A 57,671-nucleotide genomic window follows, 5' to 3' on the forward strand; every position below is an offset into this window, starting at 1 on the left:
CATATCCAAAGGTGATGTTCCGTATTCTCCAATAATCAGAGGAATAAAGCCAATCTGTATTTTTAATTCTTCCAAAGCTTGAATTCGCTTTACCTTTTGATCCGGCTCCTGGATCTTCTGCTGAAATCCATCGCTCTCGATGTGAACCCAATACATTTTCATTAAAACCCATCCCTGTTCTGTCTATTGCCCTACCAAAAGTAGAATAGATTAAACCACCTGTTTGTCCTTGAAGTAATATAGATAAGTCAAAGCCTTTGTATTTAAGAGTATTAGTAACGCCCCAAAGATAATCTGGATTCGGGTGCCCAGAAAGTACCCTGTCATTTTGACTAATAACCCCATCACCATTAGCATCAACGTACTTTGGATCCCCAACAGTCTGATTACTTCCTAATAAAGCAACGTTATTAGCAATGTCTTCTTGAGTTAAAATTCCCTCTTGTTGAACTAAAAAAAGACTGTACATTGGTTGCCCAACCATAAGAATGTTATGAGGAATATCAAAAGCTCCTCCACCAAATATTGGAGAATTGTTTGGTCCTAATTTTTTAATTACATTAGAATTATGACTTAAATTAAAATTGGTTGTCCATTGAAATGAACCTGTAATATTTTTTGTGCTAAGTTCTAATTCCCAACCTCTATTTTCTACTTCACCTATATTAGTAGTTGCGGAACCAAAACCAGAGGCAGAAGGAACTGGAACATTCAACAACAAGTCACTATTGGTTTTTATATAATAATCTAAGGAAGCAAATATTCTATTATTGAAAAGACCTAAATCTACCCCAAAATTATACGTTTCAGCCGTTTCCCAACTTAAATCCGGATTGGTTGAATTTAAAGGAACTTGTCCAGTTGCACGATTTCCTCCTAATGAATAATTAGAGAATCCGACTCTCGAAATACTAGCATAATCTCCTAAACCGTTATTTCCGGTCAATCCCCAGCTTCCTCTTAATTTTAAATCACTAATTGAACTAACCTTGGTCATGAACTTTTCGTTAGCAATATTCCAACCCATAGAAGCCGATGGAAAAATTCCCCATTTTGTGTTAGTACCAAAATTAGAAGAACCATCACGTCTTATAGTGGCTGTTGCTAAGAAACGATCATCAAAATTATACTGAACTCTACCAAAATAGGAAAGTAAAACCCTCTTAGTTTCTGTAGTAAGAGTACTACTCGCATTGATGTTATTTGCTGCATTTAAAGTAGAGATGTAGTCCGTACCAAATCCTTGAGCACCGGTAATTCTTTGATAATCAAATTTGAAAGAGCTATAAGAAGCTCCTCCTAATATATTAAAAGTATGTTTTTCATTAATTGTTTTATCATACGATATTGTATTCTCATTGACAAAATTTTGTTTCCGATAAGAAGTATATTGAGCAGATGCCAATCTGGTTGCACTAACAAAAGAAGGACTAAAGAATTTATATGAATTATCTACATTATCTAAATTCAAGGTTGTCTTAATTGTAAGTCCTGGAATTATTTTATAGTTAGCGAATAAATTAGTTAAGTTTCTAAATATTTTAGTATCACCAATAGTATTTTCAACATATCTAACTGGGCTTGGCCTACTTGTCCCCCATGCATATGCAGTGTTTTGATTAGTGTTATAATCTAGTCCGTTTTCTGATATAGGAGCTGATGTAACCGAAGAATGTAATTGTTGATCCTTCCCTTCTACACCAGGATCACTACTAATTGAATAAGATGGCGAAATATTCACACCAAAAGAAAGTTTGTCACTTAAATTAACTGATATATTTGCTCTTGCAGAATATCTTTTGTAGCCAATTCCTATAGCAACACCTTCTTGATCCAAATGGTCTGCTGAAACATAATATTTCACAGCCTCTGTACCGCCACGCGCAGATAGTTGATAGTTCTTTACAACACCAGTTCTGAATAATTGATCTTGCCAGTCTATAAAGTCAAGTCCAGGATGTCCAGGCATAGCCCATCGATCATCTTTTATTAAATTAGCATTAAAACTTCCAAGAATTGCTCTTCTGACAGCGCTAGTCTGATCAGCAGTTCTTCCAGTGGCGGAATGTACCCAATTGTAATCAATCATCTCTGTAGCTCTGTCAATCCATTCTTGAGAACTTAAAATATCTAATTTTTTGACCGTTTTAGTTACCCCAAAGTAAGTATTAAAGTTGATAATCGGAGCTCCACTACTTCCCGATTTTGTAGTTATTACAACAACTCCATTAGAAGCACGTGAACCGTAAATTGCAGCAGCAGCAGCATCCTTAAGAACTTGGATGGATTGAATATCATTAGGACTTATATTGTCCAATGGATTTCCTGATCCAAAACTTCCACTATTATTTTGGCTTGATGTTTCCAATGGAAATCCATCTACCACGTATAAGGGTTGATTGTTTGCAGAAATTGATCCCGATCCTCTAATTTGAACCGAAAGTCCTTTTCCAGGAACCCCACTCGTTTGAACTACTCTAACTCCTGCCATTTGACCAACCATCGCCTGATCAATTTGGGCTACGGGACGCTGTCCAAGTAAATCTGTTTTCATACTTGCGATAGAGGTAGTAACATTCTTTTTTTTCTGTGTACCATATCCAACAACTACAACTTCATCTAGAAGACCACTTTCCTCTTTTAGCATGATATTATAAACGTTCGATTGACCAATCGTCTTCTCTTCAGTTTTAGATCCTGTATAAGTATAAATTAGTATGTCTCCTGAAGAAGCATTGATAGAATATGTTCCATCAAAACCAGTACTTGTACCCATCTGACTTCCTTTAATGACAACATTTGCTCCAGGAATAGGCAAGCCTGAAGGATCAGTAACCACACCTCTGACTGTTTTTTCCTGCGCATAACCTGCCGTATGCATCAAGGTAAATAGTGCTATAACATACAGAAGAATAATTTTATTTTTCATATTAGATTAAATTTAATTAATTATAAACGAAATTATTTATAAATAATAAAAGTACTATCCTGCTCTCTCCTGTAATAATTCATTTTAAATATCATTTTGAATAAAAAAAATCTCAATTAATCCTAAATTATTGTTTTTCAATAGACTGTTAAATCAATACAAAATAAAGACTCCATAATTTGATTACTTTTTTATTTTTTAATGTTCAATAAATATTTTTTAGGAGCTATAGGTAAAAATAATTTATTTGGGAATAATATATTGACTCAAAAAATGTACTTATATTAAGACTGATTTTCTGAAAAAAGTTTGCTTTTAATAAAGAAATTGACGGCTTGTTTTATTGGATCCAAAGTCATCCTCTAGCCAGAAAGTATAAAAAAAGCGCTATAGTGAAAACTATAGCGCTGGTATAAAATTAAAGACAAAACCTTGCGACTATGACGCTAATAACCAGGATTTTGCATTTCTTGTTTTTGAATGGTCGACAATGGCGCTCCACTTGCATATACTGCATCTAGGAAAGTTTGAGGAATAGGACGCAGATTATGAAAATCTTGAACATTTGGAGCGGCTTCAATATTATAAGCCTTCGCTCTAGCGACCAAGGTTTTAGTTCTACTTAAGTCCTCCCAACGATGAAACTCTCCACAAAGTTCCCTAGTGCGCTCATTCAATATCAGACACAGCATTCGGTCATAATCACTGGAGTATCCTAGTTTTGTAATTACAGCCTGATCCGCTGCAGGCAAGGTACTAATGTTGGAAATGGTTAAGTTAGTTGCTGCGGTGGTATTTGAAATATTATTAGATTCATAATACGAGTTCTCCTTGATAAAAGAGATAGGAATTCCAGCTTGTGCAGTAGCGGTCCATGCAGCTGAACCATCAGTATAAGCAGCACGATCTTCTCCAGATTTGTAATTAGCACGGGTGCGAACTGTATTGATATAAGATAGAGCATCAGCAAAAGTAGTGGTTCCTAATTTAGCCAATCGCACTTTTGCTTCAGCGACCATCAAATAGGTCTCTGCCGAACGCGCTAATATTATATCACGAGATCCTTTAATACTAGATAAATCTATCCTATTTCCATCCATATATTTACTCAAAGATGGAAATCTTACATCTGCCATTAAACCCACTTTGTCTGCTGCATAAGCTACATATACGCTTGGAATTGTTTTTCCAGTTTTTGAATAGATTATAGCATCTGTATTTTTAGTTTTTGCAAAACGAGTGTCTGTAGCCCTGTTGATAACGTACATAATCCCTAAATCACCATTTACATAATACGCTCCTGATTTATTGTTGACGATGCTCTTTGTTTGAAAACTTTTCCAAAAACGAGAATCGTTAACTTGATCAAATACATCATAAACAAAATAAGTAGGTGCCAAACGGCTAAAGGGTCTTCCTCCTGCCAGGTTGCGCTTCATTTGAGGTAACTGGTCATAAGTAGAAAGAAAATAAAGATGTTGTTGATTGCCTCCCGATGTCAGCTGGCTGGCATTAAACTGAGCCGATAATATCAATTCTGACAGTTTTTCATTTGCACCATCCGGAGCGGTATAATTCCATAAATCTCCATAGTTTGTGGCCAATGGATGACGAGAAATAACTTCGTCTGACAAGGTTACTATTTGTTGTAAATCAGCTGCTTTCGTAGCCGAGTTCCAAGTGTCATTAATTTCGCTAGCACGAGTTAAATAGGCCTTTGCTAAATAATGGGCAGCAGCATCTTTAGAAATTTTAGCAGAGGATCCAGTATTGTTTAATAAGCTATAAGCTTGTGTGAAATCAGCTATTACTTGCAGCAAGACTTCTTGTGAAGTCGCTCTGGTAAATTCTAGCTCTACCGTTGTACTAACATTTAATTTTAATGGTACGCCACCATATTGTCTTACGAGTTTTAAATAGTTATAGGCTCTCAAAAAGTATCCCTCGCCTAAGGCTATTTTTTTGATCGCATCGTTAGTGGAAATAATTGCTGTAGCAGACTCAATTAATTGATTCGCATTCCCTATTCCTACGTACAAATTGTCCCAATTGGTGTTAGCCGCAACAGTGTTAGCATTAGATACGGTTACAAAGGATTTAAAACCAGAGGAATATGAATTCCAGATATGATTTGATGGATCTCCTCCAGCATGAAACTCATCTGTTCCTGATTCTGTCGCTGTAAGGGGTATTTCTCTATTCATATCTAAGGCAAATACTTGGTAGTAGGTTCCAACTACCAACGCTTGAATTCCATCTTCAGTTTTATAATAGTCTTTGCTATAGGCTGTGGTCAACTCTTCGTCTAGGAAATCTTGGCTACAAGAGGTACTAAGACTAAAAGTAGCTACTAGCATCAAATTAATATATAGTTTTTGATAATTTTTCATAATTTATTTTTTATTAAAGTTTAATTTTAGAATTGTACATTTAATCCTAAAGTAAACCCTCTGTTAGAAGCCGTTGTTTGTGTATCAAGATCAGTCCATTTAACTTTAGAAAAAATCATACCTGGATTAGTTGCTTGAATATAAAATCTCATTTTAGAGACTCCAATTTGCTGCGCTAATTCTTCTGAGAAGTTGTACCCTAGAGAGACGTTTCGTATTTTTAAGAACGAACCACTACGGTATCCCAAAACAGGAAAATAGGGATCGCCAGTACCTGCTGAAAAGATTGGTTTTTGATATTCTGAATTGGTATTATTATCAGTATAATAGTTTATCGCTCTTTGGCTGCCTTTTGCACCTTCGTTTTCTCCGAAAGTGTTGTAGGTGTATCCCATACGACCATATACAAAAAAGGATAATTCGATATTCTTATAATTAAAAGTATTCGTTAATCCTGTTATAAATTTTGGATCAGCAGTACCTATAATCACACGGTCGTTGTTCGCATCAATCTTGTAGTCGCCATTTTGATCTACCGGTCTGGCATTTCCAAATGAAAAAATAGGAGTCGCTGAAAACGCATTGAATTTGGCCATTTCTGCAGCATCTTCTGGTTTCCAAATTCCGTTTGATGCAAAACCGTAAATCACATTTTGCGATTGTCCAATAAATAAGTTGTTGTTAATATCATCAAATTTACCATTTTGTAATTCTACAATGCGATTTTGTTGCCATGAGGCACTTAAACTAGAACTCCATTCAAAATCCTTTGTTTGTACATTTACAGTATTCAAAGTAAGTTCTACTCCCTCTCCTTCTGTTGCTCCTACATTTTCAAAAGTGTTAATAAAGCCGGTAACTGTAGGGATGCTCCTTTGTAACAATAAATCAGTGGTTTTACTAGTATAATATTCTAAAGCACCAGATATTCTGCTGTTAAACATGGCGAAATCGATACCATAGTTGTACTGTGTCGTTTTTTCCCAACTTAAAGCTGTATTACCTAACGTTGCATTGTTTACTAATCCTGACCCCGTTGGGTAAACTATTCCTGCTAATGGGGGTTGAGTTGCGTAAGCACCTACAGCGGCATTTCCAGTAATACCGAAACCTGCTCTTAGTTTTAATTGGTCAAGCCAAGATACATTTTGCAAAAATTCCTCTTTGTCCAAACGCCATGCTATGGAAGTACTCGGAAAAAAGGCCCATTTGTTTCCAGGTGCCAGCTGCGAAGCTGCATCATATCGACCCGATACCGTAAGTAAATATTTGTCGGCATATCCATAGTTTACTCTACCCATGTAGGATAATAAACCCGTTTCTGTTATATTTGAAGAATAGCTGTTAAGTACTACATTTGAAGGAGTTAAAGCATTCCATTTGTTTTTAACGTTTTTAATGTCATTGGCTGACATGGCACTTTCTTCATTCGAGTATTCCGTTTGACTCTGCAATAATGTCAAACCAAAATTATGTTTTCCCAACGTTTTATTGTAAAAAAGTAAATGATCTAAAGTATAAGATATAGTTTGGTTTTTTGCTAATGAAGCAAAACTTGTACCCGAACGAATGGAAGATTTTCCATTTAAAAATACCCCATTACGGTACGAAGTAATATCTGGACCAAAATTAACACGGTATTTTAAACCCTCAAGTACTGGCGAAAATGATCCAAAATCTATCTGAGCATGAAAACTACCAAAAGCACGTAATGTGATTCGTTGATCTTGAGAATATTTCTCTTCGTCTACTACCGTTCTTATGGTAGAATCGCCTCCTGGGTTATCAATTCGTACTCCATTGCTATCATAAGGAACTGTGTACGGAAGATTAGCACGCGCTGTTTGATAAATACCGCCAGAACTTGATACTGCAGATCTACCCACGTTAGATTGTCCGTATTCATTTATAGCATAGCTTGTATTAAGACTCGCGCCCATAGAGAACCATTTCGTGGGCGTAATATCTACATTGGCAATACCAGTATAACGTTTGTAGCTTTGGCCCTTTAATGTTCCTGTATTGTCCATATATCCAAAAGAACCATACCCTCTTAATTTATCAGTACCCCCACTAACACTTAGGGTGTGTTGTTGGGTAATCCCAGTACGGCTAACGAACTTAGTCCAATCGGTGGTGTTCACTTTAGAACCATCCCAAGCTGTTGTTAAGTTTCCGTTAGCATCTGTATATCCTTTTTGGATGTTTGCCCAAGCTGCTGGATCGGCCGATTCCAAGAAAATTAATTTATCATTCGCAATATTTGGTGCATCTCCTTTTGGAAATGCGGATGGATTTGAGTAATACCTCCCCCAACGACGAAAGTCAAGATATTCTGCTGAATTCATCAATCTAGCATTTTCATGTATAGTTTCTGTGGTAACAGCAGTGTCATAACTTAAAGTGAATTTTCCGTTCTTACCTTTTTTAGTGGTTACAATAATAACTCCATTGGCACCACGAGAGCCATAAATAGCAGTAGCCGAAGCGTCTTTTAACACATCAATTGACTCAATATCATTAGGGTTTAAAAAATCGATACCTCCTGAATTTAAAGGAATTCCATCCACTACATAAAGTGGTGAATTCGAAGCAGAAATAGAACGCACGCCACGAATATTTATGTTTCCTACCGTACCAGGGCGCTCGTTAGAAGAAATATCTACCCCAGCGGCTTTTCCTTGCATAGCCTGCACTGCATTTTGCACAGGCCTGGAAGCAATTTCTTCGGCACCAACACTTACAATAGATCCGGTAAGATCACTTTTTTTCTTAGTTCCGTATCCAACGACTACAACTTCATCTAATGATGCGCTTTCAGATTCTAAAGAGACATTATAAGAACTTGCAGTGCCTATTTTTTGTTCTTTTGTTTTAAAACCTATATAAGTAAAAACTAATGTAGCGCCATCTGGAACTGAAATAGCGTATTTGCCATCAAGGTCGCTACTAACTCCTTTTTGGGTTCCTTTTATGAGGACGTTTACTCCTGGTACAGGAATGTTTGAGGCGTCGCTTATTACCCCCGTGACTGCTTTTTCTTGTGCATAGACCGATGAATACATTAAAGTAAACAGGGTCACAATAAACAAAAAGGAAAATTTGTTTTTCATATTTTAGTTTTTAATTTAGTTAATAGTATAAATTTTAAGGGTATACATCTTCAAAATAATTCAAGTTTTAAAATCATTTTATCCAATGCAATCGATTACGCAAAAATATTATTATTATTTTATTATCCAAATTAAAAGTTGAAATAAAAACAATTTCAATAAAAAAAATTACTTACTGATTCTATTTATCTTACATATTAACAATATAAATTAAGTTATATTTATTTTTAAGTTAAAATTTAGATCCATTTATTTCTTTTCAAATCTACTCGCTTTTTAGATCAGCCAAGAAAATCCAATATTTGGAATTTATTTAAATTTGATAAATAATCGTTTACTTTAAATTTATGCTCATTGCTTATTTTGATTCTAATAAGCAATGAGGATACAAAGAATGAATTATTACGATATTTATCTTTACTTGGAAATTACACAGGATGCTACAGGATAGTATTTTTAAGGAACTAATCTATTTTTACTTAAAAATTTGTAATGAAAAAGTAAATGAATCCCTTAAAAATATACTTGTCTATATTGATTTGCTTTTCCTGTTAAGAAAAACAAACTTATTGGTTCTCAAAGCAATATTTCAGTTTTGAAAACTTCCAAAGAGAGCTCGTTGGCTACCCCTTGGATAGATTCAGAGAGTGGACAATGAAGAGGAAAGTTGATTGAAAGAAAAGGAGGTTATAAAAGTTTTTATTTTCACAACAATCTCTTTTTCCCTACTAAAAACAAAAAAAAGATGGTTAACGATATTTTACGGAATAACTCCTAATGGGGTCACAATTATTTACTATTGATTTAAAATCAAGGAATATTGTGTAAATCACCACTAGATCTGGAGGAAAAAGTGGTAAAATTGTAGGTATCAAAACGCGAAAAATATAATATCGAATGAAAGACAGTATTTTTTCGACACATATCGAAACACACAAAACAGCATTTATATTTAAATTTCCAATTAATAAAATGAGGTCTGTAGCCACTTAAAATGCCGATGAAATGATGCTTGCTGGTGATGGTGGAAACGAAGGACAGGTTGCTCACCCCGAAGATGGCCCATTAAATTATCACTTTGCGCCTACAGGAGACCAATTAGTGTCTGCAAAACTAGTCAATATGAAAAATTATAATTGTAAGTGAGAATCCAACGTACATTTTTATCTTGACGGAAAACGGATTATTTTCAGGGCTAATTTCGAAGAGAATTCTCAGGTCTATGCTATTGAAATTGATAAATAAAAAAAATACTTTATGTCGATGAAATTTAAAAAAAAATACACTTTTATTCTTTTAGGAATTCTTTTCTCTGTGCAAGCGATGGCTCAAAACGTTATTACAACAGTTTCGCCTTGGCCAAAATCCACTAATATAAATCAGCCATGGGCTCGTTGGTGGTGGATGGGAAGCGCAGTTGACAAACCCAATCTGCAGCAAAGCCTTCTAGATTTTCATAATGCAGGAATTGGCGGAGTCGAAATCACGCCTATATATGGTGTAAAAGGAGAAGAAAATAACTTTATCGATTACCTCTCTCCTAAATGGATGGAAATGTTGGATTACACCATTCATGTTGCCGATAGCCTCCATATGCAGGTGGACATGGTTCTAGGTACCGGCTGGCCTTATGGAGGTTCTCACATAACTTTGCCCCATGCAGCAACAAAATTGATCATAGAAAAATACCCTCTCAAGAAAAATGAAACCTTTAATCGAAACATAGAACTTGACAGCAGCAAAGAAAAAATACCTGCCGATCTTTTATATGTTGTAGCCTATGGAAGCGATGGAACTTACGTAAACTTGACTGATCAAGTAAAAGGAAATAAGTTAAAATGGAAAGCAAAAAAAACGGATTATACCCTATACGCCGTTTTTAGCGGAAAAACAGGTCAACAGGTCAAAAGATCAGCTCCCGGCGGCAAAGGATATACATTGGACCATTATTCGGAAGAAGCACTTAATGCTTATGTTGTTCCATTCAATAATGCTTTCAAGGGACGAGAAGGAAAAATACGCGCCATTTTCAACGACAGCTACGAAGTGTACGGAACCGATTTTACACCCCGTTTTTTCGAGGAATTTAAAACGCGAAGAGGCTATGATTTAAAAGAACAGTTGCCAATTTTACTCAATGAAACCGACAATGAAATGAGCAACCGAATCCGAAGCGATTACAGGCAAACCCTATCCGATTTGTTGTTGAATAAATTCGACAAATCTTGGACTAAATGGGCAAACAGCAAAAACTTCAAAACAAAACTTCAAGCTCACGGTTCGCCCGGAAATCTTATCGATTTGTACGCTTCGGCAGATATTCCGGAATGTGAAACTTTTGGCTCCATGCCGTTTGACATTCCCGGTTTTAGACGCGAAAAAGAAGACATTCGCGAAGGCGATGCCGATCCGGTAATGTTGAAATTCTCCTCCTCGGCAGCTCATATTTCAGGGAAACCATTGGTGTCATCAGAAACATTTACTTGGTTGAGAGAACATTTCAAAACGGCTTTATCGCAATGCAAACCCGAAGCCGAAGACTTGATGCTAAACGGTGTCAACCATATTTTTCTTCATGGTTCAACCTATTCGCCGACAAGAGCAACTTGGCCGGGATGGAAATTTTATGCCTCGGTCAATTTTAATGCCACCAACAGTATCTGGGAAGATGCTCCATCCTTGTTTTCGTACATAGCCAACTGTCAATCTATGTTGCAACAAGGAAAATCGGACAATGAAATTTTACTTTACTGGCCTATTTTCGACACCTGGGATAAATACCAAAAAGGGACTTTGTTTTTTCAATTTAAAATACATTCTTTGTCCGAATGGTTATACGAAACCTCTTTTTATGACACAACCAAAAGCTTGATGAAAAAAGGGTATGGCGTAGATTTTATTTCCGATAATTTTATTGCCGAAGCAAAAGTGGTAAACGGAAAAATCATTTTGCCCGGCGGAACTTTTAAATCATTAGTTATTCCTTCCTGCAAAAAAATGCCTTTGGCCACTTTGCAAAAACTGATAGAATTACAAAAAGCGGGTGCAAAAATCATCTTTGAAGGACTCCCTGAATCGGTTCCCGGATTTCACGATTATAAAAAACAAGAGCAGGAACTTCAAACTATTTTGGCTGCAAACAAAGCGATTGCAACACCTGTTTCGGATATTTTCAAAGCTTTGGAAGATGCCCAAATATACCCTGAAACTTTGGTAAACAAAGGTTTGAAATTCACCAGAAGAACTGTTGACGGTGAAAAAATATATTATTTGGTCAATCATTCGCCCAAAACAATAGAAGGTTTTATTCCATTGCAAATCGGCAATAAAGAAGTCGTGATTTTTGATCCATTGAACAAAGATTATGGCAATGCCATAGTACAAAAAACAGCCAATACGACATTGGTTAAACTAAAAATTGAACCGGGACAATCGTATTTTTTGAAAACAGAAAATACCGCTTCACAAAAAAAATGGAACTATTACGAAGCCACTTCCGATGCCATTCCTTTAAACGGAAAATGGCAAATCACTTTTGACAAAGGCGGACCGCAACTGCCTCCAGCAGCAACCGTTTCCAACTTAGAATCTTGGACTAAATTAAGCCCTGCAGCCGAAGCTTTCTCGGGAACAGCCACTTATACCTTGCAATTCGACAATAAAAACAGCAAAACCGAGAATTGGAATTTGAATCTTGGCGATGTTCGCGAAAGTGCCAAAGTGTGGTTAAACGACAAATTTATAGGCACGGCTTGGTCGGTTCCATATCAATTGAACATCGGAAAATTAAAAACTGGAAAAAACACCTTAAAAATTCAAGTGACCAATCTATCAGCCAATAGAGTTCGAGACATGGAGTTAAAAGGACAGGAATGGAAGATTTTTTATGAAATAAACATGGTGGACAAGGATTATAAGAAATTTGATGCTACCAAATGGAGTCCGATGCCTTCCGGATTGTTGGGCCCAGTTACCATTACACCTTTAAAACAACAAAATTAATCACCTAATTAACGGTACCCAAAATGAGAAAACTGCTTTTATTTTTCGCTATTTGCTTTTCATATATTAGCACTACAAGCGCACAAGAATCTTTTGACAAAAAGTTGGTACTAAAACAAATGATGCTTGCCAACGATTATTTCATGCAAAAATGGCCTGAAACGAGCAAAACCATCATAACCAACAAGGAACGTCCGAGCAATATTTGGACACGTGGCGTTTATTATGAAGGACTAATGGCCTTACACGAAATTTATCCTAAAGAAGCTTACTACGACTATGCTTACTCTTGGTCTGAATTTCATAAATGGGGATTTAATGGTGGAAATACCACTCGAAATGCCGACAATTATTGCGCTGCCCAAACCTATATTGCTTTGTACAATTTACAACCGGACGCCAAAAAATTGAAGAATACCAAAGCCAACATGAACATGTTGTTGAATACGCCCCAGCTCGACGATTGGTCTTGGATTGATGCCATTCAAATGGGAATGCCTGTTTTTGCAAAAATGGGCGTACTCGAAAAAGACAATCGCTATTACGAAAAAATGTACCAAATGTACATGTATTCCAGAAACAAACATGGCGACCACGGACTTTACAATCCAAAAGATGGCCTGTGGTGGCGTGATGCCGATTTTGATCCACCGTACAAAGAACCAAATGGCGAAGATTGTTATTGGAGTCGTGGCAATGGCTGGGTAATTGCGGCTTTGGCCAAAGTATTGACCATAATTCCAGCAAATGCGCCTCATAGAGAACAATATGTAAAAGATTTAAAAGCGATGTCAGAAGCATTGGTTAAAATACAGCGCGCGGATGGTTTTTGGAATGTAAGTTTGCATGATCCAACTAATTTTGGCGAAAAAGAAACCTCTGGAACAGCCTTATTCATTTACGGAATAACGTATGGCGTGAACAATGGAATTTTGAAAAAAGAAACCTACTTGCCAGTAATCCAAAAAGCATGGAATGCCATGACAAAAGAAAGTTTGCACGAAAATGGCTTTTTAGGCTATCTACAATCAACAGGTAAAGAACCAAAAGACGGGCAACCCCTATCCTATGATAAAATTCCTGACTTTGAAGATTATGGATTAGGCTGTTTCCTATTGGCAGGTTCCGAAATTTATAAAATGAAATAAAAATTCATGAAAAAGGTGCTCTTTTATTTTGCTTTAATACTGTTTACTTCCGCTATATATTCACAAGAATTCAAGAGGGAAAAATACAATTTCAACGCCGATTGGAAACTAAAAACAGGTCATTTCGAAAATGCGGAATCTCCTGTTTTCGATGATAATTCTTGGCAAAAAGTAACCCTTCCGCATGCTTACAACCAAGAAGAAGCTTTTGAAAAAGACATCGACCATCATAGCACGGGCATAGTTTGGTATCGAAAAAAATTCAAGCTCCCAAAAGGAATCAAGGACAAGAAGATTTTCTTGGAATTTGAAGGCATTCGCCAAGACGGTGTTATTTATGTCAACGGACAAAAAGCGGGACTTCATGAAAATGGCGTAATGGCTTTTGGTCTTGACATTTCAAAAATAGTCAAGCCTTGCCCCGAAGAAAATACCGTGGCACTACGAATTGACAACGACTGGAAATACCGACAAGTGGAAACCAATGCGACTTATCAATGGAACAACATGAATTTTAATGCCAATTATGGCGGCATTCCCAAAAATGTTTACCTCCACATCACCGACAAATTATACCAAACCCTCCCACTCTATTCCAATCTAAAAACCACGGGAGTTTACATCTATCCATCCAATATTGACATAAAAGCCGAAAGTGCCACCATCAATGCAGAAACAGAAGTCCGCAATGAATATGGGGCTACCAAAACGTTTGAATACAATATCATTGTTGAAGACCTTGACGGAAAAAACATAGCTAATTTCTCTGGTAAAAAAACCACTATTTTACCCAACGAAACCAAAATCATGAAAGCCAACAATTTGCTTAAAGGCTTGCATTTTTGGAGCTGGGGTTACGGTTATTTATATACCATAAAAACGATTTTGAAAGTGGACGGAAAAATTATTGACGAAGTTTCGACCAAAACCGGTTTCCGAAAAACGGAATTCAAAAACGGAGAAATTTGGCTCAACGATCGAGTGATTCAAGTAAAAGGCTATGCGCAAAGAACCAGCAACGAATGGCCGGCTATCGGAATGTCTGTTCCTGCTTGGCTGAGTGATTTCAGCAATAAATTAATTGTGGAAGGCAACGGAAATTTAGTCCGTTGGATGCACGTCACCCCTTGGAAACAAGACGTCGAATCCTGTGACCGGGTTGGACTCCTTCAAGCAATGCCGGCTGGCGATGCCGAAAAAGATGCCAAAGGCGACCAATGGAACCAGCGTGTAAACCTGATGCGGGATGCCATCATTTACAATCGAAACAATCCGAGCATTATATTTTACGAATGTGGGAATGAATCCATCAGCGAGGAACACATGCGCGAAATGAAAACCATCCGAAATACATTTGACCCTTTTGGTGGACGTGCCATTGGTTCCCGTGAAATGCTCGACAGTAAAGAAGCTGAATATGGCGGAGAAATGCTCTACATCAACAAAAGTGCGCAAAAACCGTTGTGGGCTACCGAATATTCAAGAGATGAAGGCTTGCGCAAATACTGGGACGAATTCTCCCCTCCTTTTCATAAAGAAGGTGTAGGACCTTTATATCGAGACCAACCTGCGGAAGATTACAATCACAATCAAGACCGTCACGCCATTGAAGACATTGTGCGTTGGTACGACTATTACAGGGAAAGACCCGGCAACGGAAAAAGAGTGAATTCAGGAGGTGTAAACATTATTTTTTCGGATTCCAACACCCATCACAGAGGCGAATCCAATTATAGAACCAGTGGAGAAGTTGATGCCATGCGCATTCCGAAAGACGGTTTTTGGGCGCATCAAGTCATGTGGGATGGCTGGGTCGATATCGAAAAACACCGCACGCACATTATGGGGCATTGGAACTATGCCGAGACCGTTGTGAAAAATATTTATGTTGTATCGACAGCCAATAAAGTGGAACTTTTTGTAAATGGAATTTCTCAAGGTTTTGGAAAGCAGAGCCATCAGTTTCTGTTTACTTTTGAAAATATCGCATGGAAATCAGGAACAATTAAAGCCATTGGTTATGATGAAAAAGGAACTGTTTTAAGCGAAGATTCCAAAATAACTGTCGGAGATCCCGCTTCAATCAAGCTAAAATTGAATACTCAACCCAAAGGAATCTTGGCCGACGGAGCCGATGTAGCCCTAATAGATGTCGAAGTGCTGGACAAAAACGGACGCCGTTGCCCCATCAGCAACGACATGATCAGCTTTGCCATTGATGGCCCGGCAACTTGGTTGGGAGGCATTACACAAGGTCCTGAAAATTATATTCTTTCCAAAAATATTCCTGTCGAAAATGGAATCAACAGAGTGATGTTGCAGTCTTTGACAAAGGCGGGAAAAATAAAAATAACGGCAACGGCCAAAGGGTTAAAATCAGTTGAATTATCTTTTGAAAGTCAAGCCATAAAAGTTCAAAATGGACTTTCGAAACTATTGCCCGGAATTAATTTGGCTTCCAATCTAGAAAGAGGCGCCACTCCAAAAACGCCTTCTTATACTGTAAAAAGGAATTCTGTGAGTATTATAAATTCCTCTTCTCCATCAAATATTAACGATACTTACAAAAGTTATGACGACAACGAATTAACTGAATGGAGAAATGATGGAAAAAGTAATACGGCTTCGATAACCTACACCCTTTCGAAACGTTCAATTGTAAATGAATGCGTGATTAAATTAACCGGTTGGCGGTCAAAAAGCTATCCTATTCGTATTTTGGCCGACGGTAAAGAAGTGTATAAAGGAAATACAACCCAAAGTTTAGGCTACATTACCATTCCATTGGAACCCGTACTTGCCGAAAACATCAAAATTGAATTAATTGGAGCTAATACCGAAAAAGACGGTTTCAGTAAAATTGTCGAAGTGGAAGCCACCAAAGATTTAGACTTATTTAAAAACAAAACAGCAGTAGATGCCAAAGGACAATTACGCATCGTAGAAATAGAATTTTATGAAAGACAAAATGAAAAATAGCAGTTTTAAATTAGCATTGATAATAAGTTTTGGATTTACTTCCCTTATTTTTTCGCAAAACAAGGAAATCCCGTTATGGGATAAAATACCTGGATCTATTCCGGCGGTGGATTATAAGGAAGAACCCAGATTAGATTCCCAGGGAACAATAACGGGAATCAGAAAAGTTACGGAACCTACTTTGAAAGTTTTTTTGGCTGATAACAACAATTCCAAAAATGCAGCGGTAATTATTTGCCCTGGCGGCGCCTATTCTCTTTTGTCACATGAAAAAGAAGGCGATAAAGTAGCTGCATGGTTTAAATCTATTGGAATTTCAGCCTTTGTTCTTAAATACAGATTACCAAGCGATTTGATTATGAAAGATAAAACCGTTGGTCCACTTCAAGATGCGCAAGAAGCCATAAGAACATTGCGAAGACACGCACAAGAATGGAACCTTGACCCAGCAAAAATTGGAGTCATAGGCTTTTCTGCAGGTGGACATTTAGCTTCAACATTGTCCACTCATTATAATGATAAAGTGTATAATTCAAAGGATAATATAAGTGCTCGCCCCGATTTTTCTCTCTTGATTTATCCCGTAATTTCTATGGAAGATGCAATTACACACAAAGGCTCCAAAGAGAATCTTTTGGGTAAAAATGCCAGCAGTGCAATGATCAGCAACTATTCGAATGAAAAACAAGTTGATTCCAATACACCCAAAACATTTTTGGTACACGCGACCGATGACAAAGCAGTTCCCGTTGAAAACAGTATCAATTATTATTTAACATTGAAAAAACACCAAGTTCCGGTCGAAATGCATTTGTATGAAAATGGAGGTCACGGTTTTGGTTTAGGAGTTCAAGGAACTAATAAATATTGGCCAAAAGCCTGTGAAAAATGGTTGATATCGAATGGATTTATTCCAAAACCTGAAGGATATGTATTTTCTTATTTTAAAGGCAATGGCGAAGATGGTCTGCATTTGGCCTCCAGTGAAGACGGCTATAAATGGGAAACTTTAAAAAAAGACGCTTCTTTTTTAACTCCACAAGTCGGAAAAGACAAATTAATGCGTGATCCTTGCGTCATAAAAGGTGGCGACGGCATGTATCATATGGTTTGGACGGTAAGCTGGACGGACAAAGGCATTGGTTATGCGTCTTCCAAAGATCTAATTCACTGGTCCAAACAAGAATTTATTCCCGTGATGGCGCATGAAAAAAATGCAAGAAATACTTGGGCTCCAGAAATAACTTATGATCAAAAGTCAAAAAAATACTTGATTTATTGGGCTTCAACCATTGATGGAAAGTTTACCGAAACACAATCCTCTGAAGAAAAAGGATACAATCACAGGATTTATTACACCACAACCAAAGATTTCAAGAAATTCAAAAAAACCAAACTCCTCTACGAACCTGGCTTTAATGTAATCGATGCTTCCATTGTAAAAGATGAAAAAGGGTATACCATGTATTTGAAGGATGAAACAAAAGTACCAGTCCAGAAAAATTTAAAAATAGCCACCAGCAAAAATATCGAAGGCCCATACACCAAAGCAAGCGAAAGTATTACCGGAAACTATTGGGCAGAAGGTCCAACTGCAACCCAAATAAATGGCGAATGGATAGTTTATTTTGATAAATATACCCAGAAAAAATATGGCGCCGCAAAACAAACTTCCAAAGGTTGGGAAGATATCTCGGAGCAAGTCAGTTTTCCTCAAGGAACGCGTCATGGTACCGTGATCAAGGTTTCGGCTGATGTTATTGCTGCTTTAAAAAAGGAATAAGCACACCTTAATTTTAAATGCATTTCAAATATAAATTCCAATCTCCTTTTCGCTAAGGATTCACTCGTCACTTCGAGTATCGAGAAGCGTAAAACAGTTGTTTTCTCGGAACATTTTATTAAAAAAAACTATCGCATTTTTTAATAAAACACACGAACTAACGAACTAATATTTATCCATATATCAAGGAAACAACATTTATTTAAATCCTAATTCAAACGTAAATTCAATGAAAAAAAATAGTTTTACATTTCTGATTGTATTTTTTTCAATAGTTACTTGGTCACAGCAAGTTCCCGAAAAAACCATTGAAAACAATGGATTGAAAGGGGATTTAAAAGTACACGATCCCGTAATGATTAAAGGTGGTGATTGGTATTATGTTTTTGGCACAGGACTTTCCTCAAAAAAATCAATCGATAAAATCAATTGGATAAATGACAATGGCGTTTTTGCCAAATCAGAAGTGTTGGATTGGTGGAAAAAAGACATTCCGGAACAAAAAGGAGTTCTTTGGGCGCCAGACATCCATTTCCGTGACGGAAAATATCATTTATATTATTCTGTTTCGGCTTGGATGAATTTTAATTCAAGCATAGGCTATGCCACAAATCTAACTTTAGATAAAACAAATCCAAACTATAAATGGGAAGACCAAGGTCCAGTCATTAGTTTTAAAAACGGTGGCGAAGGAGTAAATGTTATTGACCCCAATGTATTCGTGAACAAAGACGGTCGAGCATGGCTATTGTATGGTTCCTATCAAACTGGCTTAAGGATGGTCGAATTGAACCCAAAAACAGGTAAATTATTGGAGGCGAATCCAAAGTTAATAAAACTTACTTCCCATTTAGGCGAAGGCGTTTTTTTGATTAAAGGTCCCGATTATTATTACATTTTTGCATCAAGAGGAATCTGCTGCAAAGGCATAGAAAGTAATTACCAAATCGTTATGGGTAGATCTAAAAATATTGAAGGTCCTTATCTAAGTAAAGAAGGCGAAAGTTGGGTGGACGATAAATACTCCCTATTCTTGGCTGGCGATGACAAAGAACCCGGTCGCGGCCATAACGGAATTTTCACGGAAAAAGACACGACGTATATGGTTTATCACGCCTATACCCGCTCTGCTGACGGGAAATCTTTATTAAACATAAAGCCCTTATACATCACAAAAGACGGTTGGCCATCTATGGAAGCAACCGAAAAACCATTTAAAATGGATGCTTTTGAAAAAAAGGTTTTTATAGGAAAATAATTGAACATTAATAACCCATAAAAACTAAAAATTATTAGTCTTTTTTGGCTAATTTAATTATTTATTCAACTACAATTGATTTTTTGGACATGCTAACTTAGCAATCACAGAAAGTTACCAAATAATCTTATTTTTAACCTATGAAACAAGTGTGTAAAATTTATGATAAAGCTTTCAATGAAAAAGCTGTCAAATTGAGTTATGAGAGAACAAAGATATAAGAGCTCGCCAGAGAGTAGGGAATAATAACAGCACCACAGTTGTATAAATGGCATAAAGAGTTCAAGGAGTTTGGAGAAGGAAGTTTTCCTGAAAAAGGAAATTCAAACCTAACTCCCGTGCAAGAAAAATTCCATGAACTGGAGAAAAACTTAAGGATGCTGAGTTAAGCCGAGAAATATTTAAAAAAGCAATAGGTATTTTTTCCAAGAGAGGTCGATGATTTATAATTTCATTAAAACAATGAACGAGTATTTTCGATTGAAAAAATGTGCAAAGTTCTGCAATTGAGTAGTGGAAGTTTTTACCCATGGAAAAACAAATAATCACCGCAAGACTGCAACTAAAAATTACCATAAAAAAAACAGATAACATTGATTTATTTTGAATCCAAGCAAGAATATGGAAGTCCTAGAATAACATTAGAACTTCGAAGTTTTGGTTATAAAATTTCAAGATCCGAGAGCTTTGCTCGAACAGGCGAAGCAATTACTGTAGCAAAATATATGAAACAGCTAGGCTTACGAAGTAAATTAAACAAGAAATTCAAAGTGACAACCAGCTCAAATCATAATTATTTAATCGTCGAAAATATATTAAACAGAGCGCTTCTGTGTAAATGCCTGCAAAAGCTTGGAATTTGAGCAATGAAATGAGTACTGATGACCCGAGCGATAGCGAATAGACAAAGCAAACTACGTTTGGAGCTTGAAAATTGCGTTTAAAAATCAAAATATTGAGGAAGGTTTAATTTTTCATTCTGACAGAGGTGTCCAATATGCGAGTAAAAAAAAACCCGCCGTGTGAGTCACAAAGGAAATAGTTGGGACAATGCGGTAGCGGAAGGCTTTTTTAAATCCTCGAAAACTGAATTGATTTACGGAAACAAACTGATTTCTAAAGAACAAATGAAACTGAAATTCTTTGAATCTATTGAAATTTGGTTCACAGAAAAAGAGACGCTCTGATTTGAATTATGCAACTATTGAAGAATTTAACAATCAAATTAAATACAAAAAATGGAGCTCAACTTACTGTGCAGCTTTTATTTGCTATCCAAATTATAATTTTCAATGCTAAATATCATAAAAAATAACCATCATGTTTAAGCCAACTCAAAAGATAGTTTGGATAAAACGTCTTTAACTATGTAACCACTTTAAAAGTACTTTTTCTAAATTAGATCGTATGATAGGTTTTGAAACATAATCATCCATTCCTGATTCTAAGCACTTTTCCTTTTCACCTTGCATGATTCCGGCAGTTAAAGCAATTATGGGAATATTATTGTATTTTTTTAGCTGTTTAATTTCGGCAGTAGTTTCATATCCATTTTTATGAGGCATTTGAATATCCATTAAAATTAAATCCAATTTCTCTTTTTTATACAATTTAATTGCTTTTCGACCATCAGAGGCCTCTAGTATTGTACTTCCCGGAAGTATTGATTTAAGTAATGTTTTTACCAAAAGCATATTGATTTTATTGTCCTCGACTACTAATATTTTCTTGTTTGATAAGTTTTTGACTGAAGAAACTGTTTCTTCTATTTCAATAGTGTTATCTAAGTGATTTAAATTACATTCATGATTTGATTTTTCTAATTCAACTGTAAATAAAAATTCACTTCCTTCCCCATAATGACTATTTAGTTCTAATTTACTGTTCATTAATGCTAAAAGTTGATTTGTTATAGCCAATCCTAAACCTGTTCCTCCAAATTTTCGTGTAATAGTATTATCTTCTTGTATGAAGGATTGAAATATTTTTTCATGATTTTCATCTTTTATTCCAATGCCAGTATCTTTGACCGAAAATTTCAAATGCCATTGATTTTCATTCTCCGAAGGGGCTGTTATAACGCTTAATGCAATAGAGCCTTCTTTTGTAAATTTCATCGCATTACCAATTAAATTCACGAGAATTTGTTTCAATCTAATCGAATCCACTAAAACGTACTTGGGAACACTTGTATCAATGTTAATTATTAAATCTATTTTGCTTAGATCAGCATGGTATTTAAAAATATCGATTACATTATAAATCAGTTCAAATAGATCTACCTCTTCAATATTTAGTTCTAATTTACCGGATTCAATTTTTGAAATATCTAAAATATTATTAATAATTTTAATTAGTATAGTAGCGGATTCGTGAACGGTATTCATGTATTTAGTCTGCTTTTTATCCAGATTTGTTTTCATTAATAAATCCGTAAAACCAATGATTCCGTTCAAAGGAGTTCTGATTTCATGGCTCATATTAGTTAAAAAACTAGATTTTGCTCTGTTTGCTGCTTCCGCTTGATCCTTTGCTTTAATCAATTCAATTTCTAATTTTTTCAGCATTGTAATTTCAATAAAACTGATCATAACTTCAGCTATTTCTCCTGAATTGTTGAACACTGGAAACCCATTTATTAAAAGCCACTTAACGGAAGTATGTTTGCTTTTTTTAATTCCAATTATAAAATTTTTTATGGGTTTTTTATTATTTAGAATCTCGTTTACCGGATAATTCTCTTGCGCCAAAGGTGTATTATCTTCTTTTATAAATTCCCAGACGGGATTAAAAATTCGTTTGCCATTCATCTGATTTTTATTCAAACCTATCAATTGCGAAGCCTTAGGATTAGAGAAAATTATGGAACTGTCCTTTTTGTGTAGTATAATACCCACGTCTAGGCTGTTTAATAATTCTAGGTACCGCTCCTCACTCTCTTTAAGAGCAGATTTTGTCAACTTAATCTGTGTTATATCAACTGCGGCAATTAAAACCTCGGTCCTGTTTTCATTTAAAACTGCTGTCAGATATACATTTACAGTAAGATCATTTTCTAAAATTAATTTAACTTCACAGCATTTTTTCAAATTTGTATTGAAAACAGTATCCAAGAATGTATTGAAGATTGACTTTGTATCATCAGAAATAAAAAAACCAAATTGACTGTTAATCAATTGTGATCTTTCTTTTTGTAGTAATTTAGAACCGGTAAGATTTAGTTCTACTATTTTTCCTAAATTTGTTAATGTAAAATACCCCGAAGGAGCAAAATCATACAATTCCGTATATTTTCGCGTAGCAATTTCAGCTTGTTCTTTGGCTAGAACAAGTTCTTCTTTTTGCATCTCCAATTCTATTTGATGCGCTTTTAAATCATGAATCAGTTTTAATGTTTCCATTTCAGAGTATTTAAAATCCGGTATTGAATATTTTTTTTGTTGGAAATCCGCTGCGTTATCTTCAATATTTCCCATACATACTATCTTTATAAATACTTTTTTATATTTCCTACACTTGAAATTTCAATACTTATTCTTTTACTTCTGTAATGTTATATCATTTATTAAAACTTTAATTTATTTAAGTCAGACTGAAAGTCAAACTAACTGGCTTCTTGATTCTTTTTTTGCATCCGTTTTTGCTATTATCTTTAAATCTGAAAGAAAATAGTATAAATTCAGTACTGCTTCTTTTACTTTTACCAAGTATTTCAGCAAGTGAATAGCGCTCGATAAAATATTCGAATGAAGCAATTTGTACGTTATTATGTTTTTTGAAGGAGAAATAACACCAGTAACTACGGTCTCAATTGTATTGTGTAGTACAGTATTAAATTTTGCCAAGGTAGATTTTTGGGTAATTACAAAACTATATTTTCCTGTATCGGATGGCATTCCGGGGAGAATAAATCCAATACTTTTTTTTATTCTATTTAAGTGCTCGATTTCGCCTGCAGATTCTCCCAAACCAGTTATTGGAAAAATACTGTTGTCGGCAATAGACAAGCTTGACTTTAGTTTTAAATCAAGAATTTCGCCTTCCCCTTGGCTGATTCGATCCTGTTTTATCATTTCAAAATTAGAATTTCTATTTCTTAGTACTAGTTTGAGTCAAGTTATTATAGTAGTAATATCGTTTTTTACGCATGATTAATATTTAACGATTGTTTTATCTTTAACAAAATAAATTTCAATATCGAACGAATTACAGATTGTGAAATATTTTAAAATTAAATTAGTATTAATTACAATAATTAACTAAAATTAACCGAAAACGATGTTAAATATAATAAATAAAAATATTTTGAACAAATAAACACAAATTAAATTGATAAAAATTCAATGACAATGAGGAGAACCCCACAACTACGTTTTATTAACAAAATAAATTTCTGACAATTACTTAAAACAGATATTGAACTCCTTTATTTTTCGTAAAATTAAACGTAATTAATTACTAACCAATTATTTGTAAACTATTTTTTCTAAATCCAATTGAAAATTGGGTTTAGAAAATAATCATTCATTTCTGCTTCCAGGCATTTTTCATAATCCCCAACCATTTTTCCCGCAGTTATTGAATTATGAAGATCTTTTAAAAAATTTTTAAAGGTTTGATTTCCTTTATTGGTTCGTAGCCATTTTTTAATTGACATCGCATGACCATTAAAATTACATCCATTTTTAAATAATTAACTAATACTAATAAAATGAAAAACTTAAACGCCACCTAACGCAAAAAAAAAATAAAGAAATAAATTTTAATTACTCATATTTAAAAAATTTAAGTAAAATCCTTCTTTTTTCAGTTATAAAACGTAAAAACCGAAACTTTAATTTCGGTTTTTACTGTTTATTTTCCAATTAAAATTAAATTTACTTCTTTACAGATCTGGTTCTCGATTCCAAAAACGATGTTCCCCCATCGCTTCAATAAAAGATTTCGGGAAGGCTTTATCTGCTTTATTTGAATTTAAAATAATTCCTTCTTTGCCATCATTAGTCTCTCGTTCAACTTTAACATTTGTGTTAGCAAATATATCAGCTTCGTCGGCAGCAATAACTTTGCAGTGTTTGTAGGCCTCATTGATGAAATCAATTGCTTCTAGTTTTGAATTTAGAAAACCAATATTTTTTCCGCCTGGAATGTATACCGCATCAAATAAAACTGATGAAGCAATCAGGAAACTTTGATCTACTTTTAGTTCACTTCCATCATTTGTCTTTATAGTTCCTAAATGTGGCGCAATGATTTTCACACCTGCACCTTCTTTTTCTAATGCAGCCTTCATTGCATTGATTGGAGCCCTATCAGTTCCTTCCGAACATAAAAAAGCAACTTGTCGCGTTGCTATTGTTTTAGACAATGTTTTGTTTTTAAGCATGCTTAATGCATCTGATGATAAAACGCTTTGAACTACTTTTTTAGGTTCATACTTCTGTTTATCCGCATCAGCCCCAACACCATGATTTATTGGTTTTTCTGGACTTGTGGGCACTTTCATTCCCAAACCTTCCGCTACTTTCGTCGCTAACATTGAATCAATTTGAGATAACAATCCTAACATGCGGGTTTGTATTGCCACGGTTTCCAGTTTTCCTAATTCAAAACGTAATGCATTTACAATATGATTTTTTTCAATTTGGGTCTGACTATTAAAGAATAAGGTAGCCTGACTAAAATGATCTGAGAAACTTTCGCTTCGATCTCGTACTTTTTGGGCGTCGATTCTTTCGTTGAAACTGGTAAATCCACCTTCCTCGATTTTTGCCTGAAAAGGGCAGCCACCTCCCAGCGAATTTGGGTGATAGCTCACTCGACCTACGTTAATTTCCTGCCGCATGTGTCCGTCACGTTGATTATTATGCATTGGGGCAATGGTTCTATTGATTGGAATTTCATGAAAATTAGGACTTCCTAAACGTGATAATTGTGTGTCAGTATATGAAAATAAACGTCCTTGTAATAATGGATCGTTCGTAAAATCAATTCCCGGTACAATATGACCTGGATGAAAAGCCACTTGTTCAGTTTCGGCAAAGAAATTATCTGGATTACGATTCAGGACCATTTTTCCAATTATAGTAACTGGAACTAATTCCTCTGGAACAATTTTAGTGGGATCCAATAAATCGAATTCATATTTATGTTCATCCGCTTCCGGAATTATCTGCACTCCTAGTTCCCATTCAGGAAATTGACCGTTCTCAATGGCTTCCCATAAATCCTGACGGTGAAAATCAGAATTTTTTCCTGAAATTTTTTGTGCTTCATCCCAAACTACGGCATGAGTTCCTAGTTTTGGTTTCCAATGAAACTTCACAAAATGAGATTCATTTTTACTATTTATAAAACGAAAAGTATGAACACCAAAACCTTCCATCATTCTTAAACTTCTTGGAATTGCCCTATCAGACATGATCCACATAATAGTATGCATGGTTTCTGGCATCAAGGAAATAAAATCCCAAAAGGTATCATGAGCCGAAGCCGCTTGTGGCATTTCATTATTCGGTTCAGGCTTTACAGCATGAACTAAATCAGGAAATTTGATGGCATCCTGAATAAAAAAAACCGGCACATTATTACCAACTAAGTCGTAATTCCCTTCTTCTGTGTAAAACTTTACCGAGAATCCTCTAATATCCCGCGCTAAATCCGTTGATCCTCGGGATCCTGCAACAGTGGAAAACCTCGTAAAGACAGGTGTTTTAATACTTGAATTTTGAAGAAATCCTGCTTTGGTATATTTTTCCATAGATTCATATACCTGAAAATAACCATGGGCCGCTGAACCGCGTGCATGCACAATTCTTTCCGGAATTCTTTCATGATCAAAATGAGTAATTTTTTCTCGTAAGATAAAATCTTCCAGTAATGAAGGACCGCGTTCGCCGGCCTTTAAGGAATTATTATCATCATTGATTTTAAGTCCTTGATCAGTGGTCATCAACTGATCTGTTGCGTCGGATTTATTAATGGCTAAATCCTTTTGTTTCTGATTTTCAGAATCATCAAATTTTGTTTTCGTGTTTTTCATTGTAATAGTTTATTAGTTTTTTTAACACTTTTTAAATCATTATAAATTTACACTATTTAGGATACAAAAAAATATATAATCTTCTTTAAAATTTAAAACATCGGCTTTTTAAATAAATATACGATTCTGTATAACAGCAATCTATAATTTTTTATCCAGTTTTTCAAGTACTTTTTTCGAACAAAATTTCAGCGAAAGAATGATTCCACAAATTATGGCTGAGATACCATTAGCAATGATAATAGGAATGTCATTTTTTAAAATTCCGTATATTAACCACATTATGCCTCCGCAAAAAAGCATCGAATACGTAATTTTTGAGATGTCTTTTGTTGATTTTGTTTTTATAATTTTATAGGTCTGGGGAAAATTGGCACCCGTTGTAAATGCAGCAGCCGCCAAACCGAGAATTTGAATATAATCCATATTTTTTTAATTAAATGTTTAAAAAATAACAAAAAGTTCAACGTAGAGTTTTATATTAGTACGAACGGAAGAGCTCGTCCAACTCCTGCGCATTTATCACTCCGGCAGCGCTGGCTGTATTATTAAAATACATATAAACTTCGGTAACGTTGTTTTTTTTAAAAATATTTCGATACAAAATTTTTAGATCCTGATGACCATAATTAGAATAAAACATTTGTGGACTGCCATGTAATCTAACATAAATAATAGCGGAATTAGCAATAATTGTCGTGGGTAACAATGGATGACTTACACTGCAAAAAACTATTTTATTTTCTGATAATCGGTTATAGACTTTTTCTGACCACCAGCTTTCATGGCGAAATTCAATTACATTTTTAAAATTTGGATTTAATAAATTAATGATACTTTCTAGTAATTCAGGATTATAATGAATACTTGACGGCAATTGAAACAAAATACAACCCAATTTGTCATGGAATCCCTGTTTACAAATGGAATAAAAATTATTGATTTCAGGGGAACAATCAATAAATTTTTTGATGTGTGTAATTTGTTTTGGGACTTTGACTGAAAATATAAAATTTTCAGGACTTCTGTCATACCATTTCTGCAAGCTTTTTAGCGTAGTAATTTTATAAAAAGTGGCGTTTAGTTCATATGTATTGAAGTTCTCGCAATAAAATTCAAACCATTTGTTTTGAGGAAGGCTCTCAGGATAAAAAACATTCTTCCTTTTCGTGTTGTAAAAACTTGAACAGCCAATATAATTATTTTCCATTTTTTACGTAATTAGAAGTTAGTGTTTTTTCACAGAAATGTCATCGGTAAATATTGGTTTCGATGAATTTTATTAAAACAAACCATTTTTCACCTATTTTAATTACCTATTATACTTTGAATAATTCTTCTAATTGCACCTGCTTTTTTTAGAATTAAAATTACGTAAAACACTGAATTCAAAGCTATATATAAGACTTATTGTTTATTAAAATTTATATACTGTATTCACTATACACACATCCATTTTTACTTCATAGCTATTTGTGGTATATCTTTTGACACTACCTGCAGATTAACGATTTAAAATCCTTTAACTGACACCTTCAACTCTTAAACAAATATATTTTTTAAATCAACAACTATTATTTGTTTATTAAACAATTGATTTACAAGTGTTAAAGTACAAAAAAATAAAATGAAATTGAACTAGTTCTATCATCGTAAAATGAATTCAATAAAAATTAACTCACATTTGTATATACAAATATAAAAAGCACTACATTTGTACCAACAAATTACATATATACAAATATGAAAATTGAAGAAATTATAAAATCAACTGTAGCAATGGATAATTCGAAAAAAATTATCTTAAATATTTTGTATACACAAAATGTCATTTCAGAAAATTTTAATGAAATTTTAAAACCACATGAAATATCAGAAGAACAATTTAATGTATTGAGAATACTAAGAGGTCAGAAAGGAAACCCGGCAAATATGTGGGCGATACAAGAACGGATGTTAGCCAAAACTAGTAATACGACGCGATTAGTAGATAAACTTCTGTTGAAAGAATTAGTTACGCGAAAAGTTTGTGTTGCAAACAGACGCAAAATTGAAGTGCTGATTACACAAAAAGGACTTGATGTTTTAAAAGAATTAGATCCAAAAGTTACCGCTCACGAGCAGTTTTTTTCAAAAAATTTAAACGCCGATGAAATAGATCAATTAAATCAATTATTAGAAAAATATAGAAATCATTAAATAACCATACATTATGAGTACTTTTTTAGAAAATCAAAATTGGAGATATGCAACAAAAAAATTTGATGCGACAAAAAAAATAACTGCAGAGGATTTAGATACTTTAAAAGAAGCCATTCGTTTAAGCGTTTCCTCATACGGATTACAACCGTACAAAATCATAATTGTTGAAAATCCAGAATTAAGAGCACAACTTCAACGGGCGGCGTATGGTCAATCACAAATTGTTGATGCATCTCTAGTAATTGTTTTTGCAAATGAAATAAACTTTGGTGAAGAAGAAATTATAAATTTCTCTAAAAATATGAGTGAAACGAGAGGAATTCCAATTGAAAGCATGCAAGGTTATGTTGAGTATATCAAATCGAATATCACCGGTTTACCAGAAGAAACAAGAAACATTTGGTCTTCAAAACAAACTTATTTAGCTTTGGGCAATCTATTGAACGTAGCAGCTGAGCTTAAAATTGACGCTACTCCAATGGAAGGTTTTATTCCAGCTCAGGTTAATGAGTTATTAGGACTTGACGCCTTAGGATTAAATGCAACTTTAATTGCAACTCTTGGGTATAGACACGATGAGGACGCGACACAACATTACAAAAAAGTTAGAAAATCTAACGAAGACTTATTCATTACACTGTAAATTACTAATTCAAAATCAAATATTAATCTAAATTCAAATTTAAAAACATGAAAAATTTCAAATCAATCGCATTGGCATTAGTAGTAGTTTTATCTACTTTATCAGTAACAGCACAAACTAAAAAAGTTGATGTTGCACAAAGTTCGATCAACTGGACCGGAAAAAAAGTAACGGGACAACATGAAGGTACAATCAACCTTAAAGATGGTACCTTAATTTTCAAAGGAAAAAAATTAGTAGGTGGTACATTCAATGTAGACATGAATTCTATCGTAGTTAATGATTTAAAAGCAGGTCAAGGTAAAGAAAAGCTAGAAGGGCACCTAAAAGCGGATGACTTTTTTGGAACTGAAAAATTTGCAACTGCAACTTTAGTTTTCAAAAAAGTAGTTACTAAAGCTCCTAACGCATATACTGTAAATGGAGATTTAACAATTAAAGGTATTACGCAACCGGTTACTTTTGATATAACTACAACTACCAATACGGCTTCAACTACTGTAAAAATTGACAGAACAAAATACGATATTAAATATGGTTCTGGAAGTTTCTTTGACAACTTAGGAGACAAAGCAATCAATGATGATTTCAATTTGACTGTAAATTTGAAATTTTAATTTCATCGCAGCTATAACATCTTATAACCTCAACAAGCAATTGTTGGGGTTTTTGACTTTTATAGAGTTACCTTATTTTTTATTTAACAAAAAAATCAAAAATAAAATGATTTTTTTATTTAATTCTATTTGAAAAACCAAAATACCTTTATATATTTGTTCTAAGAAATAAAACATGATAACAATTTTAAACAATACTTGGTGGTGGAACAATTTACGTCAGTCGTCGTGAACAAAGCTTCCTATAGTATTATTAAACTATAAATTTAAAAGGCTTGTCAACACGACAGGCCTTTTTTTTGTGCCTATTCTATCATTATCAAACAACACTTACAAAATTACAAATTTGAAACCTTATATACTAAATACAAACTACAAGCAAATCCTTGCAGATACTATTACTCCAGTAAGCGTGTATCTCAAAATTAGGGACAAATTTCCTAATAGTTTATTACTGGAAAGTAGTGACTACCACGGCAGTGACAACAGTTTTTCGTACATCTGTTGCAATCCTATTGCTGCTATAAAGATAGAAAACGAAATTATTTACAAGACCTTTCCTGATGGCAGTTTTGAGAAAATAAATATTGATGCTAATACCAATATTCCAGCAGTAATTCAAGAATTTTCGGGACAGTTTATATCCGAAAAAAACGATTTTAAATTCATCAATAATGGTCTTTTTGGATATATTTCGTACGATGCTGTTCGTTATTTCGAAAAGGTATCGATTGCTAAAAAAGAAAATAGCAACACCATTCCCGATGTGTATTATGCAGTGTATCAAAACATTATTGCCATCAATCATTTCAAGAATGAAGCGTATATTTTCTGCCACAGTTTAGACGGTAGAAACAACATTTCAGAAATCGAACAGTTGTTACAATCTCGAAATATTGCTTCTTATAAATTTTTTAAAGAAGGAGATGGTTTTTCTAATTTGACAGATGACGAATTTAAGCATAATGTGGCTTTGGCCAAAAAGCATTGTTATAGAGGTGATGTGTTCCAATTGGTTTTATCCAGAAGGTTTACCCAAGGTTTTAAAGGTGACGAATTCAATGTGTATAGAGCATTGCGAAGCATTAATCCTTCGCCCTATTTATTCTATTTTGATTATGGGGATTTCAAAATATTTGGCTCATCTCCAGAAGCACAAATTATTGTAAAAAATCGTAAAGCTGAAATTCATCCGATCGCAGGAACTTTCAAAAGAACGGGTGATGATGAAAAAGATGCTATTCTTGCCAAACAATTATCCGAAGATAAGAAAGAAAATAGTGAACACGTGATGTTAGTCGACTTGGCCCGAAATGATTTAAGCAGAAACGGTCACAACGTCAATGTAGAAAAGTATCGGGAAGTACAATTTTTCTCCCATGTCATTCACTTGGTTTCAAAAGTAACGGGACATTTACATAAGAATGCTACAACTATGCAAGTTGTCGCTGATACTTTTCCTGCGGGAACATTAAGTGGCTCTCCAAAACACAGAGCCATGCAGCTAATTGAAGAATACGAAAAAACAAATCGGAATTTCTATGGTGGAGCCATTGGTTTTATGGATTTTGAAGGTAATTTTAATCACGCGATTATGATTCGAACCTTTCTAAGTAAAAATCATCAGTTACACTCTCAAGCCGGTGCAGGGATCGTAGCCAGTTCTGATGAAGAAAGCGAAATGCAGGAAGTATATAATAAATTATTAGCGCTGAATAAAGCATTAGATTTAGCCGAAACAATTTAAATCCCCTCCCCGATCCTTCCCAAAGGGAAGGGAGCCAAATCTAAAAAATAAGCAACTTATGAAGTTGTAACTAAAAATAACAATTAAAAAACCTATTTACCCCAATAGGTGCTCCCCTCCTTCGGAGGGGTTGGGGGAGGAACATGAAAAAAATATTAGTCATAGACAATTACGATAGTTTCACTTATAATTTAGTGCATTATCTAGAAGATTTAGATTGCGAAGTTACTGTTTATAGAAATGATGCCTTTGATATTGACGAAATAGCAATATTTGACAAAATCCTACTTTCTCCAGGACCCGGAATTCCTGATGAAGCTGGATTATTGAAAGAAGTGATTCGGAAATACGGTGCAACAAAAAGTATCTTAGGAGTATGCTTAGGTCAACAAGCGATAGGCGAAGTGTATGGAGGAACGCTATCGAATCTGGACAAAGTGTACCATGGTGTAGCAACAATGGTAAAAACCGTAGTAAATGATGAACTTTTATTCGAAGGATTAGGAAACGAATTTGAAGTGGGACGTTATCATTCCTGGGTGGTGGACACCAATTTACCTGATGTTCTGGAAGCAACTTCATTCGACGAAAATGGTCAAGTGATGTCGTTGCGTCACAAAACGTACGATGTGCGCGGTGTACAATTTCATCCCGAAAGTGTGTTGACACCTAATGGGAAAATGATATTGGAGAATTGGGTGAAGCATTAGTCATAATGTCAAATGTCATAATGTCGAAAGACTTTAAGACCTCGGACTTTCAACTTTAAGACATATTTAAAAAATGAAAAACATATTAAACAGATTAATCAATCACGAAATGCTTTCGAAAGAAGAAGCAAAAAATGTATTGGTTAATATCTCCAACGGAAGTTACAACACCAGTCAAATTGCTTCCTTTCTTACTGTTTACATGATGCGAAGCATCAGTATAGAAGAGCTAGCTGGTTTTCGTGAAGCGTTGTTAGAATTGTGCATTCGTGTGGATTTATCAGCCTACAATACCATCGATTTATGTGGAACAGGAGGTGATGGAAAAGATACGTTCAATATTTCAACATTGGCTTCATTTGTTGCTGCGGGAGCAGGAATAAAAGTGGCGAAACACGGAAATTATGGAGTTTCCTCCATTTCAGGATCTAGTAATGTGATGGAAAAAATGGGAATCAAGTTCAGTAATGATACTGATTTTCTGGAGAAATGTATTGATACGGCAGGAATTTGTGTTTTACATGCGCCGCTATTTCACCCCGCTATGAAAAATGTGGGTCCAATTCGAAAAGAACTGGCTGTAAAAACATTCTTCAATATGTTAGGACCAATGGTAAATCCATCGTTTCCGAAAAATCAATTAGTCGGTGTTTTTAATTTAGAAATGGCTCGAATGTATGCGTATTTGTACCAGAACACAAATACTAATTTTACCATTTTACATTCGCTTGACGGCTATGATGAAGTGTCGTTGACAGGTCCTACAAAAATGATTACCAGTGCAATGGAAGGAATGCTAAATCCGGAAGATTTTGGTGTTCGTATTGTGTTGCAAAGCGAAATTGAAGGTGGAAAAACCATCGAAGATTCAGCGCAAATGTTTACGGATATCATTTCCGGAAAAGGAACCGAAGCACAAAACAATGTGGTTTGTGCCAATGCGGCCATGGCTATTGCAACAGTTACAAAATGTTCTCCCTTAGAAGGATTTCAAATAGCAAACGAAAGTTTATTATCCGGTAAAGGACTTGTAGCTTTGAATAAATTGAAAGATTTAAGTAAATAAAATAGTTTAAAGTTGTTGGAATTTCGAATAATTTTAAACGTTAAACAATGAAAACGTTAAACAAAGAAGAATGAATATTTTAGATAAAATAATAGTTGATAAAAGAAGAGAAGTGATTCTCAAGAAATCAATTATTCCAGTTTCACAATTGGAAGCTTCTGTTTTCTTTGGAAAAAAGACTATTTCTTTGAGCGATAATTTAAGAAACAGTACCTCAGGAATTATTGCAGAACACAAACGTCGTTCGCCATCCAAAGCAGAAATAAATTATAGTTTTACTGTCGAAGAAGTAACCAAAGGATATGAAAATGCCGGTGCTTGCGGAATTTCAGTGTTAACCGATGGAAAATATTTTGGTGGCTCGCTGGACGATTTACTTTTGGCAAGAGCCACAGTCAACATTCCTTTATTGAGAAAAGAATTCATTGTTGATGAATACCAGATCTTAGAAGCCAAAGCACACGGAGCTGATTTAATATTACTAATCGCAGCGATTTTAACAAGAGACGAAATCAAATCATTATCTGAATTTGCTAAAAATTTGGGACTGGAAGTATTGTTGGAAGTACACAATCAGGAAGAACTGGAAAAATCGATTATGCCAACATTAGACATGATCGGTGTGAACAACCGAAACCTAAAAACATTTAAAGTGAGTTTGGATTTCAGCAAACAATTAGCAGCTCAAATTCCAAATGACTTTGTAAAAGTTTCCGAAAGTGGCATTTCATCTATTGAAGCGATTAATGAATTAAAACCTTTTGGTTACAAAGGATTTTTAATTGGAGAAAACTTTATGAAAACGGATAATGCCGGTAAAGCAGCAACGGAATTTATTAATAAACTATAAAAACAATCTGAGGGTTTAAAGCTCTAAAAGGGTTCGGTTAAGTTTAAAGAAATATCTTGTAATGAAAAAAGATACTTACAATCAAAACACTTCGGCTCCCTTCCCTTCGGGGAGGGCAGGGGTGGGGATTAAAATCTGCGGCATGAAATATTCCGATAATATACTCGAAATAGGTTCGCTCCTACCCGATTATATGGGATTTATATTCTGGGAGGGATCAGCTCGGTATTATGAAGGAATTATTCCAAATTTACCAAAATCGATTAAAAAAGTGGGTATTTTTGTAAATGCCACACAACAAGAAATTCTTGAAAAAATAGCAAAATACGATTTGCAAGCCGTTCAACTGCACGGACAGGAATCGGTAGAGTTTTGCCAAGAACTGAAAGAGAATCTGAAACTAGTTCAGATTGAAATTATAAAAGTATTCTCTATTGACGATGCTTTTGATTTTGAGGTCTTGAAACCATTTGAATCGCTATGTGATTATTTTCTTTTTGATACCAAAGGAAAATTACCCGGTGGAAACGGATCCACATTCAACTGGAAAGTATTAGAAAAGTATCCTTCGACCAAGCCCTTTTTCCTGAGTGGCGGCATCGGAATTAATGAAATGGATGCCGTAAATGAAATTTCGAAAACCACTTTACCTATTTACGCCATCGACGTAAACAGTAAATTTGAAATAAAACCCGGCTTAAAAAATATTCAATTATGTACAGACGTGATAAAGTACGTCTCTACGCATAAGCAAAATAAAAAATAGAATTATGTCATACAATGTCAACGAAAAAGGTTATTACGGAGAGTTTGGAGGCGCCTTCATTCCTGAAATGTTATATCCAAATGTGGAAGAATTACGTCAAAATTATTTAAAAATAACAGCTGAACCAGGATTTCAAGCTGAATTTGATGCGTTGCTAAGAGAGTATGTAGGTCGCCCTACGCCTCTTTACTTTGCAAAACGGCTATCAGAACAATATAATACCAAAATCTACTTAAAAAGAGAAGATTTATGCCACACTGGTGCGCACAAAGTCAACAACACGATTGGACAAATTTTATTGGCCAAACGTTTGGGTAAAAAACGTATCATTGCCGAAACTGGTGCCGGTCAACATGGCGTTGCAACAGCAACTGTTTGTGCGTTAATGGGATTAAAATGCATTGTCTATATGGGTGAAATTGACATCAAACGTCAAGCACCGAATGTGGCCCGTATGAAGATGTTGGGTGCTGAAGTCCGCCCCGCACTTTCGGGTTCAAAAACCTTAAAAGATGCCACTAACGAAGCCATTCGCGACTGGATTAATAATCCGGTAGACACCTATTACATTATTGGATCTGTCGTGGGACCGCATCCTTATCCAGATATGGTGGCGCGCTTTCAAAGCGTTATTTCTAAAGAAATCAAAGAACAATTATTACAAAAAGAAGGTCGTGAAAACCCGGATTATGTAATTGCTTGTGTAGGTGGTGGTAGCAATGCAGCCGGTGCGTATTATCATTTTCTGGACAATGAAGACGTGAACATTATTGCTGTTGAAGCAGCCGGATTAGGTGTAAATTCAGGCGAAAGTGCCGCAACTTCAGCCTTAGGAAAAATAGGTGTGATTCACGGAAGTAAAACTTTATTGATGCAAACCACTGATGGCCAAATCACCGAGCCTTATTCTATCTCAGCTGGTCTGGATTATCCGGGTGTAGGTCCTATGCACGCTAATTTATTCGCCACCGGGAGAGCGCAGTTCATCTCAATCACAGATGATCAAGCCATGCAATGGGGATTAAAATTATCTAAAATGGAAGGTCTCATTCCCGCCATCGAAAGTGCGCATGCCTTTGCCGTTCTCGACGAAATGAAATTTCAACCGGAAGATATTGTAGTGATCAATCTTTCCGGTCGTGGCGACAAAGATTTGAATACCTATATCGATTATTTTAAATTATAAGTTGGGTTTATCCCGAATTTATTTCGGGGCGTTACCTCGCTTTCACTAGCGTTTCAGCGTGGTCAGGCTTTCCGTTGCAATCTTTTTTATCTCGTTAAAAAACGAGACAAAAAAGGATTTCCACTGCAATCCTTAACGCAAACCAACAGCAATAAAAATGAAATTCAATTTACATTTTCAAAAATAGAAACTATGGAAAAATTATTCGCTTACGGCAGCTTACAAAATGAGGACATACAAACAGATCTTTTTGGGCGTATTCTCGAGGGAACTCCTGAAACGTTAATTGGTTACATCGTGAAAGAAATCCAAATTGAAGAAGAATTTGGAATAGTCCATTATCCCATTATTACGGAAACCCAAAAACCGGAGGATACCATCAACGGAATGGTGTATACTGTTTCGGCACAAGAACTTCGCCAAACAGATTTGTATGAAGGTTTGCATTACAGACGCGTTGAAGTCCAGTTGCAATCCAACCAAAAAGCGTGGGCATACAGTGCCGCCATTTAAGCTGATGAATTAATAAAAGTACAAGGTTCTAAATCCTTGAAAATCTGTTAAAAAATACAATAATGAACCGAATAAATCAAAAATTACAAGAAACTAAAAAGATACTTTCTATTTATTTCTCTGCGGGCTACCCTAAATTAAATGATACCGTACAAATCATTCAGGATTTAGAAAAAAGCGGTATCGATATGATTGAAATTGGGCTCCCGTTCAGTGATCCATTGGCTGATGGCCCCACCATTCAAGCCAGTTCAACACAAGCGTTGCATAACGGAATGACAACAGAAGTTTTGTTTAACCAATTAAAAAATATTCGCAAAACAGTTTCAATTCCTTTAGTAATTATGGGTTATTTTAACCCTATGTTGCAGTACGGAATAGAGAATTTCTGCCAGAAATGTGCTGAAATTGGTATCGACGGATTAATTATTCCTGATCTTCCAGTTGATGTGTATGCCGATGAATATAAAGCTACTTTTGAAAAATACGGTTTGAAGAATATATTTTTAATTACGCCACAAACTTCTGACGAGCGCATCCGTTTTATTGACAGCGTATCTGATGGATTTATCTATATGGTGAGCTCGGCAAGTGTTACGGGATCGCAATCTGGTTTTGGAAGCATTCAAGAAGAGTATTTCAAACGCATTGCTGACATGAATCTAAAAAACCCACAAATCGTAGGATTCGGAATTAGCAACAAAGAAACTTTTAATCAAGCGACTCAGTTTGCCAAAGGAGCAATTATTGGTAGTGCTTTTATTCAGCATTTAACTAAAAACGGAACAGGAAAAATTGACGAGTTCGTAAATGCAATATGATAAAAACTTTTTTTATGTAAAATCAAACGGTGTTTAAAATTTATTTAAGCGCCGTTTTTCTATTGTCAACGTAGCTTAAAAAATAAAAAAATTATCTGATTATTAGTGAAGGATAAAAAGCCCGCTCCACCTTTCGATAAAAGAATGTGAAGAAGGCTTTATTTTAAAAATCAATACTGAATTTGTTTTACGCCAATTTCAGTTCCGGAATTTTAATACCAGCCAATTCCTCTTTATAAAAATGCAACAGGGATTGGGTACTTTGATTCCTGTTTTCAGCAGAATCCGATGACGTGAATAAGGATTGATAATACCCGATTCCTTCCGCCAAATTGTTCTTGAACAAATTCCATTTTTTTATTTGCGGCGCCGTTATCTCAGCTGAAACCGTTGCAATTTCGTTCTTCAGATAATCGAGATACATTTTCAATTCTTTGACAAACATATTCGGACGATTAGCGACAGTCAATATCGAAGTGTTCCCATAAATGTGCTGAATCATTTTAGAAAGTGACACTTCATGGTCAAAATATGCCATATTAGGGCCGGGACATACAACAACTCCTTGTGCCTGTCCTTTAATCTTGATGTCATTTTCCAAATAAGAGGCATTGGCTAAACCAACACAAAGACAGGATTTTTCAGTGATTTTATTTTTTGCATTTTCGAACATTGCAGCCGTCAAAGTATCCTTCTTACTGTCTAATTCCTCCAGTTTTAAATCTTGGAATTTTTTGGAAGCAGAACAAATTCCTTTTGCTCCGTATTCTTTGCTTAACGCCAAAAACTTTTTCGGACAAGAACTTCCTGCATTATTATCATGAATACGTTTTTGTTTGAAGTGCTCGTTGGTTGTTCCACGCAAGGTATTAAAAGGAACTCCCAAAGGAGAAATATGACTTAGGTACAAATCTTCTTCTTTGGCATTTGCCAATAATTTACGCGTAGCTTGATCTACAGAAGTGGCTTCGGGAACCAATAAAAATGGAGTACCCCAGCCTACTGAATCCACATCATAATAATCCAATAAAAAGTCATGTTCTTCCGCTGTACCTACTCCACCCTGAACTGTTATTTTTAATTTCAATGGCTGTTCCGGAACATGCATTCCTTTTTGCGTCAAAGCTTTCACCATTAAATCATGTGCAGACTGAATTAACTGTTCTTTTTTCTCTTTAAATTCTTCCAAAATAGGGCCTAACAAATAGCCATCGGTGGCAAAAGCGTGTCCGCCACAGTTTAATCCCGATTCAACTCGGTATTCCGAAACCCAAAGTCCTTTTTTGGCCAAAAAGTTCCCCTGTATCATTGCCGAACGGAAGTCGCTGACTTTTAGAATTATTTTCTTCTTTAAAGTGTTGTTGCTGTCCGGGAAAAAGACTTCAAAATTTTCAAAATAACTATACAGTCTTGGGTTCATCCCGGCCGAAAGTACTACCGAAGAAGTTAAGGTACTGTTAGCAAAACCACGAAGTGAAGCATGGGCATCATTAAAAGCTACAGGTAATTGTTCGTCCTTAATGAAATTGTCCTTGTCGACTTTGGTCATGATATTTACATCAATGGCACCCGCACTCAGGTTATTTTCAAGATAGTTTTTTATGTTTTCCTTAAAAGCGATTCCATCATCCATTAAATGCTGAAGGCCTTTTTTAATCTCCGACTTGTTGGGCAGCATGGCGATATAATTCTCTAATGCCAGTTTACTTTCAGCTAGTTCATTCTTGAAATTCTCGAATTTATCTTTTACGATTTTGTCTACCAAATTGAGATACGACGTAATGCGCTCTGCGCGATAATCGTGCATTTTTTGAGAAATCTCCTGATATGGAATGCTGAATTTTTCGCTGTAAAAAGCATTCATTTTTTCTATAAGATCGTCATCTATAATCGAAATCACAGAGGATATCCCATACTTTGCCACTCGAATTGGACTGTCTATAGTGTAAGCTAGTCCCATCACCGGAATATGAAAAGTATGTAACGGTTTAATTGTTGTCATGTATTAAATATTTTAATAAGTAAAGTACAAATAACGCAAAAGAGATTAGTTTAAAAGCTGATAAATATCATATCCTGTAGCGTGTTATTACAGTACTTTTATCCCCTTTTAAAGCATTTTAAAATCGGGAAATTTGAAAAATTTTCCGTCAGGACTTAGATAGTAAAATTAGAAAAATTAAAAATGATGAACAGCCTTAAACAGCGAATACTGGCCTTAAAAAAAGAAAAAAATGCGGTTATTTTAGCCCATTATTATCAGGAAGCCGCTATTCAGGATGTAGCAGATTACGTGGGAGATAGTTTAGGATTGTCGATAGAAGCCATGAAAGCAGATGCAGATATTATTCTTTTTGCCGGCGTACATTTTATGGCCGAAACCGCAAAAATATTAAATCCGACCAAAAAAGTAATTCTGCCCGATTTAAAGGCAGGTTGTTCTCTTGCCGAATCCTGTCCGCCGGATTTATTCCAAAAATTTATTGAACAGCATCCTGATCATATTGTCATTACTTACGTAAATTGTTCCGCCGAAATTAAAGCGTTAAGTGATATTGTTTGCACGTCATCTAATGCTGTAAAAATCGTAGAATCAGTGCCAAAAAATACGCCAATTATTTTTGCTCCTGATAAAAATTTAGGAAAATATATCAGCACCAAAACGGGCCGTAACATGTTACTTTGGGAGGGTTCCTGTGTGGTACATGAAGCTTTTTCTTTGGATAAATTAATAGAAGTTCACAAACAGCATCCCGATGCTAAAATTATTGCGCATCCCGAATCTGAAACGCATATTCTGGAAACCGCCAGTTATATTGGTTCGACAGCCGGAATGATTGATTACGTAAAAACAAACCCCAGTAATACCTTTATTGTCGCTACCGAGGCGGGAATTCTTCACAAAATGCAACAGGAAGTTCCAAATAAAATTTTGATTCCTGCGCCATCGCAAGAAGATAACACCTGTGCCTGCAGTGAATGTGGTTATATGAAGATGAATACTTTGCAAAAAGTATATGACTGTTTGCTTACTGAAACTCCCGAAATTATTGTTCCGGAAGACATTAGAGAAAAAGCATTGCTTCCTATTGAACGAATGCTAGAATTATCCAAATAATGATTGCAACAAATTACTTAATCATTGGTTCAGGAGTTGCCGGATTGACTTTTGCCATAAAAATTGCAGACCGTTTTCCCGACAAAAAAGTGACTATTGTAACCAAGTCAAATGCCGATGAATCCAATACTAAATATGCTCAAGGCGGCATTGCTATTGTTACCGATGAAACTGAGGATTCATATCAAAAACATATTGACGACACGCTAATCTGCGGTGATGATTTATGCGATGTTGAAGTCGTTAAAATGGTCGTCACTGAAGGCCCAAAAAGATTAAAAGAACTCATAGCATGGGGCGCTCAATTTGACAAAAACATTAAAGGAAATTTTGATTTAGGCAAAGAAGGCGGACATTCACAAAATAGGGTTGTTCACCATAAAGACCAAACTGGCCAGGAAATTGAACGCACTATTTTAGACCAAGTATATCAAAAAGCAAATGTTACCATTTTAGACCATCATTTTGCACTGGAGCTGATTACGGATAACAATCAGTGCGTTGGTGCCTATGTTTTAAATCAAAAGACAAATGAAATTAGTACCTTCCACTCTACTTTTACGTTGCTTGCCACTGGCGGAATTGGACATCTGTATGGGCATACCACCAATCCAATAATTGCGACTGGCGATGGAATTGCAATGGCTTTTCGAGCAAATGCCGCTATTAAAGACATGGAATTTATTCAATTTCATCCCACGGCATTGTATGATGCTTCTACTGGATCGAAGTTTTTAATTTCAGAAGCCGTACGCGGTTTTGGAGCGTATTTGCGCAGCAAAAACGGCAAGAGGTTTATGCTTGATTATGATAACAGAGCTGAGTTAGCTTCCCGTGATATTGTTTCCCAAAGTATCGATATCGAACTAAAAAAAACGGGGGATGAATGCGTTTATTTAGATTGTACACATTTAAATTTAGAATCGTTTATTAAACACTTTCCAATGATTTATGAGCGTTGCAGAAGCATTGGGATAGACATCACAAAAGATTGGATTCCAGTGGTTCCAGCACAGCATTACCTCTGCGGCGGAATTGTCGTTGATAAAAATGGAAAAACATCCGTAGAGAATTTATTTGCCTGTGGAGAATGTTCCCAAACGGGTTTACATGGCGCTAATCGACTAGCGTCAAACTCCTTACTGGAAGCTTTGGTGTATTCGGAAAAAATTTATAATTATTTAGCAGAAACGACTTTTGAAAAAAAGAATTTAAACCGTAAAAGTTCCGATTGGGAATACGCCGCAAACCCCACTATTATTCCCAATTATAGTGCTAAGATAAAAACTGAATTACAGCTTTTAATGCGTCAAAATGCCGGAATAGTGCGTCATGACGCTAATTTGCGACGCGCAAAAGAACAATTAATGCAGTGGCAAGACGAAATAGTAACGGTGCTGAATAACGCTATAATTACTACTGAATTGTACGAATTATACAATATGATCACTATTGGAAATTTAATCGTTCAACAATCGATAGGAAGAAAAGATAATAAAGGAAGTTTTATGAAAAAATAATAATAATTATCACCCGTTTACAAAAAAAACAAATAAAAAAACACTTAACTCTTATTTATCAGGTAGATACCTTTTAAAATTTTTATATATTTATATTATTTTAGCTTAATTTTTTAATTCAGGTATGTTCAAACGGTAGCAATAATTCACACAATAACCATGCAAATAGACATAGATTTACTGTTCACCTGGGGTGCTGTATCTAAAAAATACAAAAAAAATGAAATCATTTTTGATGAGGATGACGAGGCTCATTTTTATTACCAGATCATTGATGGAAGCGTGCGCATGTTTAATTCTAATGATGAAGGAAAAGAGTTTACGCAAGGTGTTTTTTGCACAGGAGAGAGTTTTGGAGAACCTCCGTTGTTTATAGATCAACCGTATCCGTCTAAAGCAATTACCCTGCAAGACAGTACAATTATAAAGCTATCAAAAGATAAATTTATAAAAATTCTTGAAGAATATCCGGCGATTCAAAAATCCTTTTTAATTTTATTGGCTAACAAAATCCATTTGAAATCAAACACATCAAAAGAAATTATAAATCAAAAACCCGAGTTTAGAATTGTCGCCTTTTTAAATACGTATAAAAAAACATTGGAATGCTGTACTGAAAAAGTATTAATTCCTTACACGCGTCAGGAAATCGCAAATTTCACCGGTCTGCGGGTAGAAACAGTAATTCGCGTTTTATGTAAGATGAACACCTGCGACAAACTAGAGATTGTCAATCATAAAATATATTATTAAAATGGAATTAAATATAAAGTTTTGGTTAAAATTATCCTTGTTGAATTTATGTATTGTGGCTTTTTTAGGCCTTTTGATGCGTTATAAAATAGGCTTTGAATTTCCTTATTTAGATCAAAAATACCTGCAGCATTCCCATTCTCATTTTGCGTTTTCCGGTTGGGTCAGCCATACTTTGATGACTTTAATGGTGTATTATCTTCAGAAGAAAACAGCTGAATTTCAAGTAAACAAATACCGAAAAATAATTATCGCCAACTTGATTATTTCTTATGTAATGCTGGTCTCTTTTATTATTCAAGGCTATGGAATGATTTCTATAATCGCTTCTACAGCTTCTATTTTAATTTCGTATATTTTTGGTTATTATTACACTAAAGATTTGAAAAAAATTGACAGCGATTTTTTATCCATAAATTGGTTTAAAGCAGCTATTTTCTTTAATATCATTTCCTCATTCGGCACGTTTTATTTGGCGTACATGATGGCGACTAAAAATATTGTTCAAGATTATTATTTATCTTCTATCTATTATTTTCTTCATTTTCAATACAATGGTTGGTTTTTCTTTGGCTGTATGGGTTTAATGTTTGGATTTTTAAACCTAAGAAAATCAGAAAACCCTTTTTATGAAACTTCTTTGAAACTGTTTGTAGTTGCCTGCATTCCTGCTTATTTTTTATCAACATTGTGGTTAAAATTACCCAACTGGATTTATTTGCTTACCGTTCTTGCTGCGATAGTTCAGGTTTTTGCTTGGTTTAGACTTCTCTTAATTTTAATAAAAAACAAAATAGAGTTTTTGAAAAATTTCTCCCCATTATTGCGTTACATACTATTATTCGCAACTGTAGCACTGAGTGTAAAATTGTTGCTGCAACTGGGTTCAACTATTCCGGTAATAAGTAATTTAGCTTTTAGTTTCAGGCCCATTGTAATAGCGTATCTGCATTTGGTTTTACTGGCTGTAATCTCATTGTTCTTGTTGTTTTACATTTATGCTAATCACTTGTTATTTATAAGTCGGGGTATAAAAATCGGATTGTTGCTGTTTTCTATTGGAGTTTTACTAAATGAGTTAGTTTTGGCCTTGCAAGGCGTTGCATCGTTCAGTTACATCATAATTCCGTACGTAAATGAACTTCTTTTTGCAGTAGCAATCATTTTGCTTTTGGGAATCGGATTCACTTCCTATTTCTCGGTAAAAAAAATCAAAAACAATCCACCTTTGTAACAGCACTTTTAAAATAAGGCGTCGGTAATAACGTGCATTTTAATGCAAAAATTAAGTACGCTTTTTATAAAAAAATTATTCTATACTAATGGTTCGCTTCTTAACCGCTATCATCTGTAAACAAAACGGCGAAGCTTTTATTTGAATTTATAAAAAAATTATTCAATACTGTTCCTGACGTTGTTAAAAGCATATTTTTTTGTATAAAAAAACCCTTCGATAAAATACCGAAGGGAAAATTACTAACTAAATAAACAAACCAAATCTATTTAATCAACTCGAAACCAACTTTATGATCTGTAGTGGAATCGGTACCGACAAAAACTTGAAAAGCACCCGGTTCAGCAATAAATTGTAAATCAGAATTATAAAATTTTAATTCTTCAACCGAAATTTCGAATGTTACTGTTCTTTTATCTTCTTTTTTAATGGTTACTTTTTGGAATCCTTTCAGTTCTTTTAAAGGTCTAGTAATGGTCCCAACTAAATCTCTAATATACAATTGAACGACTTCTTTACCATCATAATTTCCTGTGTTTGTAACATCAACGCTAACCGTTACTTTCTCGTTGAACTTCATTTTATCGGATGATATCTTCAAATTCGAATAGTCGAAAGTGGTGTAACTCAATCCGAAACCAAAAGGATATAAAGGTTCGTTTCTTTCGTCTATATAATTGGATCTGAATTTTTCAAATTTACCTTCTTTGTTACCTAACGGTCTTCCTGTATTTTTTTGATTGTAATAAATAGGCACCTGCCCTACACGTCTTGGAAACGTGGCTGTTAATTTTCCGGAAGGATTTTCATTTCCAAACAAAACGTCAGCAATCGCGCTTCCCGCTTCACTTCCTGCAAACCAAGTATTCAAAATAGCCGGAACTGTTTCATTTTCTTGCACTAAAACCAAAGGACGACCTGTGAATAAAACCAACACCACCGGTTTTCCCGTTTTTAATAAGGCTTGCAACAAATCTTTTTGTGCCTGAGGGATTTCTAAGTTGGTTCGGCTGCTGCTTTCTCCACTCATTTCTGCAGATTCGCCAAGCGCAGCAACAATTATATCGGATTGATTCGCTATTTTCAAGGCTTCCGCCAATAATTCTTCGGTAGTTCTGCTATCGCGATGCAAGGTTTTGCCAAACATCGTCGCTTTTTCTTCGAAAGCCGCATCATAATCCAGATTGCTTCCTTTGGCGTAAAGCACTTTGGTTGCATTACCACCTACTTCTTTGATCCCTGCCAATAGTGAAATGGATTTTTCCATATTGGTGGCCACACTCCAGGTTCCTGCCATATTTTCTTTGGCATCAGCCAATGGTCCGATTAAAGCAATAGTTCCTGACTTTTTTAAAGGAAGCAACTGATTTTTATTCTTTAATAAAACTAAAGATTGAGAAGCTGTTTTTCGGGCTTCGGCTCTGTTGCTTGCTGTAAATATTTCTGTTTTAGCTCTTTTAGCATCTGTGTAGCGATACGGATCATGGAACAAGCCCAAATCATATTTGGCATTCAAAATAAGACGAACAGCATTATCAATTTGTTCGATGCTTACTTTTCCTTCCTCCACTGATTTCTTTAAAGTCGTCAGGAAACCTTCGCCCACCATATCCATTTCAATTCCGGCATTTAATGCCAAAGCCGATACGGTTTGCAAGTCTCCCATTCCGTGTTCGATCATTTCAGGAATTCCTGTAAAATCAGTTACCACAAAACCGCCAAAACCCCATTGTTTTCTCAACACATCCGTCATTAACCATTTATTTCCGGTTGCGGGAATTCCGTCTACTTCATTAAAAGAAGCCATAACCGAACCTACGCCAGCATCAACGGCGGCTTTATACGGAGGAAAATAATCATTATACATTCTGATTCGACTCATGTCAACTGTATTGTAATCACGTCCTGCTTCTGGCGCGCCGTATAAAGCAAAATGTTTGACACAGGCCAAAATGGTATTATTGAGAGACAAATCATTTTGTTGATAACCGTTGACCATTGCTTTTGCAATTTGGCTTCCCAAAAACGGATCTTCACCTGAACCTTCAGAAACTCTTCCCCAACGTGGATCGCGGGAAATATCAACCATAGGCGAAAATGTCCAATTTATCCCATCGGCACTGGCTTCTTGTGCCGCAATTTGAGCACTTCTTTCAATTAATTTCATGTCCCAAGTAGCCGACATTCCCAAAGGAATCGGAAATGTGGTTTCATAGCCATGAATGACGTCCATTCCAAAAAGCAACGGAATTTTCAATCGGCTTTTTTCGACAGCAATCTTTTGAACTTCATATATTTTTTGAACGGATTTGATGTTGAACAAACCGCCCACTTTACCTTCTGCTATATTTTTGGCAACATTGGAGCTGTTGGCCTCTCCTGTAGTAATATCTCCGGAAGTGGGTAAATTTAATTGCCCAATTTTTTCTTCCAAAGTCATTTTCGATATTAATTCGGCAACAAATTCAGTTTTAGGTTTAATTTTAACGTTCTTTTTAGTTTGCTTTTTTTGGCTGTAGCCAAAAAGAGAAATTCCAAAAAGTAGTATAATAAGTTTAATTTTCATTTTCCTTGTTTTTTGTTTGTTTAAACATCCAATCATAAATTTCTTGGTTGTCATATACACGGGACCAACTATCGTGATTTGCATCATCAAAAATGGTTAATTCCACATTGGCGTTACAACTTTTTAATTTTTTATAAATCGTAATGGAATAATCCACATTTACGACATCATCCAGCAATCCATGAAAAATTTGAATTGGAATTGCTGCGATTTTACAATTTTCGATGATGGGAACCCGATCTACAAATCCCGCAATTGGGACTAATGCGGCGAACATTTCGGGATGTGCAAAAGCTAGATTCCAAGCGCCCCAAGCCCCCATACTAAGACCTGTGAGATAAATTCTGCTGGGATCAATATTGTGTTCTTTCTGGATTTTTAGAATCAAACGATACAATACTTCTTCATCCCAATATTCATTTTCCGGACATTGTGGTGCCAAAACATAGGCGTCCAGGTCGTGACTTTTCAAATACTTGAACGGTCCATGCACTTTTACTTTTTCGATATCCGTTCCTTTTTCTCCAGAACCGTGTAGAAAAATAATCAGCGGTTTTTTTTCTTTGGCATCCACTGGAAGATGCAACACATAATTTAATTCGTGTTTTTTGACCACTTCCGTTTTGATTTTCCCAACAATCTCAGTTTGAGAAAAGGAATTCCAGGATACTAAAAAGGCGGCTGCTATAATTAAATACTTCATCATACCTTACAAATTATATTTTGTAGAATGAAAGCCCAATTTTGCCAAACCCGGTTTTATTTCTGGAGCATTCATGAATAATTTCCATAATAAACCAGTGCGATGATTTTCAATCATGGGTGCAATTGTACCTTGATCAATGGCTAAATAACGGGTCGTTACCCAATTATAATGCGGTGAAAAAGCATCATAAGGTCCTGCAATTCCAACATACTCTGCTCTTTTTTCATCGTATAAATAATGAAGAAACTTCATGGATTCTTCTGGTGTATAAGGAAATGACGAAAGTGCTGCAGTTGGAGTTATCACACCCAAATCATTATCTGTATCATGAGCTGAATATCCCGTTGTCCCGTCAGCATTACGAGAATAACTCGCGGTAAGTCCCCAAACTTTATCTGAATAACCATTCCATCCTTTTGGATTAGCCACGCTATAACTGTAAATAATTTTAGCTTGATTTTGTGTCAAAGCCCAATAGTCTGCATACTGATCTGTTAATTGTGAAGGATCTAGTCCTAAATAAGAATATTGTGCCCAAAACAATGGTCCAGCATTTCCAGAAACCGTGTTGTATTTGAAAATTAAAGGAATTCCATATTGTGTCTTTCCACTTGCAATGGCTCCACTTCTTGCCCATCCTTCATGATACGCTGCGGCAGGAATGGGATGTGTAGGTGAAGCGGCTCCAAGTATATAGGCAATCAAACATTCGTTATAACCTTCTAATTTGAATTTCATCTCCCATTGATAAGTAGGAGACCAATGCCAATACATCGCGTTTTCCCCATTAGTATACCAACTCCATTCTACCCCTTTCCATAAATTATCCGCTTTGACAGACAATGCTTTTTCTTGTGTATTTCCGTCTTTAAAATATTCTCTAACAGCAATTAAACCTTGACATAAGAAAGCCGTTTCAACTATATCACCACCATCATCTTTATTACCAAATGAAATTGCATTACCCGTTGTTCCATCCATCCAGTGGGCCCATGCTCCATGAAAACGATCTGCTTTATCTAGAAAATTCATTGCTGTTGTCATTCTGCTAACTGCTTCTGCTCTTGGTATAAAACCTCTTTCAACACCAACAATCAAAGACATTAACCCAAAACCAGAACCACCAGTGGTTACTTTGTTTGCTTCGAAACTAGGATTATCCGTATGATAGCGTTCTCTTGCCAGTTTAGAATTGGGTTCGGCATAATCCCAAAAATACTTAATCGCATCTTTTTGAACCTGATCCATAGCTTGGGCATCAGTCAGAGGGGTTTTTGAGGTCGTTGGCAATGGAGTACCAGAGCCTCCTTTACTTTCCGGAGTTGATGAAGAACAGGAATTTAAAAAACTAATAAAAACCAGTAAGCAGAGAGAAATCTTCATTTTAATAAAATAATAGGATTAATAATTTTTAAATAAATCCCTAGTTTTTAAAAAACCAGCGGTTTATACTCTTTTATCTGTTGTCTTTTTCTAATGTTGCAAGTGCTGCTATTTCGTTTATAGAAAGAGCCACATTATAAATTCTGAACTCATCTAATAATCCCGCAAAACTAGTTGCCCAATTTTGTTGCGAAATATTAGTTAAAGGCGGAGTTGTTTCAAATTGATGTGTTCCAAAAACTACTTTACCATTGGTACCCGTCATTTCAAAAGCACCATATTTTGGAGTCTTATTGCTGTTATTTATGTCTCCTGGATTATCTGCAAACAAGGGCGCGATTCCTGCGGCGCCAGCAGCAGGAGCATATGGGAAATCAGTTAAATTTGTACATAATGCTCCGTTAACATAAGCAGATACAATACTCGTGCTTGCGTTATAAGTAAAAGCAACATGAATCCATTGGTTCAAACTATTATCTAAATTCATGATTACACCTTGACTAGTCCAAGAGACACTGGATCTTCCATTATCTAGATTTAGCTTTAATCGCAATCTGTTTGGAAAATTACTGTTCGGGTTTTCTAAAAACAAATTCAATGCTCCCATATCTTTTAAAGGTCTTACTATCGAAAAAATACCTTGGGCACCTTTCCCTATTCCAGGGGTTGCCGGATCAACAGTATTTGCCGTATTCATCCAAAAAGCAACCGTAAAATTATTTAAAGCAGTAATTGCCGCTGTTGCATTTGCAACAGCATATCGTTCCTGAGAACTAGATCCTGAATAGGCATTTCCTTTGATTCCGGATGCATAACCTACATTTGTTCCAACGGAACCTGTGATATTATTTTTACTGTCCGTAAGATTGTTTTCAAAACTCAATTTAGTGACCAAATTACCGGCAGCAATTTCATCTGAGCTTTCGTAACCTCCAATAGCTTCATAAGCAATTGGACTGTTTACTTTATCGATACTATCCTCGTTACAGCTCACAAAAAATTGTGAAGCGAGGACAGAAGCAAACAAGAAAATATATTTATTTTTTTTCATTTTTACTGTTTTAAGAATTAATACCCAGGATTTTGAGCTGACAATCCAGCGGCTTCTGTAATAAATAGTTGTGGCAAAGGAAATACTTCATGTTTACCCGGTACAAATGTTTTGCCATGAATGGCAAAAGCAGCTACCGCTTGTGCCGTTCCTGTTCGAACTAAATCAAAAAATCTGTCGTGTTCAAAGGCCATTTCGACTCTTCTTTCTTTCCAAATTGCAGTTCTTATATTCGCTTGTGAAGTAAATGTAGTGTTGGCTAGTCCGGCTCTTGTTCTAATTTGGTTTAACAAAGCAATGGCAGCAGGAGTTTGATTCAATTCGTTCAATGCTTCTGCCTTCATTAGAATTACTTCGGCATAACGCAAATACTTGATATTCGTATCTGAATTATCCTGACCAGAAAAAGCGGAAGAATAGGCTTTGTAATTGTACATTGGGTTATCTGCATCTGCGGGTACTACTCTGCCATCGTATAAAGTTGCCCCTCTGAACATGATCGTTGCATTTTTTCTAACATCATTGGCTTCATAGGCATTTAGTAAACTTTGAGAAGGCGTATTAAAACCCCAACCCCATCCACCGGAACCACGAGCTCCTTGAGTTTGAGAATATTGTTTAATTCCTTGAGCAGGAACAGAGCCCACACCTTGAATTTCAAAAATAGATTCAGCATCATTTTCTCCTGCCAATCTAAACATAGACGCATAATCAGAAACGAGCGCATACCCAGTAACTAAATTACAATTATCGATCACTTTCTGCCAGTTTTTTTGGTATAAATTCACTTTGGCTAACAAGGCATAAGCAGCTCCTTGAGAAGCTCTTCCTTTTTCAGAAGCGGTATAAGCGGCTTTATTTGGCAATGCTGCAATAGCATCATTCAAATCACTTTCGATAAGCGCATATACTTCCGCGCTTGATTTACGCGTTAATTGCATAATTCTATCTTCTTCTGAAGATGGATTTGGCAAACGATCAACAATGGGAACGCCACCGTAGGTTTTAACCAAAGTAAAATACATGAAAGCGCGTAAAAACTTTGCTTCACCAATTAACCTGGTACGCAAAGCAGGATTAGCCTGATCTAATTGCGGAATTATACTTAATGCCTGGTTGCATCTATTGATTCCTTCGTAATTAGCTACAAAAATTTCACTAGTGGAAGGACTTGATGGATTATAGGTCAAGGCATCCATTAAATCTTTATCGGAACCTGAATCTCCTGCTGAAGATCCTTTATCAGCATCATCAGAAGCAATACTTGAGACACCATTCCAAGAAAAGGAAGACATATTCCAATCTAAAAATTTATTGTAAATTGCTGTGACAAAGGTTGCTGCACCGGCATCATTGTTGAATAATGCGATATCATTGGTAGAAATAGATTCGGTTTGATCTACGTCTAAATACTCATTTGAACATCCTGAAAAAAAGCACGTGGATAGAACAAAAACGGAGATATATATTTTTTTCATACTCTTAAAATTTTAAATTAGCACCAATAACAAATGATCTCAAGGTAGGATAAGCATCTAACTCGATTCCTTGAGTTCCATAAGGATCGCCATTCCCATTCAATTCTGGAGAAAAACCAGAGAACTTCTGAGTGATTAATGGATTTATCGCATTGACATATATTCTACAAGAGTTTATAAATCCTTCTTTTAAAGGGATTTTATATCCTAAAGTAATATTGTTGATTCTAAAAAAGTCACCCGATTCTAAATAATAAGTAGAAGCAACAGGAACTTGATTAAATGGGGCTGGATTTGAAGCCGTTGTATTGTTTACGGTCCAAAAATCAGTGGCTAACGATTCTTCAATATTTTCCCCTCCAAAACGTTGTGCTTTTTTACCATTGTACACTTTTGCTCCCGAAGTTCCGTATCCATCTACTGAGAAATCAAAGTTTTTATAGTTCATTCCTAGGCTAACCCCAAACGTGGAAGTAGGCAAAATAGAACCTACGTATTTTTTATCGGCATTAGCGAGAACATTTTGTGTTACTTTTTCGCGTGCTGTATTGTAATACAACATGGCTCCATTGGCAGGGTCAAAACCAGCATATTCGTAGATAAAGAAGCTACCTAACGGCTGACCAACGGAAGTATTATCTAATATTTTAGTATCCTGTCCGTTTCCTAAACTTCCACCAATAAGTGGTGCCAGAGTAGCATCTTTTAAACCTGAAAGTTTATTTTGATTATTTGAAAAATTACCTCCAACCCAATAGTTCAGATTGTCCGTCAATTGATCATCCCAACGCAATGCAATTTCATACCCTTTGTTTGATACTTCACCAACATGTGCCGGAGAAGAATTACTTATTCCAGAAGTTAAATATGGTTTTGTATTTAAAATAACATTGGTGGTTGTTTTATCATAGACGTCAAATGATCCTTTTAATCTGCTGTTTAAGAATTCAAAATCTACACCTGCGGAGGCTTCTTCAGTAATTTCCCAAGATAAGCTGGGATCAATCTGAGAATTGATAGTCGTTCCTTCGTTCAAAATAGAACCTCCTAAATAATAACTCAATCCGGATGCATACGCTTGATTATTAAGCGGTACGTTTTGATTTCCTAATTTACCCCAACCTCCTCTTAATTTCAGTAAATCAACTCCTTTGACATCCGCCATAAAACCTTCTTTGGTAATAATCCAACCTAAACCAAAAGCAGGAAACGTTCCCCAACGATAGTCTTTCCCAAAATTAGACGAACCATCACGTCTAAGTGTTCCCGTAAATAAGTAGCGGTCCATTAATTTATATTGAAAACGTCCAAAATAAGAAGCCAACTTAGTTTCATTAGAAACTACATCGCTATAATTCATTATATTACCGGAGTAATCAACGCCGTTTAAAGCCCAATAATTAGAATCTGCATTTACATTTTTTCTGGTAATAGTTAAGGTTTCTCTAGATCCTCTAATAGACGTTTCAATTCCTCCTGTAAGTTCAACATCATGAATCTCCCCAAAAACTTTATTATAGGTAAAGTAATTCGTTAAGTTCCAATTGAAATATTGTGATCTACCTTTGGTCAATAGATTTAAAGGAACCCCTTCGTTAGCTGCTTCATAATCCGCTGGACTTGTATTTGGGTTTTGCGCCATCCAGATTCCTTGTGAATCAGAGAAGTTATAATTTTTCCAAGAATAATACTCCCCGTTGAATTGGGAAGTAAATTTTAACGACTCTAAAATTTCATAATCTAATTTCAAACCGCCTTGCAACGTTAAACTTCTTTGCTCCTCATCAAAAAAGTCTAATTGCGCTAGAGGATTACCCACATTGTTAAATAAATTACCAGATGTACCTGCAAAACCGTTAGCTCCCACTAGAGGAACGCCATATTGACCATCAGGAAAAAAAACAGGAACTATTGGCGATTGTTTATAAGCGGTGGTAAAAGCTCCCAAAGGTTTTGGAGATGAACTGGTCGAACCAAAACTAAAGTTTTGATTTAAAGTTAGCTTATCCGAAATTTTGTACTCATTGTTATTTCTAAAGGTGGTACGACTGTAATCTAATCCATTGAGAACTCCTTTTTCTTCGTAGTTACCAACACTGAAAAAGTATTTAATTTTTTCTGTTGATCCGGAAACCGAAACGTTATTTTGAGTATACGATCCTGTTCTGGTAATAGCATCAAACCAATCTGTATTTACTGGTTGATCTTGCGAAAAAGTAGTGGATTGTAGTGCAGCATTCGAATAATGCGAAAACTTATTACTTCCTGCCATTTTCACTTTTTTCAAAGGCTGCCTAAACCCCGCAAAAGTTTCAAATTCTACCGAAACTTTGTCGCCTTTTCCTTTTTTGGTGGTAATTATGATAACCCCATTAGCGGCTCTGGTACCATAAATAGCGAGAGAAGAGGCATCTTTCAAGATCTCATAAGACGTAATATCATTAGTATTAATATTATTAATATTATCTGTAGGCATTCCGTCAACCACAAATAATGGTGTGCGTCCGCCAATTGCTGTGCCTAGTCCCCTAATAACAACAGTAGGTGAACTTCCCGGTAAATCAGACGAAATTACTTGAACTCCTGCGGCTTTTCCTTGTATGGCTTGTGAAGCATTCAACACTTTAGTTTTAGAAATTTCTTCTGCTTTCAATGAAGTGATCGAAGACGTATTATCAATTATTTTACGGGTTCCATACCCAATAACAACAACTTCATCTAATTGCATTTCTTGATCTTCCTGAAGAACAATATGCATCAGGTTTGCAGTAGCGGCTATGGAACTAGATTCAAAACCTAACATCGAAATTTGTAAAATTTCACCCTCTGACGCCCTAATTTCAAAATTTCCGTCAAAGTCACTGTTTGCATTCGTTTTTGAATCAACAGCAACTATGATCGCACCTGGAATACCAATGCCGTTTTTATCAGATATTTTTCCTTTAATTACTTGTCCTGACATATATGCCGGAAGTAGAATGAGCACTATAAGGCCCAAAATAAAATTTTTCATATAGTATTAAATTATTAAAAAATTAATGCTGCTAAAGTAGATAATTACAACGTTATAGTTAGCAAACTGGCAATACTACACGACTACATCAAAATTACAAAATGCGCTCATAAATTCAAGTGATACTGTAGCTAAGAGAGGTCAAAAGAGAACAAACCACATCTATATGATGTAGTAATGATGTGGTGTAGTTTCGCGAACAATACAGCAAAATATTAAGGTGTTTTTTAAAAATAAACCCTATCTAGACAGTTAATAAAAATTTAGAAAGGTTTTTATCCTGAACAAGATTTAATTTCTTTCTGAGGCGGTAACGATGAAGTTCTACACCTCTAAAAGAAATATTCATCATGGGGGCAATTTCTTTTGACGAAAGATTCATTTTTAAATAAATACAAAGCTTAATGTCCTTTGAAGTCAGGTTTGGATATTTTTTAGAAAGGTTAACTATAAATTCATTGTGGATTTGATTCAAATTTGTTTCAAATGTTTCCCATTCGTGTTTGTTAACGGCATTAATTTTTATGGCTTTTTTAATTTCACTTTTCAATTTATTAAAATCCATATCTGAATTCAGAATGTCTTGAATATTTTCAATCATTTCACTTTGTTTCGCAATCGAAAGCGATTTACCAACAACCTCTGAAGACTTTGATTGCAATTCCAGTTCTAAAATATGTTTTTCATACTCTTGAACATTTAATTCGTTTTCGGTTTTTAATTCTATCTCCAGAATTTTCTTTTGATGTTTTAGCTCTTCATCACGTAATTCCAGTTTCTGCAAGTAGCGCATTTTATTCCACTTGTAATACAGATACAAAACACCTCCAATTACAACTACATATAATAAAATCATCCAAAGAGAAAAATACCATGGTTTAGCCACCACAAATTGGAAGCTGGAAATTGTAGTATAATTTAGTCCATCATGAAGATAAACAGTAATCTCATTGGAACCACTATTCAAATTATTCAGAACAATTAAACCTTCATTAACGGGAATAAATTCTTTGGTTCCATTGATTTTATAAAATAAATTAGGTCTTGTTGCTCCAAAAACACCCGATAGTACATGAATGCGAAGCTCCGAATTATAAGGAATATTTGACTTGTTTTCAACCAAACTATCATCAACAAAAGCTTCAATACTTATATTTGAGGCTTTCTTATTCGTATAATTTAACTGTACAGAAATAAAACCATCATCCAGGTTTAACAGATAATTGTCCTTGTTTTTAAAAACTTTTACATTGTCATTAATGATTTTTCCTCTATAATATTTCTCTTGAATAATAGTACGGATAAATTTATTGCCATCGGCATAAATAGGATACAAAAGTCCTTCTTGCAGTATCAAAAAGTGATTTTCATCAATAGAAACAATATTTGATACATTTTTAAAATTAGAATTAAACAATTCATTTTCTTCTAATTGATTGCTGATTGAATTATAGGTGTACCAGGATTTATTAATCAAAAAAAGTATTTCGTTTCTAAACTCAAATATTTTCACGCCAAAATCATTACTTATTTTACTGTTTTGGGTAACATTTTTGATGTCAATTGTCTCATATGCATCATTTAACAAAATACGATACAAGCCTCTATTATTATCCGCTGCCCATATTTCATTTTTCTTATTTTGCGCAACATATTTTATCGGTTTTAAAAGTCCTTTTACAACTTTTTTCTGACTTAAATCGTTCCTGTCGTTGTAAATAATCACACCGCTGTACGTAGCTTGCAAATACGAATTGTTGATGCCACTTTTTACTAAATTCCAGCCTCCATTTACGGCACTCAATTTAGAGACTCTTCCGTCCTCATAGACAAAAGTACCTTCATTGTGTCCTATGAGGTATTGGTTATTTATTTTAGTAATATTCCAAGCTTGCCCCTGCGTATTTGGAATCAAAGCCAGTTTCTTGTCCTCATATTTAAAAACTCCATGATTGGAAGCCATCAAATATCCCTTTGGAGTATTTGCAACCGAGTACACCGAACCTAAAATCCCTGAATTATCATAAAAAATTGATATTGGTGAATTAACCTCAACATGAGCAATTCCATTATCCAATCCAAGCCATAAATCATTCTCTTTGTCCAAGCCAATGCTCAAAATTGAGTTGTTCATCAAGACATTGTTTCGGTTAATATTTTTGTAAGAATCAGTTTTTAAATCAATCAAATAAACGCCTTTACTGGCGGTTCCAATAACTAATTTACTGTTCTTAATAAACGTCGCTGCATTGATATTAGCCGTTTTCAAAATATCATTTAAAGGATTTTGCCAAGGATATAAAACGCCATTATCGTCCACATAAACCCCATTATTTTTAGTAAAAAAATACGTTTTATTTTGAAATTTTTCAATAGCATGAATTACATTATTTTCTAAAAGAGACCACCCTTGCACCTTTTCAAACTTGGAATTCTTCATTTTGTAAATTCCTTTTTCTACTGAAGCCACTAATAATTCAGTACCAACGGGGAAACAGTAAGAAACAAGAAAATCAAACTTATTTTTTTTAATTACTTTTCCATCATAAATAAAAAGTCCATTAAAAGACTGAAAGTATATTTTATTATTAAATTTAAAGATTTTCCAAATCTCTTCATTATCATTCTCATCAAAAACTTTAGTTGTATTCGGGTAGGAAATAGAAACGTAATACATCTTTCCTTGTTTTCGGAACCAATACCCAAATTCTTTGTACGAACCGGTATATATACGATCCCCATCGACCATTACAGAACGAATAATTGTTTTGTTAGGCAAACTGTATTTCTCCCACTTGACGCCATTGTACCGCAATAAATAATAATTATTGGCAAAATACATGGCATTGTCATTTCCTTGTGCGATGCTCCAAATCTGATTATCTCCTTGATAATTTGATTTGCTGTAATTCTCGACAAAAGGAAGCAACTCCTGAGCAAAAAGTTGGGATGAAATAAAATATAAAAGGATTATTATCGTAATTCTTACTTTCAAAATGTGTTGTTTTATAGCCAAATATAATTAGATTTCTCAAATAAAAGGCATAAAAAAAGCCTCCGTAAACAGAAGCTTTTTTGGAGTTT

The 57,671-nt window shown here is 35.2% G+C and carries 39 protein-coding genes (1 of these 39 only partly in view); 22 read left to right on the forward strand and 17 right to left on the reverse strand.

What is annotated here, in order from left to right; genetic code table 11:
* From ACNQGJ_RS15045 to ACNQGJ_RS15055, 3 genes are all read right to left on the reverse strand, one after another.
* Positions 1-2,929, reverse strand: the 5' portion of a protein-coding gene (locus ACNQGJ_RS15045; RefSeq protein WP_417974433.1) for a SusC/RagA family TonB-linked outer membrane protein. Its footprint begins 188 nt before the window's first position; 2,929 of the gene's 3,117 nt are visible here — the first part of the coding sequence; it begins with the start codon at positions 2,927-2,929; its stop codon lies off the left edge, out of view.
* 446 nt (positions 2,930-3,375) lie between these two features.
* Positions 3,376-5,319, reverse strand: coding sequence for a RagB/SusD family nutrient uptake outer membrane protein (locus ACNQGJ_RS15050; protein ID WP_417974431.1), 1,944 nt, complete (start codon positions 5,317-5,319; stop codon positions 3,376-3,378).
* 26 nt (positions 5,320-5,345) lie between these two features.
* A complete protein-coding gene (locus ACNQGJ_RS15055; protein WP_417974429.1) occupies positions 5,346-8,432 on the reverse strand; it encodes a SusC/RagA family TonB-linked outer membrane protein in 3,087 nt (1,028 codons plus the stop codon).
* Positions 8,433-9,437: 1,005 nt separating this feature from the next.
* Here ACNQGJ_RS15055 and ACNQGJ_RS15060 point away from each other — a divergent pair.
* The 7 genes from ACNQGJ_RS15060 to ACNQGJ_RS15090 all read left to right on the forward strand — a co-directional run bounded on the left by ACNQGJ_RS15060 (position 9,438) and on the right by ACNQGJ_RS15090 (position 20,789).
* Positions 9,438-9,578: a hypothetical protein gene (locus ACNQGJ_RS15060; protein ID WP_417974427.1), complete on the forward strand. Its 141-nt coding sequence runs from the start codon at positions 9,438-9,440 to the stop codon at positions 9,576-9,578.
* Between the two features lie 117 nt (positions 9,579-9,695).
* Complete coding sequence (locus ACNQGJ_RS15065; RefSeq protein ID WP_417974425.1) at positions 9,696-12,434, forward strand: glycosyl hydrolase; 2,739 nt, start codon at positions 9,696-9,698, stop codon at positions 12,432-12,434.
* Positions 12,435-12,457: 23 nt separating this feature from the next.
* A complete protein-coding gene (locus ACNQGJ_RS15070) occupies positions 12,458-13,582 on the forward strand; it encodes a glycoside hydrolase family 88/105 protein (RefSeq protein ID WP_417974423.1) in 1,125 nt (374 codons plus the stop codon).
* 6 nt (positions 13,583-13,588) lie between these two features.
* A complete protein-coding gene (locus tag ACNQGJ_RS15075; RefSeq protein ID WP_417974421.1) occupies positions 13,589-16,561 on the forward strand; it encodes a glycoside hydrolase family 2 protein in 2,973 nt (990 codons plus the stop codon).
* Positions 16,539-18,344: an alpha/beta hydrolase fold domain-containing protein gene (locus ACNQGJ_RS15080; RefSeq protein WP_417974419.1), complete on the forward strand. Its 1,806-nt coding sequence runs from the start codon at positions 16,539-16,541 to the stop codon at positions 18,342-18,344. The genes ACNQGJ_RS15075 and ACNQGJ_RS15080 overlap by 23 nt, the downstream gene beginning before the upstream one ends.
* 229 nt (positions 18,345-18,573) lie before the next feature.
* A complete protein-coding gene (locus tag ACNQGJ_RS15085) occupies positions 18,574-19,602 on the forward strand; it encodes an arabinan endo-1,5-alpha-L-arabinosidase (RefSeq protein WP_417974417.1) in 1,029 nt (342 codons plus the stop codon).
* A gap of 1,022 nt (positions 19,603-20,624) precedes the next feature.
* On the forward strand, positions 20,625-20,789 hold the full coding sequence (locus tag ACNQGJ_RS15090) for an IS3 family transposase (protein WP_417974415.1): 165 nt from the start codon (positions 20,625-20,627) through the stop codon (positions 20,787-20,789).
* A gap of 174 nt (positions 20,790-20,963) precedes the next feature.
* On the opposite strand, the gene ACNQGJ_RS15095 is transcribed toward ACNQGJ_RS15090, so the two are convergent.
* The 6 genes from ACNQGJ_RS15095 to ACNQGJ_RS15120 form a co-directional block, all read right to left on the reverse strand.
* Positions 20,964-23,078, reverse strand: a complete 2,115-nt coding sequence (locus tag ACNQGJ_RS15095) for a response regulator (RefSeq protein ID WP_417974413.1) — start codon at positions 23,076-23,078, stop codon at positions 20,964-20,966.
* Between the two features lie 123 nt (positions 23,079-23,201).
* A complete protein-coding gene (locus ACNQGJ_RS15100; RefSeq protein WP_417974411.1) occupies positions 23,202-23,675 on the reverse strand; it encodes a hypothetical protein in 474 nt (157 codons plus the stop codon).
* A gap of 413 nt (positions 23,676-24,088) precedes the next feature.
* A complete protein-coding gene (locus ACNQGJ_RS15105; protein ID WP_417974409.1) occupies positions 24,089-24,259 on the reverse strand; it encodes a response regulator in 171 nt (56 codons plus the stop codon).
* Between the two features lie 228 nt (positions 24,260-24,487).
* The gene (locus ACNQGJ_RS15110) at positions 24,488-26,644 is read right to left on the reverse strand and encodes a catalase (protein WP_417974407.1); all 2,157 of its coding nucleotides are present in this window, start codon (positions 26,642-26,644) and stop codon (positions 24,488-24,490) included.
* A gap of 141 nt (positions 26,645-26,785) precedes the next feature.
* Complete coding sequence (locus ACNQGJ_RS15115) at positions 26,786-27,070, reverse strand: SemiSWEET family sugar transporter (RefSeq protein WP_417974405.1); 285 nt, start codon at positions 27,068-27,070, stop codon at positions 26,786-26,788.
* A gap of 55 nt (positions 27,071-27,125) precedes the next feature.
* On the reverse strand, positions 27,126-27,854 hold the full coding sequence (locus ACNQGJ_RS15120; protein ID WP_417974403.1) for a DUF72 domain-containing protein: 729 nt from the start codon (positions 27,852-27,854) through the stop codon (positions 27,126-27,128).
* Positions 27,855-28,387: 533 nt separating this feature from the next.
* On the opposite strand from ACNQGJ_RS15120, the gene ACNQGJ_RS15125 reads away from it, so the two are divergent.
* The 11 genes from ACNQGJ_RS15125 to trpA all read left to right on the forward strand — a co-directional run bounded on the left by ACNQGJ_RS15125 (position 28,388) and on the right by trpA (position 37,765).
* Positions 28,388-28,843, forward strand: a complete 456-nt coding sequence (locus ACNQGJ_RS15125; RefSeq protein ID WP_417974401.1) for a MarR family winged helix-turn-helix transcriptional regulator — start codon at positions 28,388-28,390, stop codon at positions 28,841-28,843.
* 13 nt (positions 28,844-28,856) lie between these two features.
* A complete protein-coding gene (locus ACNQGJ_RS15130) occupies positions 28,857-29,489 on the forward strand; it encodes an NAD(P)H-dependent oxidoreductase (protein WP_417974399.1) in 633 nt (210 codons plus the stop codon).
* Between the two features lie 47 nt (positions 29,490-29,536).
* Complete coding sequence (locus ACNQGJ_RS15135) at positions 29,537-30,106, forward strand: YceI family protein (RefSeq protein WP_417974397.1); 570 nt, start codon at positions 29,537-29,539, stop codon at positions 30,104-30,106.
* 346 nt (positions 30,107-30,452) lie between these two features.
* Positions 30,453-31,853: an anthranilate synthase component I family protein gene (locus tag ACNQGJ_RS15140; protein ID WP_417974395.1), complete on the forward strand. Its 1,401-nt coding sequence runs from the start codon at positions 30,453-30,455 to the stop codon at positions 31,851-31,853.
* Positions 31,854-31,996: 143 nt separating this feature from the next.
* On the forward strand, positions 31,997-32,563 hold the full coding sequence (locus tag ACNQGJ_RS15145) for an anthranilate synthase component II (protein WP_417974393.1): 567 nt from the start codon (positions 31,997-31,999) through the stop codon (positions 32,561-32,563).
* A gap of 73 nt (positions 32,564-32,636) precedes the next feature.
* Complete coding sequence (gene trpD, locus ACNQGJ_RS15150; RefSeq protein ID WP_417974391.1) at positions 32,637-33,629, forward strand: anthranilate phosphoribosyltransferase; 993 nt, start codon at positions 32,637-32,639, stop codon at positions 33,627-33,629.
* Between the two features lie 70 nt (positions 33,630-33,699).
* On the forward strand, positions 33,700-34,479 hold the full coding sequence (gene trpC / locus ACNQGJ_RS15155) for an indole-3-glycerol phosphate synthase TrpC (RefSeq protein ID WP_417974389.1): 780 nt from the start codon (positions 33,700-33,702) through the stop codon (positions 34,477-34,479).
* A gap of 121 nt (positions 34,480-34,600) precedes the next feature.
* Positions 34,601-35,245 carry a phosphoribosylanthranilate isomerase gene (locus ACNQGJ_RS15160; protein WP_470303342.1) on the forward strand — a complete coding sequence of 215 codons (645 nt, stop codon included), beginning with the start codon at positions 34,601-34,603 and terminating at the stop codon, positions 35,243-35,245.
* A 4-nt stretch (positions 35,246-35,249) separates the two neighbouring features.
* A complete protein-coding gene (trpB, locus tag ACNQGJ_RS15165) occupies positions 35,250-36,431 on the forward strand; it encodes a tryptophan synthase subunit beta (RefSeq protein WP_417974385.1) in 1,182 nt (393 codons plus the stop codon).
* Positions 36,432-36,623: 192 nt separating this feature from the next.
* Positions 36,624-36,944 (forward strand): gamma-glutamylcyclotransferase family protein, encoded by a 321-nt coding sequence (locus ACNQGJ_RS15170; RefSeq protein ID WP_417974383.1) that lies wholly within the window; start codon positions 36,624-36,626, stop codon positions 36,942-36,944.
* Positions 36,945-37,006: 62 nt separating this feature from the next.
* Positions 37,007-37,765, forward strand: coding sequence for a tryptophan synthase subunit alpha (trpA, locus tag ACNQGJ_RS15175; RefSeq protein WP_417974381.1), 759 nt, complete (start codon positions 37,007-37,009; stop codon positions 37,763-37,765).
* Between the two features lie 187 nt (positions 37,766-37,952).
* Here the strand turns inward: trpA and ACNQGJ_RS15180 are convergent, their stop codons facing one another.
* Positions 37,953-39,767, reverse strand: coding sequence for a hypothetical protein (locus ACNQGJ_RS15180; protein WP_417974379.1), 1,815 nt, complete (start codon positions 39,765-39,767; stop codon positions 37,953-37,955).
* A 186-nt stretch (positions 39,768-39,953) separates the two neighbouring features.
* On the opposite strand from ACNQGJ_RS15180, the gene nadA reads away from it, so the two are divergent.
* The 4 genes from nadA (at position 39,954) to ACNQGJ_RS15200 (ending at position 44,390) form a co-directional block, all read left to right on the forward strand.
* Positions 39,954-40,883: a quinolinate synthase NadA gene (gene nadA / locus ACNQGJ_RS15185; protein ID WP_417974521.1), complete on the forward strand. Its 930-nt coding sequence runs from the start codon at positions 39,954-39,956 to the stop codon at positions 40,881-40,883.
* A complete protein-coding gene (gene nadB, locus ACNQGJ_RS15190) occupies positions 40,883-42,403 on the forward strand; it encodes an L-aspartate oxidase (RefSeq protein ID WP_417974377.1) in 1,521 nt (506 codons plus the stop codon). The genes nadA and nadB overlap by 1 nt, the downstream gene beginning before the upstream one ends.
* 159 nt (positions 42,404-42,562) lie before the next feature.
* Positions 42,563-43,156 carry a Crp/Fnr family transcriptional regulator gene (locus tag ACNQGJ_RS15195; protein ID WP_417974375.1) on the forward strand — a complete coding sequence of 198 codons (594 nt, stop codon included), beginning with the start codon at positions 42,563-42,565 and terminating at the stop codon, positions 43,154-43,156.
* 1 nt (position 43,157) lies between these two features.
* Positions 43,158-44,390, forward strand: a complete 1,233-nt coding sequence (locus tag ACNQGJ_RS15200; RefSeq protein ID WP_417974373.1) for a hypothetical protein — start codon at positions 43,158-43,160, stop codon at positions 44,388-44,390.
* Between the two features lie 265 nt (positions 44,391-44,655).
* On the opposite strand, the gene bglX is transcribed toward ACNQGJ_RS15200, so the two are convergent.
* The 7 genes from bglX to ACNQGJ_RS15235 form a co-directional block, all read right to left on the reverse strand.
* Positions 44,656-46,956 (reverse strand): beta-glucosidase BglX, encoded by a 2,301-nt coding sequence (gene bglX / locus ACNQGJ_RS15205; RefSeq protein WP_417974371.1) that lies wholly within the window; start codon positions 46,954-46,956, stop codon positions 44,656-44,658.
* Complete coding sequence (locus tag ACNQGJ_RS15210; protein WP_417974369.1) at positions 46,946-47,662, reverse strand: carboxylesterase family protein; 717 nt, start codon at positions 47,660-47,662, stop codon at positions 46,946-46,948. Before ACNQGJ_RS15210 ends, bglX begins: the two co-directional genes overlap by 11 nt.
* Positions 47,663-47,665: 3 nt before the next feature.
* Positions 47,666-49,045 carry a glucoamylase family protein gene (locus ACNQGJ_RS15215; protein ID WP_417974367.1) on the reverse strand — a complete coding sequence of 460 codons (1,380 nt, stop codon included), beginning with the start codon at positions 49,043-49,045 and terminating at the stop codon, positions 47,666-47,668.
* A 73-nt stretch (positions 49,046-49,118) separates the two neighbouring features.
* Positions 49,119-50,096, reverse strand: coding sequence for a LamG-like jellyroll fold domain-containing protein (locus ACNQGJ_RS15220; RefSeq protein ID WP_417974365.1), 978 nt, complete (start codon positions 50,094-50,096; stop codon positions 49,119-49,121).
* Positions 50,097-50,113: 17 nt separating this feature from the next.
* The gene (locus ACNQGJ_RS15225) at positions 50,114-51,574 is read right to left on the reverse strand and encodes a RagB/SusD family nutrient uptake outer membrane protein (protein WP_417974362.1); all 1,461 of its coding nucleotides are present in this window, start codon (positions 51,572-51,574) and stop codon (positions 50,114-50,116) included.
* A 4-nt stretch (positions 51,575-51,578) separates the two neighbouring features.
* A complete protein-coding gene (locus ACNQGJ_RS15230) occupies positions 51,579-54,587 on the reverse strand; it encodes a SusC/RagA family TonB-linked outer membrane protein (RefSeq protein WP_417974360.1) in 3,009 nt (1,002 codons plus the stop codon).
* A gap of 244 nt (positions 54,588-54,831) precedes the next feature.
* Positions 54,832-57,582, reverse strand: a complete 2,751-nt coding sequence (locus ACNQGJ_RS15235; protein ID WP_417974358.1) for a helix-turn-helix and ligand-binding sensor domain-containing protein — start codon at positions 57,580-57,582, stop codon at positions 54,832-54,834.
* Between the last annotated feature and the right edge of the window lie 89 nt (positions 57,583-57,671).

Origin of the sequence: Flavobacterium cryophilum (assembly GCF_048286555.1) — a bacterium.
Taxonomy (GTDB): Bacteria; Bacteroidota; Bacteroidia; order Flavobacteriales; family Flavobacteriaceae; genus Flavobacterium.

What these genes read in the sequence shown, in the direction of transcription:
- ACNQGJ_RS15105 (WP_417974409.1), bottom strand. Translation starts at nt 24,259, where the DNA reads ATGTCAATTAAAAAATGGCTACGAACCAATAAAGGAAATCAAACCTTT.
- nadA (WP_417974521.1), top strand. Translation starts at nt 39,954, where the DNA reads ATGAACAGCCTTAAACAGCGAATACTGGCCTTAAAAAAAGAAAAAAAT.
- ACNQGJ_RS15210 (WP_417974369.1), bottom strand. Translation starts at nt 47,662, where the DNA reads ATGATGAAGTATTTAATTATAGCAGCCGCCTTTTTAGTATCCTGGAAT.
- ACNQGJ_RS15075 (WP_417974421.1), top strand. Translation starts at nt 13,589, where the DNA reads ATGAAAAAGGTGCTCTTTTATTTTGCTTTAATACTGTTTACTTCCGCT.
- ACNQGJ_RS15100 (WP_417974411.1), bottom strand. Translation starts at nt 23,675, where the DNA reads ATGATAAAACAGGATCGAATCAGCCAAGGGGAAGGCGAAATTCTTGAT.
- ACNQGJ_RS15070 (WP_417974423.1), top strand. Translation starts at nt 12,458, where the DNA reads ATGAGAAAACTGCTTTTATTTTTCGCTATTTGCTTTTCATATATTAGC.
- trpC (WP_417974389.1), top strand. Translation starts at nt 33,700, where the DNA reads ATGAATATTTTAGATAAAATAATAGTTGATAAAAGAAGAGAAGTGATT.
- ACNQGJ_RS15215 (WP_417974367.1), bottom strand. Translation starts at nt 49,045, where the DNA reads ATGAAGATTTCTCTCTGCTTACTGGTTTTTATTAGTTTTTTAAATTCC.
- ACNQGJ_RS15095 (WP_417974413.1), bottom strand. Translation starts at nt 23,078, where the DNA reads ATGGGAAATATTGAAGATAACGCAGCGGATTTCCAACAAAAAAAATAT.
- ACNQGJ_RS15225 (WP_417974362.1), bottom strand. Translation starts at nt 51,574, where the DNA reads ATGAAAAAAATATATATCTCCGTTTTTGTTCTATCCACGTGCTTTTTT.
- ACNQGJ_RS15200 (WP_417974373.1), top strand. Translation starts at nt 43,158, where the DNA reads ATGGAATTAAATATAAAGTTTTGGTTAAAATTATCCTTGTTGAATTTA.
- ACNQGJ_RS15230 (WP_417974360.1), bottom strand. Translation starts at nt 54,587, where the DNA reads ATGAAAAATTTTATTTTGGGCCTTATAGTGCTCATTCTACTTCCGGCA.
- ACNQGJ_RS15120 (WP_417974403.1), bottom strand. Translation starts at nt 27,854, where the DNA reads ATGGAAAATAATTATATTGGCTGTTCAAGTTTTTACAACACGAAAAGG.
- ACNQGJ_RS15055 (WP_417974429.1), bottom strand. Translation starts at nt 8,432, where the DNA reads ATGAAAAACAAATTTTCCTTTTTGTTTATTGTGACCCTGTTTACTTTA.
- nadB (WP_417974377.1), top strand. Translation starts at nt 40,883, where the DNA reads ATGATTGCAACAAATTACTTAATCATTGGTTCAGGAGTTGCCGGATTG.
- ACNQGJ_RS15180 (WP_417974379.1), bottom strand. Translation starts at nt 39,767, where the DNA reads ATGACAACAATTAAACCGTTACATACTTTTCATATTCCGGTGATGGGA.
- ACNQGJ_RS15170 (WP_417974383.1), top strand. Translation starts at nt 36,624, where the DNA reads ATGGAAAAATTATTCGCTTACGGCAGCTTACAAAATGAGGACATACAA.
- ACNQGJ_RS15050 (WP_417974431.1), bottom strand. Translation starts at nt 5,319, where the DNA reads ATGAAAAATTATCAAAAACTATATATTAATTTGATGCTAGTAGCTACT.
- ACNQGJ_RS15085 (WP_417974417.1), top strand. Translation starts at nt 18,574, where the DNA reads ATGAAAAAAAATAGTTTTACATTTCTGATTGTATTTTTTTCAATAGTT.
- ACNQGJ_RS15130 (WP_417974399.1), top strand. Translation starts at nt 28,857, where the DNA reads ATGAGTACTTTTTTAGAAAATCAAAATTGGAGATATGCAACAAAAAAA.
- ACNQGJ_RS15065 (WP_417974425.1), top strand. Translation starts at nt 9,696, where the DNA reads ATGAAATTTAAAAAAAAATACACTTTTATTCTTTTAGGAATTCTTTTC.
- ACNQGJ_RS15080 (WP_417974419.1), top strand. Translation starts at nt 16,539, where the DNA reads ATGAAAGACAAAATGAAAAATAGCAGTTTTAAATTAGCATTGATAATA.
- ACNQGJ_RS15115 (WP_417974405.1), bottom strand. Translation starts at nt 27,070, where the DNA reads ATGGATTATATTCAAATTCTCGGTTTGGCGGCTGCTGCATTTACAACG.
- bglX (WP_417974371.1), bottom strand. Translation starts at nt 46,956, where the DNA reads ATGAAAATTAAACTTATTATACTACTTTTTGGAATTTCTCTTTTTGGC.
- ACNQGJ_RS15110 (WP_417974407.1), bottom strand. Translation starts at nt 26,644, where the DNA reads ATGAAAAACACGAAAACAAAATTTGATGATTCTGAAAATCAGAAACAA.
- ACNQGJ_RS15145 (WP_417974393.1), top strand. Translation starts at nt 31,997, where the DNA reads ATGAAAAAAATATTAGTCATAGACAATTACGATAGTTTCACTTATAAT.
- trpD (WP_417974391.1), top strand. Translation starts at nt 32,637, where the DNA reads ATGAAAAACATATTAAACAGATTAATCAATCACGAAATGCTTTCGAAA.
- ACNQGJ_RS15220 (WP_417974365.1), bottom strand. Translation starts at nt 50,096, where the DNA reads ATGAAAAAAAATAAATATATTTTCTTGTTTGCTTCTGTCCTCGCTTCA.
- ACNQGJ_RS15125 (WP_417974401.1), top strand. Translation starts at nt 28,388, where the DNA reads ATGAAAATTGAAGAAATTATAAAATCAACTGTAGCAATGGATAATTCG.
- ACNQGJ_RS15060 (WP_417974427.1), top strand. Translation starts at nt 9,438, where the DNA reads ATGATGCTTGCTGGTGATGGTGGAAACGAAGGACAGGTTGCTCACCCC.
- trpB (WP_417974385.1), top strand. Translation starts at nt 35,250, where the DNA reads ATGTCATACAATGTCAACGAAAAAGGTTATTACGGAGAGTTTGGAGGC.
- ACNQGJ_RS15135 (WP_417974397.1), top strand. Translation starts at nt 29,537, where the DNA reads ATGAAAAATTTCAAATCAATCGCATTGGCATTAGTAGTAGTTTTATCT.
- trpA (WP_417974381.1), top strand. Translation starts at nt 37,007, where the DNA reads ATGAACCGAATAAATCAAAAATTACAAGAAACTAAAAAGATACTTTCT.
- ACNQGJ_RS15195 (WP_417974375.1), top strand. Translation starts at nt 42,563, where the DNA reads ATGCAAATAGACATAGATTTACTGTTCACCTGGGGTGCTGTATCTAAA.